General features: G+C 71.9%; 47 protein-coding genes, 2 pseudogenes and 1 riboswitch (2 of these 50 only partly in view). Of the genes and pseudogenes, 17 read left to right on the top strand and 32 right to left on the bottom strand.

Going from position 1 to position 56042, the window contains the following annotated elements; all coding sequences use genetic code 11:
• The 3 genes in view from ACGFJ7_RS29915 to ACGFJ7_RS29925 are tightly spaced (each overlapping or abutting the next) and all read left to right on the top strand, a layout consistent with a single transcriptional unit that may run on beyond the window.
• A protein-coding gene (locus tag ACGFJ7_RS29915; protein ID WP_392645039.1) for a hemin ABC transporter substrate-binding protein crosses the window boundary here: on the top strand, window positions 1-102 show its 3' end. It extends 918 nt beyond the left edge of the window; only the last 102 of its 1020 coding nucleotides appear in the window; its start codon lies beyond the left edge, outside the window; it ends in the stop codon at window positions 100-102.
• On the top strand, window positions 93-1208 hold the full coding sequence (locus ACGFJ7_RS29920) for an iron ABC transporter permease (RefSeq protein ID WP_360259014.1): 1116 nt from the start codon (window positions 93-95) through the stop codon (window positions 1206-1208). Before ACGFJ7_RS29915 ends, ACGFJ7_RS29920 begins: the two co-directional genes overlap by 10 nt.
• Complete coding sequence (locus tag ACGFJ7_RS29925; protein ID WP_360259016.1) at window positions 1205-1963, top strand: heme ABC transporter ATP-binding protein; 759 nt, start codon at window positions 1205-1207, stop codon at window positions 1961-1963. Before ACGFJ7_RS29920 ends, ACGFJ7_RS29925 begins: the two co-directional genes overlap by 4 nt.
• Before the next feature lie 39 nt (window positions 1964-2002).
• On the opposite strand, the gene ACGFJ7_RS29930 is transcribed toward ACGFJ7_RS29925, so the two are convergent.
• The 4 genes from ACGFJ7_RS29930 to ACGFJ7_RS29945 form a co-directional block, all read right to left on the bottom strand.
• Window positions 2003-2365, bottom strand: a complete 363-nt coding sequence (locus tag ACGFJ7_RS29930; RefSeq protein ID WP_392645041.1) for a hypothetical protein — start codon at window positions 2363-2365, stop codon at window positions 2003-2005.
• 414 nt (window positions 2366-2779) lie between these two features.
• Entirely contained in the window at window positions 2780-3346 is a 567-nt protein-coding gene (locus ACGFJ7_RS29935) for a GtrA family protein (RefSeq protein WP_360259022.1), read from the bottom strand.
• 32 nt (window positions 3347-3378) lie between these two features.
• Window positions 3379-4209 carry an ABC transporter permease gene (locus ACGFJ7_RS29940; RefSeq protein ID WP_392645043.1) on the bottom strand — a complete coding sequence of 277 codons (831 nt, stop codon included), beginning with the start codon at window positions 4207-4209 and terminating at the stop codon, window positions 3379-3381.
• The gene (locus ACGFJ7_RS29945) at window positions 4206-5180 is read right to left on the bottom strand and encodes an ATP-binding cassette domain-containing protein (RefSeq protein WP_360259025.1); all 975 of its coding nucleotides are present in this window, start codon (window positions 5178-5180) and stop codon (window positions 4206-4208) included. The genes ACGFJ7_RS29940 and ACGFJ7_RS29945 overlap by 4 nt, the downstream gene beginning before the upstream one ends.
• 71 nt (window positions 5181-5251) lie before the next feature.
• On the opposite strand from ACGFJ7_RS29945, the gene ACGFJ7_RS29950 reads away from it, so the two are divergent.
• Complete coding sequence (locus tag ACGFJ7_RS29950) at window positions 5252-5467, top strand: hypothetical protein (protein WP_360259028.1); 216 nt, start codon at window positions 5252-5254, stop codon at window positions 5465-5467.
• On the opposite strand, the gene ACGFJ7_RS29955 is transcribed toward ACGFJ7_RS29950, so the two are convergent.
• Window positions 5451-6227, bottom strand: a complete 777-nt coding sequence (locus ACGFJ7_RS29955; protein ID WP_392645044.1) for a universal stress protein — start codon at window positions 6225-6227, stop codon at window positions 5451-5453. The genes ACGFJ7_RS29950 and ACGFJ7_RS29955 overlap by 17 nt on opposite strands.
• Before the next feature lie 82 nt (window positions 6228-6309).
• On the opposite strand from ACGFJ7_RS29955, the gene ACGFJ7_RS29960 reads away from it, so the two are divergent.
• Window positions 6310-6663 (top strand): DUF1304 domain-containing protein, encoded by a 354-nt coding sequence (locus ACGFJ7_RS29960; protein WP_360259033.1) that lies wholly within the window; start codon window positions 6310-6312, stop codon window positions 6661-6663.
• Here the strand turns inward: ACGFJ7_RS29960 and ACGFJ7_RS29965 are convergent.
• Both ACGFJ7_RS29965 and ACGFJ7_RS29970 read right to left on the bottom strand, forming a co-directional pair.
• Window positions 6660-6869, bottom strand: coding sequence for a dodecin (locus ACGFJ7_RS29965; protein WP_097327663.1), 210 nt, complete (start codon window positions 6867-6869; stop codon window positions 6660-6662). The two genes, ACGFJ7_RS29960 and ACGFJ7_RS29965, sit on opposite strands and share 4 nt — an antisense overlap.
• A gap of 5 nt (window positions 6870-6874) precedes the next feature.
• Window positions 6875-9403 (bottom strand): alpha/beta hydrolase family protein, encoded by a 2529-nt coding sequence (locus tag ACGFJ7_RS29970; protein WP_392645046.1) that lies wholly within the window; start codon window positions 9401-9403, stop codon window positions 6875-6877.
• A gap of 65 nt (window positions 9404-9468) precedes the next feature.
• Here ACGFJ7_RS29970 and ACGFJ7_RS29975 point away from each other — a divergent pair, with 65 nt between their 5' ends.
• Complete coding sequence (locus tag ACGFJ7_RS29975) at window positions 9469-11682, top strand: molybdopterin oxidoreductase family protein (RefSeq protein WP_392645047.1); 2214 nt, start codon at window positions 9469-9471, stop codon at window positions 11680-11682.
• Here ACGFJ7_RS29975 and ACGFJ7_RS29980 read toward each other — a convergent pair.
• Genes ACGFJ7_RS29980 through ACGFJ7_RS29995 form a run of 4 tightly spaced genes read right to left on the bottom strand, consistent with a single transcriptional unit; the run spans window position 11639 to window position 15154 of the window.
• Window positions 11639-12916 carry a hemolysin family protein gene (locus ACGFJ7_RS29980; protein ID WP_392645048.1) on the bottom strand — a complete coding sequence of 426 codons (1278 nt, stop codon included), beginning with the start codon at window positions 12914-12916 and terminating at the stop codon, window positions 11639-11641. The genes ACGFJ7_RS29975 and ACGFJ7_RS29980 overlap by 44 nt on opposite strands.
• Before the next feature lie 11 nt (window positions 12917-12927).
• The gene (locus tag ACGFJ7_RS29985) at window positions 12928-13845 is read right to left on the bottom strand and encodes a cation diffusion facilitator family transporter (RefSeq protein ID WP_392645050.1); all 918 of its coding nucleotides are present in this window, start codon (window positions 13843-13845) and stop codon (window positions 12928-12930) included.
• A 5-nt stretch (window positions 13846-13850) separates the two neighbouring features.
• Entirely contained in the window at window positions 13851-14684 is an 834-nt protein-coding gene (locus ACGFJ7_RS29990; protein WP_392645052.1) for an ion transporter, read from the bottom strand.
• A 23-nt stretch (window positions 14685-14707) separates the two neighbouring features.
• Complete coding sequence (locus ACGFJ7_RS29995) at window positions 14708-15154, bottom strand: hypothetical protein (protein WP_392645053.1); 447 nt, start codon at window positions 15152-15154, stop codon at window positions 14708-14710.
• Between the two features lie 376 nt (window positions 15155-15530).
• Between ACGFJ7_RS29995 and ACGFJ7_RS30000 the strand changes: the two genes are divergently transcribed.
• Entirely contained in the window at window positions 15531-16601 is a 1071-nt protein-coding gene (locus tag ACGFJ7_RS30000) for an esterase-like activity of phytase family protein (RefSeq protein WP_392645055.1), read from the top strand.
• 658 nt (window positions 16602-17259) lie between these two features.
• Window positions 17260-19257: a serine/threonine-protein kinase gene (locus ACGFJ7_RS30005; protein ID WP_392645056.1), complete on the top strand. Its 1998-nt coding sequence runs from the start codon at window positions 17260-17262 to the stop codon at window positions 19255-19257.
• 160 nt (window positions 19258-19417) lie between these two features.
• Here the strand turns inward: ACGFJ7_RS30005 and ACGFJ7_RS30010 are convergent, their stop codons facing one another.
• From ACGFJ7_RS30010 to ACGFJ7_RS30025, 4 genes are all read right to left on the bottom strand, one after another.
• Complete coding sequence (locus ACGFJ7_RS30010) at window positions 19418-20374, bottom strand: hypothetical protein (protein WP_360259052.1); 957 nt, start codon at window positions 20372-20374, stop codon at window positions 19418-19420.
• Window positions 20371-20883 (bottom strand): SigE family RNA polymerase sigma factor, encoded by a 513-nt coding sequence (locus tag ACGFJ7_RS30015; RefSeq protein WP_360259054.1) that lies wholly within the window; start codon window positions 20881-20883, stop codon window positions 20371-20373. Before ACGFJ7_RS30015 ends, ACGFJ7_RS30010 begins: the two co-directional genes overlap by 4 nt.
• A gap of 62 nt (window positions 20884-20945) precedes the next feature.
• Window positions 20946-21380, bottom strand: a complete 435-nt coding sequence (locus ACGFJ7_RS30020; protein WP_360259056.1) for a universal stress protein — start codon at window positions 21378-21380, stop codon at window positions 20946-20948.
• On the bottom strand, window positions 21377-23041 hold the full coding sequence (locus ACGFJ7_RS30025; protein ID WP_392645058.1) for an MFS transporter: 1665 nt from the start codon (window positions 23039-23041) through the stop codon (window positions 21377-21379). The genes ACGFJ7_RS30020 and ACGFJ7_RS30025 overlap by 4 nt, the downstream gene beginning before the upstream one ends.
• 146 nt (window positions 23042-23187) lie before the next feature.
• Here ACGFJ7_RS30025 and ACGFJ7_RS30030 point away from each other — a divergent pair, with 146 nt between their 5' ends.
• Window positions 23188-23742, top strand: coding sequence for a TetR family transcriptional regulator (locus tag ACGFJ7_RS30030; protein WP_360259060.1), 555 nt, complete (start codon window positions 23188-23190; stop codon window positions 23740-23742).
• Here the strand turns inward: ACGFJ7_RS30030 and ACGFJ7_RS30035 are convergent.
• Window positions 23696-24652 carry an SDR family NAD(P)-dependent oxidoreductase gene (locus tag ACGFJ7_RS30035; protein WP_360259062.1) on the bottom strand — a complete coding sequence of 319 codons (957 nt, stop codon included), beginning with the start codon at window positions 24650-24652 and terminating at the stop codon, window positions 23696-23698. The genes ACGFJ7_RS30030 and ACGFJ7_RS30035 overlap by 47 nt on opposite strands.
• A gap of 68 nt (window positions 24653-24720) precedes the next feature.
• Window positions 24721-26316, bottom strand: coding sequence for a methyl-accepting chemotaxis protein (locus ACGFJ7_RS30040; protein WP_360259066.1), 1596 nt, complete (start codon window positions 26314-26316; stop codon window positions 24721-24723).
• A 138-nt stretch (window positions 26317-26454) separates the two neighbouring features.
• Here ACGFJ7_RS30040 and ACGFJ7_RS30045 point away from each other — a divergent pair, with 138 nt between their 5' ends.
• Window positions 26455-27264: a S41 family peptidase gene (locus ACGFJ7_RS30045; protein ID WP_392645061.1), complete on the top strand. Its 810-nt coding sequence runs from the start codon at window positions 26455-26457 to the stop codon at window positions 27262-27264.
• On the opposite strand, the gene ACGFJ7_RS30050 is transcribed toward ACGFJ7_RS30045, so the two are convergent.
• Genes ACGFJ7_RS30050 through ACGFJ7_RS30060 form a run of 3 tightly spaced genes read right to left on the bottom strand, consistent with a single transcriptional unit; the run spans window position 27206 to window position 30223 of the window.
• Window positions 27206-28069, bottom strand: a complete 864-nt coding sequence (locus tag ACGFJ7_RS30050) for an SDR family NAD(P)-dependent oxidoreductase (protein WP_360259071.1) — start codon at window positions 28067-28069, stop codon at window positions 27206-27208. The two genes, ACGFJ7_RS30045 and ACGFJ7_RS30050, sit on opposite strands and share 59 nt — an antisense overlap.
• A complete protein-coding gene (locus ACGFJ7_RS30055; protein ID WP_360259074.1) occupies window positions 28066-29250 on the bottom strand; it encodes a zinc-dependent alcohol dehydrogenase in 1185 nt (394 codons plus the stop codon). The genes ACGFJ7_RS30050 and ACGFJ7_RS30055 overlap by 4 nt, the downstream gene beginning before the upstream one ends.
• A gap of 1 nt (window position 29251) precedes the next feature.
• Entirely contained in the window at window positions 29252-30223 is a 972-nt protein-coding gene (locus tag ACGFJ7_RS30060) for an NYN domain-containing protein (RefSeq protein ID WP_360259077.1), read from the bottom strand.
• A gap of 70 nt (window positions 30224-30293) precedes the next feature.
• Between ACGFJ7_RS30060 and ACGFJ7_RS30065 the strand changes: the two genes are divergently transcribed.
• Window positions 30294-31538 carry an alpha/beta fold hydrolase gene (locus tag ACGFJ7_RS30065; RefSeq protein WP_392645063.1) on the top strand — a complete coding sequence of 415 codons (1245 nt, stop codon included), beginning with the start codon at window positions 30294-30296 and terminating at the stop codon, window positions 31536-31538.
• Here the strand turns inward: ACGFJ7_RS30065 and ACGFJ7_RS30070 are convergent, their stop codons facing one another.
• The gene (locus ACGFJ7_RS30070) at window positions 31539-32996 is read right to left on the bottom strand and encodes an L-serine ammonia-lyase (protein ID WP_392645065.1); all 1458 of its coding nucleotides are present in this window, start codon (window positions 32994-32996) and stop codon (window positions 31539-31541) included.
• A 135-nt stretch (window positions 32997-33131) separates the two neighbouring features.
• Window positions 33132-33224: riboswitch (glycine riboswitch) on the bottom strand.
• Between the two features lie 751 nt (window positions 33225-33975).
• A pseudogene (locus tag ACGFJ7_RS30075) lies at window positions 33976-35232 on the bottom strand (M14 family metallopeptidase); the annotation flags it as partial.
• A 113-nt stretch (window positions 35233-35345) separates the two neighbouring features.
• Here ACGFJ7_RS30075 and ACGFJ7_RS30080 point away from each other — a divergent pair.
• A pseudogene (locus ACGFJ7_RS30080) lies at window positions 35346-35543 on the top strand (LuxR C-terminal-related transcriptional regulator); the annotation flags it as partial.
• 57 nt (window positions 35544-35600) lie between these two features.
• Here the strand turns inward: ACGFJ7_RS30080 and ACGFJ7_RS30085 are convergent.
• A complete protein-coding gene (locus ACGFJ7_RS30085) occupies window positions 35601-36437 on the bottom strand; it encodes an oxidoreductase (protein WP_392645067.1) in 837 nt (278 codons plus the stop codon).
• Between the two features lie 102 nt (window positions 36438-36539).
• Here ACGFJ7_RS30085 and ACGFJ7_RS30090 point away from each other — a divergent pair, with 102 nt between their 5' ends.
• Window positions 36540-37385, top strand: a complete 846-nt coding sequence (locus ACGFJ7_RS30090) for a helix-turn-helix transcriptional regulator (protein ID WP_360259086.1) — start codon at window positions 36540-36542, stop codon at window positions 37383-37385.
• 4 nt (window positions 37386-37389) lie between these two features.
• Here ACGFJ7_RS30090 and ACGFJ7_RS30095 read toward each other — a convergent pair whose 3' ends face one another.
• Complete coding sequence (locus ACGFJ7_RS30095) at window positions 37390-38025, bottom strand: response regulator transcription factor (RefSeq protein WP_097328517.1); 636 nt, start codon at window positions 38023-38025, stop codon at window positions 37390-37392.
• Between the two features lie 63 nt (window positions 38026-38088).
• On the opposite strand from ACGFJ7_RS30095, the gene ACGFJ7_RS30100 reads away from it, so the two are divergent.
• Entirely contained in the window at window positions 38089-39768 is a 1680-nt protein-coding gene (locus ACGFJ7_RS30100) for a GAF domain-containing sensor histidine kinase (protein WP_360259089.1), read from the top strand.
• Between the two features lie 9 nt (window positions 39769-39777).
• On the opposite strand, the gene ACGFJ7_RS30105 is transcribed toward ACGFJ7_RS30100, so the two are convergent.
• The 5 genes from ACGFJ7_RS30105 to ACGFJ7_RS30125 are packed head-to-tail and all read right to left on the bottom strand — an operon-like array spanning window position 39778 to window position 45767.
• Window positions 39778-39948: a hypothetical protein gene (locus ACGFJ7_RS30105; RefSeq protein ID WP_360259092.1), complete on the bottom strand. Its 171-nt coding sequence runs from the start codon at window positions 39946-39948 to the stop codon at window positions 39778-39780.
• A 44-nt stretch (window positions 39949-39992) separates the two neighbouring features.
• Window positions 39993-41663 (bottom strand): thiol reductant ABC exporter subunit CydC, encoded by a 1671-nt coding sequence (gene cydC / locus ACGFJ7_RS30110; RefSeq protein WP_392645070.1) that lies wholly within the window; start codon window positions 41661-41663, stop codon window positions 39993-39995.
• Window positions 41660-43363, bottom strand: a complete 1704-nt coding sequence (cydD, locus tag ACGFJ7_RS30115; RefSeq protein ID WP_392645071.1) for a thiol reductant ABC exporter subunit CydD — start codon at window positions 43361-43363, stop codon at window positions 41660-41662. Before cydD ends, cydC begins: the two co-directional genes overlap by 4 nt.
• Entirely contained in the window at window positions 43360-44355 is a 996-nt protein-coding gene (gene cydB, locus ACGFJ7_RS30120; RefSeq protein ID WP_097328520.1) for a cytochrome d ubiquinol oxidase subunit II, read from the bottom strand. Before cydB ends, cydD begins: the two co-directional genes overlap by 4 nt.
• 11 nt (window positions 44356-44366) lie before the next feature.
• On the bottom strand, window positions 44367-45767 hold the full coding sequence (locus ACGFJ7_RS30125; protein WP_360259099.1) for a cytochrome ubiquinol oxidase subunit I: 1401 nt from the start codon (window positions 45765-45767) through the stop codon (window positions 44367-44369).
• 164 nt (window positions 45768-45931) lie between these two features.
• Between ACGFJ7_RS30125 and ACGFJ7_RS30130 the strand changes: the two genes are divergently transcribed.
• From ACGFJ7_RS30130 to ACGFJ7_RS30140, 3 genes are all read left to right on the top strand, one after another.
• Complete coding sequence (locus ACGFJ7_RS30130) at window positions 45932-46885, top strand: Acg family FMN-binding oxidoreductase (RefSeq protein ID WP_360259101.1); 954 nt, start codon at window positions 45932-45934, stop codon at window positions 46883-46885.
• Between the two features lie 18 nt (window positions 46886-46903).
• On the top strand, window positions 46904-47854 hold the full coding sequence (locus ACGFJ7_RS30135; RefSeq protein WP_360259103.1) for an Acg family FMN-binding oxidoreductase: 951 nt from the start codon (window positions 46904-46906) through the stop codon (window positions 47852-47854).
• Between the two features lie 182 nt (window positions 47855-48036).
• Window positions 48037-53463, top strand: coding sequence for a biotin carboxylase N-terminal domain-containing protein (locus tag ACGFJ7_RS30140; protein WP_392645073.1), 5427 nt, complete (start codon window positions 48037-48039; stop codon window positions 53461-53463).
• Window positions 53464-53499: 36 nt separating this feature from the next.
• Here ACGFJ7_RS30140 and ACGFJ7_RS30145 read toward each other — a convergent pair whose 3' ends face one another.
• The 3 genes from ACGFJ7_RS30145 to ACGFJ7_RS30155 all read right to left on the bottom strand — a co-directional run.
• Window positions 53500-54024 carry a hypothetical protein gene (locus tag ACGFJ7_RS30145; RefSeq protein ID WP_360259107.1) on the bottom strand — a complete coding sequence of 175 codons (525 nt, stop codon included), beginning with the start codon at window positions 54022-54024 and terminating at the stop codon, window positions 53500-53502.
• Between the two features lie 48 nt (window positions 54025-54072).
• Window positions 54073-54915 carry a hypothetical protein gene (locus ACGFJ7_RS30150; protein WP_392645075.1) on the bottom strand — a complete coding sequence of 281 codons (843 nt, stop codon included), beginning with the start codon at window positions 54913-54915 and terminating at the stop codon, window positions 54073-54075.
• 153 nt (window positions 54916-55068) lie between these two features.
• A protein-coding gene (locus ACGFJ7_RS30155; protein ID WP_360259114.1) for a thiamine pyrophosphate-binding protein crosses the window boundary here: on the bottom strand, window positions 55069-56042 show its 3' portion. 379 nt of this gene lie beyond the right edge of the window; the window shows 974 of its 1353 coding nt (coding positions 380-1353); the start codon falls outside the window, past its right edge — the gene reads right to left on this strand; its stop codon occupies window positions 55069-55071.

Genomic DNA, 56042 nt, shown 5'->3' on the forward strand with positions numbered 1-56042 from the left:
CGCATCGTCGACATGGACGACGGCGTCCTGCTGAACTTCGGCGGCCGCACCGGCAAGGCCGTCGAGGCCCTGGCGAAGGCGGTTTACGGCCCATGCAGCTGACAACTCCCCCGCCGGCGTCCGTGCCGCCGAAATCGGCACGGGCGCGGCGGCTCCGGGTGCCGGCCCACCTTCGCGGCGCGGCCCGGATCGGGCTGATCGGCGGCCTGGCGGTAGCCCTGATCGCGGTCTGCCTGCTGGCGGCCGGCCGCGGTCAGGTGCCCATCTCGCCGGCCGAGGTGGCCGGCTCGCTGCTGCACCGGCTCGGCGTCGACCTCGGTCCGGCGCCGTCCGCGGTGCAGGGCGAGAACGCTCTCTGGCTCGTCCGTTTCCCCCGCGTCACGCTGGCCGTCGTGGTCGGCGCCTCGCTGGGCACGGCCGGCGCGCTCATGCAGGGCGTCTTCGGCAATCCGCTCGCCGAGCCCGGCGTCATCGGCGTCTCCTCGGGCGCCGCGGTCGGCGCCGCCGCCGCCATCGTCAGCGGCGTCACCGTCTTCGGCATCTGGACCACGGCGGCCGCCGCTTTCCTCGGCGGCATCGTCACGACCTTCATGGTGTACGCCATGAGCCGCGCCAACGGCCGCACCGAGGTGGTGACCCTCGTCCTGACCGGCGTGGCCGTCAACGCCACGGCCGGCGCCCTGCTGGGCCTGCTGATGTTCCTGACCGACGACGACGGCGTACGGGCCATCGCCTTCTGGCAGTTGGGCAGCCTCGCCCAGGCCACGTGGGGCGCCGTCTCGGTGGCCGCACCCTGCGCCCTCGCCGGCCTGGGAGTCGCCGCCGTGATCGCCCGCCGCCTGGACCTGCTCGCGCTGGGCGAGGCCCCCGCCCGCCACCTGGGCGTCGACACCGAACGCCTGCGCCTGATCGCCATCACCGCCACGGCCCTGCTCACGGCGTCGGCGGTGGCTTTCACCGGCATCATCAGCTTCGTCGGCCTGGTCGTCCCCCACCTGATCCGCATGGTCGCCGGCCCCGGCCACCGGGTCCTGATCCCCGCCGGCGCCCTCGGCGGCGCGGTGGTGGTCGTCCTGGGCGACCTCATCGCCCGCACGGCCATCGACTACCAGGAGCTCCCGTTGGGCGTCCTCACCGCGGTGGTCGGCGGCCCCGCCTTCTTCTGGCTGCTACGCCGCACCCGCGCCAAGTCGGGAGGCTGGGGATGAGAGCGACAGGTATCGAGGTCGGCCTGGGCGGGCGCACCGTGGTCGACGGTGTCGACCTGCACGCTGATCCGGGCGAGGTGGTGGCCCTGGTCGGGCCGAACGGCGCCGGCAAGTCCACCCTGCTGGCGGCGCTGGCCGGGGATCTGGCCACGCCCGGGCGTATCGAGATCGGCGGGCGCGACCTCCGGTCGTACAAAAGAATCGATCTGGCCCGGCAGCGGGCCGTGCTGCCGCAGAAGTCGGCGCTGTCGTTCCCGTTCACCGTGGAGGAGGTCGTTCAGATGGGCCGAGCCCCGTGGGCCGGCCGCCCCGAGGCGTCCGGGGACGAGGAGGCCGTGGCCGAGGCCATGCGCCGCACCGAGGTCACCGGCTTCGCCGCCCGCCCGTTCCAGGCCCTGTCCGGCGGCGAGCAGGCCCGGGTCGCCCTGGCCCGGGTCCTGGCCCAGCGCACCCCGCTGCTCCTGCTGGACGAGCCCACCGCCGCCCTGGACTTACGTCATCAGGAGCTGGTTCTTCAGGTGGCCCGGGAACGTTCCCGGGCCGGCGCCGCGGTGATCGTCGTCCTGCACGACCTGGGCCTGGCCGCCGCCTACGCCGACCGCGTCTACGTCCTGGCCGCCGGCCGGGTACGAGCGGAAGGCCCACCGGCCGGCATCTTCACCGACGACTTGCTGACCGACGTCTACCAGCACGACGTCGAGGTGCTGCCCCACCCGCGAACCGGCACCCCGTTGGTGATCCCGCGCCGATCCTGAGATGTCGACCACCAAACAGCGCGTCCCCGCGCCGGCCTCTCACCGATGGGAAGTCAGCGCGGGAACGCCGCGATAGGAGCGCCTGCGTACCGTCCAAACGATCGCTGAGATGACCACCAGCACCGCAAGGGTGGCGACTCCGGTGACCGCGCCGAGGAAGCCCGCGAAACGGGCGATACCGAAACCGCACTCCAGCCCGGCCACGGTGCCGTCCCCGCATCCCGAGGGCAGACGCCGATCCTCGGCATCGCCGGCGATGCCGCCCACCACCAGGCACAACACGGGCAGGGCGACGCAGCCTCCGAGCAGCATCCACCTCGGCCGCCCGTGGCACCGCAACGCGCTCAGCCACCCCGCGATCACCAGGAGCGGCATGACCAGCGGCAGGAGCAATGTCTCCATCGCGGCCGATCGTAGGGCCAGGGCCAGGGCGGACTCGGGCCGCGGGTCCAGGCTCCGGCGCGGGGTCAGCCCCACGGCGGACTCGGGCCGCGGGTCTCGGCTCGGGGTCAGGCACAGACCCGAGTTCGGGCCCAGACCCAGAGCCAGGCTCGAGGTCAGGCCCAGACTCGAGCCGGAGTCCGAGCTCGGAGGCGGGGTCAGGCCCGCGCCCGGGCGCAAGGCCGCACCCGGGCGCAAGGCGAGGCCCGGCGCAAGGCGAGGCCCGGCGCAAGGTGAGGCCCGGCGTGCAACATAGGGCCCAGGCTTAGACTCGGGCGCGGGATCAAAGCCGGGCTCGGGCTCAGGGCCTGCGGCCGTGCGCCGGGTGCCGTGGCACGCCGATCTGCCGCTGCGCGGATGGCGTGCGGGTCGGTGTCAGCGGCGCGAGGGCTTCTTGGGGCGACCAGTGGCCTTAACGGGCTTGGCGGGCTTGTGCTTGGTGATGGGGCTTCGCGGGCCGGGGGCGGAACGGCGGGAGACCGGGCGCGGCCGGGCCTCCGCGTGCGGGAAGACGAACTTCTTGAAAGCCCACAACCGGAACACCATGGCGACCAGCGTGCCCAGGATGATGCCGCTGATGAAGTCGGCTATCTCCTGGGTGGGGCGGCTCACCTCGGGCACGCGCAGCAGCAGGACGTAGCGGGACACCCAGAGCGGGATCAGGGTCAGCACGATGCCGACGGCGCTGACCGCGAAGAACAGGGCGGCCTCGTGGCGCTGTTCGCGGCCGCCCCGGGTGCGGAAGGACCACTCGCGGTTCAGCACGTACGACAGGACCGTGCTGAGCAGGGTGGCGATGGCCAGGGCGGTGACCGGCTTCTCGTGCAGGACGGTCAGCTTCAAGGCGTAGTTGATGAACGTCGTCGCCAGGAAGCAGATGCCGCCGACCAGCAGGAACTTGGCGGCCTCGTGGTGCCTGCGCCACAACCGGGTTAACCACATTCCCGCGATCTTAGGCCAATGGACCAAATCGCCTACTTTCGGTTGTAGAGGCGCATGGTCACGGCGCCGAAGACGAGGACCAGGGCGGCGCTGGCCAGCAGCGTCCACATGATCTCGGGCATGTCGGGGTCGCCGGCCATGATCGAGCGGATGGCGGAGACCAGGTGGGTGATGGGGTTGACCTTCACGAACGCCTGGAGCCAGCCGGGCATGGTCGACGGCTCGACGAAGACGTTGCTGAGGAAGGTCAGCGGGAACAGGACCAGCATGCTGACGCCCATCACCGATTTCTCGGAGCGCAGCAGCAGGCCGAACATGGTCCAGATCCAGGAGAAGGCGAACGAGAAGATCACCAGCAGGCCGATGCCGCCGAGCACGCCGGGCACGCCGCCGCCGGGGCGGAAGCCGAGGATCAGGCCGACCACCATGATCGTGGTGGCGGCCAGGATGTAGCGCAGGACGTCGCCGAAGATCATGCCGACCAGGGCGGCCGGGCGCCACACGGGCAGGGTGCGGAAGCGGTCGAAGACGCCCTTCTCGATGTCGGTGTTGAGGCCGACGCCGGTGTACATCGTGATCATGACGACGCTGGTGACCATGATGCCGGGCAGGAAGAACTGAAGGTATTCGCCGGTCGAGCCGGCCAGCGCGCCGCCGAACAGGTACGTGAACATCAGCGTCATGATGATCGGGAACGCGGTGACGTCGAAGAGCTGCTCGGGTACGTGCTTGATCTTCAGGACGGCCCGCCAGCCGAAGGTCAGTGACGCCGCCAGCGCGCTGGGGCGGGTGGGCGCGGCACTGCGGGACAGCACCGCGCTGAACGTGTCGGTGGAGGGTGTGTAGGGCGCTGTCGTGGTCACGCCGGAACCTCCTGCGAGGAGTGCGAGGACGAGGTCAGGGCCAGGAAGACCTCGTCGAGACTGGGCTGGCCGAGCGAGAAGTCGTCGACGACGATGCCGGCGTCGGCGAGGCGGGCCAGCGCGCGTGAGGCCTGCGCGGCCGCGCCCTGCGAGGAGCCGTCGGCCCGGGCGGTGAGGGCGACCGGGTCGGCCTCGAGCTGCACGGCCGTGCCCAGTTCCTCGGCCAGCACCCGCTCGGCGGCCGGGCGCTGCGCGGCGTCGCGCAGCCGCACGTGGACCGTGCCGGCGCCGATGGACGACTTGAGCTCGCCCGGTGTGCCCTCGGCGATCACCCGGCCCTGGTCGATCACCGCGATGCGGCCGGCCAGCTGATCGGCCTCGTCGAGGTATTGCGTGGTCAGCAGGACCGTCGTGCCGTTGGCGACGACGATGCGCACGATGTCCCACACCTGGTTGCGGCTGCGCGGGTCGAGGCCGGTCGTGGGCTCGTCGAGGAAGAGCAGGTCGGGCGTGTTGAGGATGCTGGCCGCGATGTCGATGCGCCGCCGCATGCCGCCCGAGTATTTCTTGATCTGCCGGTCGGCCGCCTCGGTCAGCCCGAACGCGGCCAGCAGCTGGGCGGCCCGATCGCGGGCGGCGCTGCGGCCGTGCCCGAGCAGGCGGGCCAGCAGGACGAGGTTCTCCGTGCCGGTGAGGTCTTCGTCGACCGACGCGTACTGCCCGGTGAGGCTGACCCGGCCGCGGACGGCGTCGGCGTCGCGGACCACGTCGTGGCCGAACACGCGGGCGGTGCCGCCGTCGGGGCGCAGGAGCGTCGCCAGCATCCGTACCACCGTGGTCTTGCCTGCTCCGTTAGGCCCGAGGAGGCCGTAGACGGTGCCCGGGGGCACGGTCAGGTCGACGCCGTCGACCGCGCGGTTGTCGCCGAAGGTCTTGATCAGACCCGTGGTCTCGATCGCCGGTGGGTTCATGCCCGCCATGCTGCCTCACGGGTGTGACATTTTTCTCTCCCGGAGGCGTACGGTGGCTCCAAGGAGTGGCCATGGAGCTGCGAACCCGGCTGTTGATTCTGCGATGCGACTTCCTGCTGCGCCGCGCCAATCGGAAGCGCCGCCGGCGGCTGGCCGCCGAGCTCGCCATGTACCGCAACCACGGCGAGCTGAACGACCTGTACGCGCTGTTGGACACCTACCCCGACGGGCAGACGTACGAGATCCGGCAGATTTTGTACGACCAGGCGCTCAGGCGCGCGCGATGAGCACCGGGCATTCGGCCCGTTGCAGCAGAGTCGTGCCGACCGGCCCGAGCAGCGCGCCCTGCTGACGGGCGCCGGCCACCACCAGTTGCGCCTGGCGGCACTGTTGCAACAGCACCTTTTCGGGCTTGCCGCCGATCACCTCACGGGTGACCCGCACCTGCGGGTACTTCTCCCGCCAGGGGTCGAGCTGAAGGTCGATCATGTCAAGGGACGGGCCGCCGTCCCGGACGGTCACCGCGGTCACCGGCGCCCCGCGCATCGCGGCTTCCTCGAAGGCCCGCCCGATGATCGTGGAGGCGTCCGGGTCGCTGTTGACGCCGACCACCACCGGCCCGTCCGCCGGCACCTCGCCGCCGCGCACGACGACCACGCAGCATCGGGCCTGGGTGGCGACCTGGCTGTCCACCGAGCCGTGGGCCTGCCCGAAGAACCCGCGGTCGCCGTGGCTGCCGAGCACCACCAGCGCCGCTTCCTCGGCCGCGTGGACCAGTACCGGCACGGCGTAGCCGGGCAGCGCGATCCCCTTCACCGAGACTCCGGGGGCGACGGCCCGGGCCTGCATCACCGCGGTGTGCACCGTCGACTGGTCGGCGTCGGCGTCGGCCTGGCGGGTGTCGAGTGCGAAGGACTCCCGGCGGTGCCGCGCGAGCAGCACCCGTAACTCCGCCTGGCGCAGGCGGGCTTCCGTGGCGGCCCAGCGCACCGCCGCCATCGAACCGGCCGACCCGTCGACGCCGACCACTACTCTCGTTTTGATCATGGCGTTCCCTCCCTGGATTCAGAGTCGACCCAGGAGCAGGGGGTTTTCAAGGCCGTGTGCAGGTGGCGATAGCCTGACGCCCATGATCATCGTTGCCGACGTCCTGGTCGCGCTCGTCGCGCTGATCCACGTCTACATCCTCGTGCTGGAGATGTTCCTGTGGACCAGCCCGCGCGGGCGGGCGGCGTTCGGCACCACGCCCGAATTCGCCCAGCAGACCAGGACGCTCGGCGCCAACCAGGGTCTCTACAACGGCTTCCTGGCGGCCGGCCTGATCTGGGGCCTGATCGACGGCGCCGCCGCCATCAAGATCTTCTTCCTGGTCTGCGTGGCCGTGGCCGGTGTGTTCGGCGCGGCCACGGCCAGCCGGCGGATCATCTACGTGCAGACGCTTCCCGCCGTGCTGGCCATGGCCGCGGTGCTCATCGCGAATTAATCCTCGACCCGGAAGCCGATCTTCAGCCGCACCTGGTAGTGCGCGACCTCCCCGTCGACCACCTGGCCGCGGATCTCCTGCGTCTCGAACCACTCGATGTTGCGTACGGTCCGGTTGGCCTTGGAAATGGCCGTGCGGATCGCGTCGTCGACGCTTGTCGGGCTGCTGCCCACTACCTCGCTGAGCCGGTACACGTGATTGGTCATGCGGCTCAGCTTCCGCTCACCGTTCCGGTCAGCACAAGGTCGGGCGTCACGTGCAACTCGACCGATTCGTCCGGCTCGCTCAGTGTGTCGGTGATGGTCGGCACGACAAGCGATCCGGTGGCGGTGCCCGGTTCGAAATAGGCCCACGGCAGCGCCGCGGTCTGCGAGAGCGGCCGTGACGGTTCCGGCTCCTCCCAGGCCACGTCCTGGAACCACACCGGATCGACGTCGGTGCTGGAGAGTTCGGCCCCGTCCGGCGGTTCCGGCGCGGCCCCGATCAGATACGGCGATTCGACCGGCGCCGACAATCGCAACTCCCAGGTCAGGGTCTCGCCCTCGGCTTTGCGAACCGAGGTCACGGCCGCGCTGACCGTCGGTTCCGGATCGTCGTTCTCGACCGTGACGCCGCCGACGTAATCGCGGATCTGGAAAGCGCGCTCGGCCTTCGCCAGCAGGATCTGGCCCTCCCCTTCCCCGTACAACTCGTCGCCTTCGACGGTGAGGGGAACGGTCAGCGATCGGTCGACGGTCACCAGCCAGGTCTTGGTCAGCTCATAGGTGATCCCGTCGACCAGAAAGAACCGCACCTGTCCCTTTCCACGTCCGCTCACCGCGACCGGAACCTGGTAGGTCTTACTGCCCGAGTCGCCTTCGGCGACGGTCAGATTTCCGATGTCCAGTTGCGGCAGGTTCGGGGTTCCGGTGGGCGGGGTCCCCTTGCCGTACGCCCATGCGTCGAGCACGAAAGCCCGCGCCGACGCGCGGAATTCGAGTGCTTTCACCGTCAGCCGGGGAATCGGCAACCGGACCTCCTGAGCCCAGTACGACGTCGTCAGTGGCGTGCCGGGAAGGCCGTTGAGCCGTACGTCGCCGAGCCGCACCCGGCGACCGTCGGCCGCGACCGCGGTGACGCCGAAGGAGGTGCCGCTCGTGTTCGGCGGAACGATGACCCGGAGCGCCAGGGTGCCGCTGTCCACCCGTACCGGCCGGGGCAGCACCGCCCGGGAGGGCCCGGTCAGGTCCACCGCGTACCGGCCCGGCTCGGGTACGACCGGCCCGAACGTGGTGAAGTGCCCGATCCGCGAATTCTGATCGTCGGGGTCCAGGCACGAGCGGGCCGCCACGTCGGTGATCTGCTCACAGATCCGGGCGCCCTTGACCGCGGGCCCCGGGATCAGCACCGGGCTCCGGTTGCCGCCGAGCGCGTGGGTCAGCACCCGGGCCGGGCCGGCCGAGGGCGCCCGCACCCCGGTGCCGTCGAGCAGCGGCAGCACCCGGTCGTCGTCGCGCGCGAAGAGCCGCGCCGCGGCCGCGATGTAGGTGGCGCCGGCCTTCTGCTGCTGCGCCGCCGTGAGCCGGGTCGGCGCGCCCGGTGAACACACCGGGTCGGTGGCGTCGCCGCTGGAGAAGTCGTCCCACGCGGGCGCGACCGCCTGTCCCGGCGTCCATTCGGTGTTGAAGAAGTTGTGGTTCGCCCCGACCATGTAGATCGCGCTGTGCACCGCCTTCCCCCGGCTGACGCCGCGGGTCTCGTCCACGTACATCTGCCCCTGCAGGTCGAAGACATCGCCGTCGCAGCCGGGCAGGATCGTCGCCGACGGCACGTCCGGCACCGGGTTGTGCCCGAACAGCGTCGGCCCGATCAGCAGCAGCCCGCGGATGGTCCACCGCGGATCGACCGCCATCGCGGCCCGGCTCACGCCCTCACCGCCGCGCGAATGGCCGACGAGATAGACCTTCGAGAGATCGGCCCGGCGATCCTTGGCGAGCAGCGCGAGGTGGTGGCGCACCAGTTCCGCCCGGGCCTGGGCGCCGCCGTCCTCGCTCGCCCAGTCCTGCCCGTTGATGCCGTTGGCCGAGATCGACACGGTCATGTAGCCCTGCGAGGCGAGCAGTTCCTGCGCCTGCAGATAGCCGCGATAGCTGGGAATCGGCGACGTGCCTTCCGGGCACGGCCACTCCTGCGGGACGTCCTCGTTGTCACCCTGATAGCAGATCGAGTGCCGCCCGTGCAGGAAAAGGGCGAGCGGCCGTTTCCCGGTCGCGCCCACCGGCGCCACGACGACCGCCCTGGTCTCCACCGGCGCCTCGTATTCCAGTTTCACCGGCGCCAGGTCGTATTCCGAGGTGGCCGTGCGGTAGGGCCCGGGCACACCGGGGTCGACAGCGGCGGCCGGTTGCTGAGCCGGAGCCGGCGGGGCGGCCATGCGCGAAGCGCGCTGGGGAACCGCGTCGAGGCGCTTGCCCGCGGCCCGTACGGACAGCTCGTTCAGCGGACCGGCCGGGGAGGACAGGGTGAAGGTCCGGCCGTCCGGATGGGGTTTCGCCTTTCCGAGGAGCCGATTCCTCGACCAGAACTCGACGGCCGCGTCGCCCATCGGCACGCGGGAAGGAGCCTTCCAGGTGAGCTTTCCGTCCACTACGGACCAGCCACCGCCCGGGTCCGCGGCCGTCGGTGGCGCGGCGACCGCGCTCCCGGCGACCCCTACGACAAGTGTCACGGCGACCGCCGCCGCCGTCAGTAGTCTTCGCATGCAAGCGTGTCTATCTCACACTCGCAACCAGCTCGACGATCATCGAACCATGGCACGATGACACGATGGCTGAGGCGACGACGCGTACGGCGTATAGGACCTGTCCGCTCTGCGAGGCCGCCTGCGGCCTGGAGCTCACCATCTCCGCCGACCGGGTCGTGGCGGCCCGCGGCGACCGCGACCACGTGTTCAGTCACGGCTTCGTCTGCCCCAAGGGCGCGACGTTCGGCCAGCTCACCGACGATCCGGACCGGTTGCGCCGCCCGCTGGTGCGCCGCGACGGCCGGCACGTGGAGGTGAGCTGGGAGGAGGCGTTCGCCGAGATCGAGAAGGGTCTCGGCCCGGTTCTCCGGACGTACGGACGGGACGCGGTCGCCCTCTATCTCGGCAACCCGAACGTGCACACCATGGCCGGCGGCCTCTACGTGACGCCGCTGGTCAAGGCGCTCGGCTCCAAGAACACCTTCTCGGCCAGCACCGTCGACCAGATGCCGAAACACGTGTCCTGCGGCTATCTGTACGGCAATCCGCTCGCCATCCCGGTGCCCGACATCGACCGCACCGACCTGCTGCTCATCCTGGGCGCCAACCCGTGGGAGTCCAACGGCAGCCTGGCCACGGCGGCGGACTTCCCGGGCCGGCTGCGGGCGATCCGGCAGCGCGGCGGCCGCTTCATCGTGGTCGATCCGCGGCGCACCCGCACGGCCGAGAACGCCGACGAGCATCTGTTCATCCGGCCCGGCACCGACGCGTTCCTGCTCTTCGGCATCGTGCACACCCTGTTCGCGGAGGAGCTCACCGACGTGGGTTCCCACATCTCGGGCGTCGATGAGGTACGAGTTCTCGCCCGCGACTTCCCGCCCGAGGCCGTCGCGGACGCGTGCGGCGTCCCGGCCGGCCGGATCGCCGAGCTGGCCCGGGAACTGGCCGCCGCGCCCAGCGCCGCCGTCTACGGGCGGATCGGCACCTGCACCGTCGAGTTCGGCACCCTGACCAGCTGGCTCATCGACGTGGTGAATGTGCTCACCGGCAACCTCGACAAGCCCGGCGGTGTGATGTTCCCGCTGGCCGCGCACACCCGCAAGCAGAGCCGCCCCGGCGGCAAGGGCTTCCGGGTCGGCCGCTGGCACAGCCGGGTCCGCGGGCTGCCCGAGGTCAAGGGCGAGTTGCCGGTGGCCGCGCTGGCCGACGAGATCGAGACCCCGGGCGAGGGCCAGGTCCGCGCGTTCGTCACGGTCGCCGGCAACCCGGTGCTGTCGACGCCGAACAGCGGACGGCTCGACCGTGCCCTGTCCGGGCTCGACTTCATGGTCAGCGTCGATCCCTACCTGAACGAGACGACCCGGCACGCCGACGTGATCCTGCCGCCGACCGACCCGGCCCGCAAAGGCCACTACGACTTCTCGTTCCTGGCCCTGGCCGTGCGCAACTTCGCCGCGTACTCACCGGCCGTCCTGCCGGCCGATCCCGGCAGTCTCGACGAGTGCGACATCCTGGCCCGGCTCACGGCGATCATCGCGGGCCAGGATGTCGGGACGGACGCCGTGCACGAGCGGATGCTGACCGCGCTGCTGGAGAAGGCGGCCGGTCCGCTCGGGCGGGACGTGGCCGAGCTGCGGGCCGAGGTGACCGGCGACCATCCGGCCGAGCGCCTGCTCGACGTCGCGGTGCGCACCGGCGCCTACGGCGACCTGTTCGGCGTACACCCCAAGGGTCTGACCTTGACCAAGCTCCTCGAGAACCCGCACGGCGTCGACCTGGGGCCGTTGGAGCCGCGGATCCCGGAGGTGTTGCGGACGACGAGCGGGACGGTCGAGCTGTGCCCGGAGCCGCTGGTGGCCGACACCGCTCGCCTCAAGGCGGCGCTGGCGCGGCGGCCCGCCGATCTGGTGCTGATCGGGCGGCGGCACCTGCGGTCGAACAACAGCTGGATGCACAACGTGCCGGCCCTGGTGAAGGGGCGCGACCGGTGCACGTTGCAGGTCAACCCGGCCGACGCGTCCCGGCTGGCGATCAAGGACGGCGACGAGGCCGAGGTGAGCTCACGCGCCGGTCGGCTGTGCGCCACCGTCGAGGTCACCGACCGGGTGATGCCGGGCGTGGTGAGCCTGCCGCACGGCTGGGGTCACGGCGTGCCGGGCACCCGGATGCGGGTGGCGGCGGACCATCCGGGCGTCAACTCCAACCTGCTCACCGACGAGCTGACGATCGACCCGCTGTCCGGCAACAGTGTGCTCAACGGGATTCCGGTACGGGTTTCCGCCAGCGGATCTCGGTGATCGCGCGGCCGGCGACGCGGGTGACCTCGGCCGTGGCGCCGTCGACGTCGACCGTCTCGCCGGGCGCGGTCGGGATGTGGCCGAGCTTGGCCAGCACGAGCCCGGCCACCGTCGTGTAGTCGGCGTCCTCCAGGCGCTCGATGTCGACGCCGACGTCGGGCAGGTCGTGGATCGGGAAGGTCCCGGGCATGAGCAGCGCGCCGTCGTCCTCGCGCACCACCGACTGCACGTCGCGGTCGGTCTCGTCGTAGATCTCGCCGACCACCTCCTCGACCAGGTCCTCCATCGTCACGATCCCGTCGATGGCGCCGCGCTCGTCGACGACCAGGGCCAGCTGCTGGCGCTGGGCGCGCAACTGCATCATCGCGTCGGAGACCTTGAGGCTCTCGGGCAGGAAGAGCGCGTCGAACATGTGGTCCTGGACGGGGCCGGTGGCGTCGATCAGGTCGCGCAGGTGGGTCACGCCGAGCACGTCGTCCAGGCCCATCGGGCCGGTCACCGGCGCCCGCGAGTGGCCGCCGGCGACGAGCCGGGCCAGCGCCTCGGGGGCGGGCAGGTCGGCCGGTATCACCAGCACGTCGCGGCGGGGCACCAGAATTTCCCGCAGCACCCGGTCGGCGATCTCGAAGGCACCGCTGATGATCGTGCGCTGCTCCGGGGTGAACTCCTGCTGCTGGGTGACCAGGTCGCGGATCTCCTCGGTGGTGACCTCCTCACGGGTGGCGTTGGGGTCGACACCGGTCAGCCGTACCAGCAGATCGGTTGACTGGCCGAGCAGCCAGATCACCGGCCGGGACAGGGCCGAGAGCACGTCCAGCGGCCGGGCCACCATGAGCGCCCAGCCCTCGGCCCGCTGCATGGCGATCCGCTTGGGCGCGAGCTCACCGACCACCAGCGTGAAGAAGGTCAGCACGATGGTGACCAGCACGATCGACGCGGGCTCGGCGGCGCCGCCCAGGAAACTCAGCGGGCCGGTCAGCGGTTTGGCCAGCGACACCGCGGCCGACGCCGAGGCCAGGAAGCCGGCCAGCGTGATGCCGATCTGGATGGTGGCCAGGAACCGGTTGGGGTCGCGGGCCAGCTTGGCCAGGGTCGCCCCGGTGCGCGACTTGCGCTCCAGGCGCTGCAACTGGCTGTCGCGCAGCGAGATCAGCGCCATCTCGCTTCCGGAGAACGCGGCGTTGAGCAGCACCAGGAAAACGACCAGGACGATCTGCCACCCGTAGCTGCCCACGGCACTCTCCCCTAGGACGCCGGCCGGTAGATGTCCGGCTCCAGATAGATCACCTTTGCCGAGGGTACGGCAGCGCGGACCCGCGCCTCGGCGTCGTCGATGGTCGCGGCGATGTCGCGGCCCTCGTCCTCCGCCCCGACGCCGATCTTCGCGGCCAGCAACAGCTCGTCCGGGCCGAGGTGCATCGTGCGCAAGTGGATCACCTGGTCGACGCCGGGCGACGACAACAGCGCCCGCTCGATCGCGGCCACCTGCTCGGGCACCGCCGACTCGCCGATGATCAGGCTCTTGGTCTCGGTGGCCAGCAGCACGGCCACGGTGACCAGCAGCAGGCCGATGCACAGGGTGGCGATGCCGTCGAAGACGCCGTTGCCGGTGGCCACGCTCAGGCCGACGCCGGTCAGGGCGAAGAGCAGGCCGATCAGGGCGCCGCTGTCCTCGAGCAAAATCACCGGCAGCTCCGGGTTGCGGGTGCGTTTGATGAAGGCGAGCCAGTCCCGCTTGCCGCGCGTCCGGTTGGCCTCGCCGACGGCGGTGCGCAGGGCGTAGCCCTCCAACGCGGCCGCGATCACCAGGACGACCACGGCGACGATCGGCGACTCCAGCGGATGCGGGTCCCTGATCTTGTGATAACCCTCGTAGACGGCGTAGAGCCCGCCCAGGCTGAACAGGATGATCGCCACCAGGAAGGCGTAGACGTACCGTTCCCGGGCGTAACCGAACGGGTGCAGCGCCGAGGCCGGCCGCTGGGCCCGGCGCCCGCCGATCAGCAGCAGCACCTGGTTGGCCGAGTCGGCCACCGAGTGCACGCCCTCGGCCAGCATCGAGGCCGAACCGGTGATCGCCGCGGCGACGAACTTCGACACGCCGATCGCCAGGTTCGCGCCGAGCGCGGTGATCACGGCCCGGGTGCTCCCCTCAATCGCCATGATCGTCAGTCTTTCAGGAGTTCCCGTTCCGCACCTCGGGGAACGGGCAGGCTCTGCTGTGGCAGGCGTCGCTCCAGCTCGTCGATGAGCTGATGGAGGCGGGCCAGTTGCTCGTGCAGCGGCGGCTCGGCCGCCTTGACGCCCCGGTTCTCCTCGTGGGCCTCCTGCAGCGCGGTCAGCACCACGCCGACGAGCAGATTCGTCAAGAGATAACAGGCGGCGACCATGTACGACACGTAGTACAGCACCGCCCACTCGGTCACCTCCCGCCCGGCCTGCAGCGTGTCGGTGATCCCGTCCAGCGACAGCAGCAGGAACAGCGTGAGCATGGCCTGCCCGACCGTGCCGTACCGCTCGGGGTAGGCCTCGCCGAACATCATCCAGCCCAGGATCGCGTACCCGTAGAGCAGCAGCACGGTGACCAGAAGGAAACTGCCGAGCCCGGGCAGGCTGCGCCGGATCCCGACCAGGATGATCCGCAGGCTCGGGAAGAACCGGAAGGTCCGCACGATCCGGGCCAGCCGCAGCAGCCGCAGCAGGGTCACGTTCTCCCGCACGCCGGGCAGCAGCGGCGCGGCCACGATGACCAGATCGAACAGGTTCCACCGGTCCCGGAAGAACGCCTTCCCGGCGGCCCCGAACCGGATCAGCAACTCCACGACGAAGTACGCCACGCAGGCGTACTCGATCGCGTGCAGCACCGGCCCGGCCGCCGCGACCATCGGATCGTACGTCTCGAGGCCCAGCGTGATCGCGTTGAGCACGATGGCGGCGAAGCCGGCGAGATTGAACCACGGCGCCGCCACCAGACGGCTGCAGAAAAGGGCGGAACGCGACATCGCGGGAGAGCGTATCGCCTCCCTCAGCACCGCCGGACGATCGGGCGGGTGATCGTGCCGCTGGGCTGCTCACCGGCGATGACGGTGCCGTCGGCGTTGATCGCGGTGGCCACGTCGTAGTCGCGAGCGGCGCTCAGGTGCGGCAGGCGACGGGTCGAAAGCGTGGCTTCGCGGTACGGCGGCCGGGGTTCCGTCCCGGTCGTCACGCCGGCCACGACACCGGTGCCGGTGGACGGGCCGGAGGTGCCGACGATCCAGTCACCGGCGATCGCGGTCGCGCTGCCCGCACCCTCACCGGGCAGGCAACCACCCTCGACAGTGGACTTTCGGACGTACGGTCGGCCGGCCGCGTAGCGGACGATCAGCTCCTCGTCGCCGACACCGAACGCGCCCGACTCCCCCGGCGCTTGCAGCAGGCGCACCTTCATCGGGTCGGCCGCCGGCCAGAACGCCGCCCGCCGGGCGACCACCCCGACGATGTCGCCCCCGCGCGTTGATCGCGGTGGCCGTGGCGTCGCTGCCGGCCGGGACGGGCAGGGCGCGGACCTCACCGTTCGTCCACGCCCAGGCGACCTGCCGCTCGCCTCGGGTGACGCCGCCGGCGACCGTGCCGCCGGCGTTGACCCCCAGCGGGGTGGGCGCGAAGCCGGCGATCTTCAGGTCGGTGAACGTCACCGCACAGCGTGTACGCCAGCCGCCGCAACCGGGGCACCCCGGCCCTCGCGAACTCGACGTACTCGCGCTCCGCGTCCGCGCGCATCGATGTTCCCCCTTCGTCACCCTCTCAATGCGCGCCGGCGCGGCAACGGTTGCCTCATGGTCATGTCGGTCTTCTAGAAAAGGCCGATGATTCGACGTCTGTCCATCGTCGCCGCCGCCGCGGCCGCCGGTGTGCTCGCCGCCTCGCCCGCCCTCGCCCACCCCACGGGCGGCGGGCCGACCCTGTCGCTGGTGGACTCGGCCGTGTTCGCGCCGGGCCAGCCGTTCGGCGGCATCTCCGGCATCGACTACGACCCGCGCACCGGCCGCTACGTGGCGATCAGCGACGACCGGTCGGCCCTGGCCCCGGCCCGCTACTACACGCTGCGTCTGCCGGTCTCACGCAAGGGCCTCGGCACGCCGGTGGTCACGGGCGTGACCACGCTGCGCGACAGGAACGGCCAGGCGTTCGCCAACGGCACGGTCGACCCCGAGGCCGTACGGGAACTGCCCGGCACCAGCCGTCTCGCGTGGACCAGCGAAGGCGCCGCCTCGACCGGCATCCCCCCGTTCGTGCGGGAGACCTCGCGCGACGGCTCGTTCCGCCGCGAGTACCGCCTGCCGGCGGCCTACCTTCCGACGGCGACTTCGGGCGTACGCAATAACCTCGCCCTTGAGTCTTTGACCGTCTCCGCCGACGGCCGCTCCCTGATCACGGCGACGGAGAACGCGCTCGTGCAGGACGGCCCGGCCGCCACCCTGACCAACGGCAGCCGCTCACGGGTCCTCGTCCTCGACCGGGCCTCCGGCCGCGCCCGGGCGGAGTACGTCTACCCGGTGAGCCCGATCGCGCACCCGGCGACCGACCCGGCCAACCCGTACCAGGACCGCGGCCTCACCGACCTGCTGACGATCGATGGAACCGACTTCCTGGCCGTCGAACGCAGCTACGCCGGCGGCGTAGGCTTCACCATTCAGATCTTCTGGACGACAACGCGCGGCGCCACGAACGCGGCCGGCCGGACGGCCCTGACCGGCGCCGAAAAGCCCATGCCCAAGAAGCTCCTGTTCGAGTTCCCGGCCGCCGACAACGTGGAGGCCCTGACCTGGGGCCCGCGCCTGCCCGACGGCAGCCGCTCGCTCATCGCGGCCACCGACGACAACTTCGGCCCGGCCGGCACCCAGTTCCACCTGCTGCGCTACCGCTCCCGCCGCTGACCCACCACCGACGCGTCGTCTCCGGCGCCGCCGCACAGCCCAGGAAGGGGCTCACCACCGAGCTCCCACCCAACTCGCGGCGGCGCCGACAGCCCCGATCCCCCAGCCTCGACCGAGCCGTCGCCACCCGGCCAGCCAGCGAACCCCGCACCCGACGGTGTGAGCCCGCTGCCGCGACGACACCGACTCGCGCCCCGCGAACGTAAGCCCACCATCGCGTTCGCACAGCCTCGCGCCCGACGACCGCCAGCACATCACCGTGCCCGCGTCGACACGCACCCCACGAGCGCGAGCCCACCACCGCGCCCATGCCGACCCGCGCTCAACAACGCAAGCCCGCCACCGCGGCCACGCTGGCCCATGCCCTACGAGCCGACGCCCGCTACCGCGCCCACGCCGACCCACGCCCGACAAGCCGAGCCCACCACCGCCCGCGCTGGGCCGGGCCGACGGGCGGGCGCCCGCTGTTCGACCGCACTCGCCGGAGTCTGGCGCGGCTCTGCCCGGATCCTTCATCCCATGCCCACCGTCCTCGTCCACCGCGCATCGAAATCCGCCGATTCCGCCCCCTCACGGACAGTGTGTGGGACGAACGCCTGTCGATTCGGCACGGATGGCCGAGATGCGGACGGCCGTCGATCGGTGCACACTGCCCGGGATGAACGGACAGCTACTTGGCGGCCGCTACCGGTTGCTGACCCCGATCGGCAGCGGCGGCATGGCAGTGGTGTGGCGCGCCCACGACGACGTGCTGGCCCGCACGGTCGCCGTCAAGGTTCTGGCCCCCAGTCAGGTCGGCGACCCCGATTCACGGGAGCGCATCCGTCACGAGGCCCGCGCCGCCGCCGCGCTGTCCCACCCGAACGTCGCCCAGGTCCACGACTACGGCGAGATGACCAACAAGGAGCAGGTCTTCCCGTACGTCGTGATGGAGCTGGTCCCCGGCGGCACCCTCCTGCGCCGCCTCTGCGAAGGCCCGGTGGCCCCCCGCTTCGCCATGCGCACCGGCGCCGAGATAGCCGCCGCCTTGGCCGCCGCCCACGCCGAGAACCTGGTCCACTGCGACATCAAGCCCGCCAACGTCATGCTCGCCCCCACCGGCGCCAAGGTCGTCGACTTCGGCATCGCCGCCGCCACCTCGCCCGGCACTCCCGGCGCCGTCTCCGACGAAGTCCTGGGCACCCCCGCCTACCTGGCCCCCGAACGCCTGCTGGCCGACGTGGTGGAGCCCGCCTCCGACATGTACGCCCTGGGCGTGGTCCTCTACCGCCTCCTGTCCGGCCGTTCGCCGTGGACCACCAACGAGCCCACCCAACTGCTCAAACAACACATCCACCTGGACCCCAAGCCCCTGTCCATGCTTCCGGGCGTCCCCGGCTACGTGGCCGAGCTGACCAACCGCTGCCTGGCCAAGTCCCCGTCCGCCCGCCCCACCGCCCGCGAGGCCGCCACCCTCCTGGCCCGGGGCGCCGGCCTCCGCGTCGTGACCGACGAGCGCCTGCCCTCGCCCACCCCGGTCGAGCCCCCACCCGAGCCCTCAGTCCTGATCCCCACAGCCCGCCACCACCACCGCCCTCCACACCCCGCCCCGCCGTCCACTCCACCGGCCGCCGCCCCCGCGGCCCCGTCCAACACGCACGCTCACGCCGCCACCACGCACGCTCACGCCGCCGCCACGCACGCTCACGCCGCCGCCACCACGCACGTTCACGCCGCCGCCGCACCCCCACACCCAGCCACCGCACCCGCACACCCAGCCACCGCACCCGCACACCCAGCCACCGCACCCGCATACCTAGCCACCGGGCTTACACACCCAGCCGCAGGGCCCACGAAGCGGGACGCCACGGCCGCAGGGCCCGCGAAGCGAGACGCCACGGCCGCAGGGCCCGCGAAGCGAGACGCCACGGCCGCACACATGGCCACGGCGGCCGCGACACCTGCGAACGGAGGCGGCGCGGCCGCACAACCGGGGCAGGCGCCCGAACAACCTGGTCACGCGGCTCCGCCGGGGTCCGATCGGGCGCCGGCGGAAGCGGCGAGGGCGCGTCGCCGGGCGGCAGGCCGCTGGGCGGCGGTGGGCGCGCTGGCGACGTCCGCCGCGGTGGGCGCCTGGTTCATGCTGCCCGACGACAACGTCAAGCCCGCCGAGTCGGCCCCGCTGCCGCCGACCGCGCCCCCGTCCGCGCCGGCCTCCGCCACCGCGGCGCCGGCCACACCCGGCGGCGGCGCTGCCCGAACGTCGGCGCGTGCCCGCGCGGTAGTGACCGCCAAGCCCTCCGCCACCGCGCCCAGCCCGGGCTCCTCGTCCACGCCGACCGGCTCGGCCGCCCCGTCCAGCCCGGCCACCGCGACCACCACCGCACCCGCGCCCGCGCCGGGAACACCGAGCGCTGAGCCCACCGCGGCTCCTCCGGCCGCGAAGACTTTCTCCTCGGCGGCCGGCACGATCGAGGCCACCTGTACGGCGCCGGCCACCGCCAAGATCACCTTCTGGCAGGCGACCAAGCCCTACAAGGTGCTCAGCGCCGCCGGTGGCCCGTCGCGGGCTCCCGCGGTGACCTACAAGCAGGGCAAGTCGCTGGTCACCATGACCGTCACCTGCGCCGGCGGCGTGCCGTCGGTCGCCCTGTCGGAGACCGCCGGCGGCGCCTGACAGGGGCGGCTGGCCCGCGAGCCCGCGTGGCGGCGCAGCCGGGTGACCACCGAACCGGCCGGAGGCCGGTGAGGAGCTTGAGTTGCAGGTGGCCGTCGCCGCGGCGGGTGCGGTCCGGCTTCGGCGGGGCGATGACGCCGCGTACCCCGGGAAAGGTTTTTCACTCGGTCACCTTGATTCCGGTGGCGAAATGGACGGCGTCGTCGTGGGTGAGTCTGATCGATTCGGGGTCCCAGGTCAGTTCGAGGGCTTTGCCGCTGGGCAGGTGGATGCGCATGAGGGCGGCGTCGGCGTAGTACTCGGCGGTGTTGCCGTTGATCGACAGGGTTTCGGCCGGGTCGGACCGCGGGTCGGCCTCGTCGAGCAGCGTCACGCAGAGGCCGGTCGGCTGGCGCTCGCGGGTGGCCTCGGGCTCGGGGGCCAGGCAGGTCATGCCGGCGCTCTGGTGTTGCAGGGTGAGCTGCGGCGGGTAGGCGCCGAGCTGGAAGGCCTCGGGGGCGCCCTCGACGCTGCCGGTGGTGAGGCCGGCGGCGACGCGCAGCACCTCGCTCTCGGTGGGCGGGCCGAGGCTGAGGACCTGGACCCAGCGTTTGTCGGGCAGCCGCCAGCGGACGCCGACGAAGCGGTCGCCGGGGCCGGCGCCGTCGTACGTGGCGGAGGTGTGGACGGTGGCCGGGTGGCCGTTGACGGTGGTCTTGTGTTCCTGTTCGGCCTCGACCTCCCAGTCGGGCTCGAGCGGGCCGATCTCGGCGCCGAGGGTCTGACTCCCGTGGGTGTAGAGGATCCTGCGGTTCGGGCCCAGGCCGGTCACCTCGGGCTCGCCCAGGCCGGGCGGCATCCAGCCGGGCCGGAGGGGGAAGACGGGCGCGTGCCAGGACGGCCGGGACCACTCCCATTTCTGGGCGGGCGGCGCCGGGTCGGCCTCCTTGCGGTGCAGGGCCGGGACGGCGACGGCGACGGCCACGACGGCGGCGGTGATGCCGCCGGCCGCGAAGGCCTGCCGGCGGCGGCGGTCGCGGCGGATGCCGGCGTCGACGGCGGCGACCAGGTCGGGGCGGGGCACCTGCCGGGCCGCGTGCTCACGCAGGGCGGTGCGCAGGTCGTCTTCGATGCTCACGGCGTGACTCCCGACTTGTCGGTGGCGGACGGTGTCAGCTCGGCCCGTAATCGGGCCAGCCCGCGGGCGGCGTGCACGCGCACCGTGCTGGGCGCGCACCGCAGCGTCTCGCCGATCTGGTGGTCGTCGAGATCTTCGTAGTAGCGCAGCACCAGCACGGCGCGCTGGGCGCGGGTGAGCCGGGCGAGCCGCGGCCACAGGTCGTCGCGGTCGGCGACCTGCTGGGCGAAGTCGCGCGGGTCCTCCCGGTCGTCCTCGATCGGCGCCGGTTTCTCCCAGGTGCGCCGCAGCCGCAGCCAGGAGACGTGCCGGCGCACCAGGGCGGTGCGCATATATCGATCGGGGTCGTCGGTGTCTATCCGGTTCCATCGGCGGTAGGCCCGGACCAGCACTTCCTGGACCAGGTCCTCGCCGAGCTGATGATCGCCGCAGATCAGGTAAGCGAAGGTCCGCAGGGAGTTCCCCCGGGCCTTGACGTAATCCTCGAAACCGCTGTCCAACTCGCTCACCCCGTTCGGTTCGGCCCCTCTACTTGGAAGGACGCCTCGAGCGGGCGAGGTTGCTTACCTCCTCAGGGGACAATCGTGACGGGCCATCGTCCGCTGCGCTCGAGCTGCCGCGCGACCGATCCCACGATGCGGTGTGCCAAACATTCCGGCCGGCCGACCACGACGGTCCCAGCTTGCACTTCGTGGGCAACTTCGGAGATCACGGTGTACGGGTCCCCGGCGCGGACGACGAGGTCGGCGTCGAGATCGGACGTGTCGAGGGCGGCCCGCAAGCCGGCCTCCACCCGGTCCTGGGCGTCGGCGACCTGGGCCACCCCGGTGCCCGAGGTGTCCATGGTGGCGAGCAGCCCGTTGGGCCGGCTGCGGGCGTAGACGACCACCAGCCGGGCCTGCTGACGGCGTGCGAGCCCGGCGGCGTACGCGGCCGCGCGCAACGACGAGCGTGACTCGTCGACGCCGACCACGATGGCCGCCGGGCCCGGGCCCCGCGAGATCATCCGGCGCGCAGCTCGGTGATCGCCTCGGGGGTCAGCGGCCGTGGCTCGGTCTCGCCGCTGACCAGCACCACCGACATGGCCGCGGCGTGGTTGAGGGCGCTGGTGAAGCTGCCCTCGGTGAACTGGGCCAGCGCGCCGCGCGGCGAGCGCCCGACGGCGATCAGCGGGGCGTCCACCTCGGCCGCGTGCCGGGCCACGGCGCGCCCCGCGGCCGCGTGGTCACCGACGCTCTCGATGATCCGCCCGGTGGCGGCCACGCCCGATCCGGCCAGCCGGTCGAGGTGCCGGTCCACGGCGGCGCGGGCCTCGGCCTCCGCCTCCGGTTCGATCGCCAGTTCCTCGATCACCACCGTCTCGCGGACGTGCACGACTTCGAGCGGCCGTCCCTCCCGGCGGGCGACCAGGGCGGCCGCGTCCACGGTGGCCGCCGCGTCCGGGGTGTTGCCGACGGCGACGATCACCGGCCGGTCCGCGACCGGTTCCGACGGCGAGGCCGCCGACAGCAGCTTGTGCCCGCTGGCCAGCACCGCGATGGCCAGCAGGAACGCCACCGCGCCGACGAAGAACGGCACGCTGAGGCCGAAGTGATCGGCGAGCTTTCCGGCCACGTACGGGGCCAGTCCGCCCCCGATGAAGCGCACGAACCCGTACGCCGAGGAGGCGATCGGCCGCTCGACCGGCGAGACCAGCATGACGGCCTGCGTGGTCAGGGTGTTGTTGATGCCGATGAAGGCGCCGCTGACGATCACGGCCGCGATGACGGCGGAGGGCGTGTCCACCCCCGCCGCGATGACGACCATGACAGCGGCGAGCCCGGCCAGATTGACGTACAGGACCGGCGCCGTTCCGAATCTCGCCTGCAGCCGCGGCGCGAAGAAGACGCTGAAGGCCGCGACCAGCAGACCCCACGCGGTGAAGACCAGGCCGAGCTTGTGGGCGTTCAGCTCCATCGGGTACGGCGCGTAGCCGAGCATGGTGAAGAAGCCCCAGTTGTACAGCAGGGCCATGATGCCCATGGTCAGCAGTCCGCGGTGGCGCAGCGCCTTGAGCGGCGCGCTCAGCGACACCTTCTGTGCGGGCGTGGGCAGTGGCTTGACCATGACGATCGTGGCGATCAGCGCGATGGCCATCAGGATCGCGACGCCGAAGAACGGCCACCGCCAGCTGATCGAGCCGAGTTCACCGCCGAGCAGCGGGCCGACGGCGATGCCGAGCCCGAGCGCCGTCTCGTACAGGATGATCGCCCCGCCGAAGCCGCCGCTGGCCGAGGCCACGATGACCGCGAGGCTGGTCGCGATGAACAGGGCGTTGCCGAGTCCCCACCCGGCGCGGAACCCGACGATCCCGCCGATCGAGCCGGACGCCCCGGCCAGCGCGGCGAACACGACGATGATGGCGAGCCCGGCGATCAGCGTCTTCTTGGCCCCGATCCGGCTGGACACCCAGCCGACCCCGAGCATGGCCACCGCGGTGACCACGAGATAGCTGGTGAACAGCAACGACACCTGGCTGGGCGTGGCGTGCAGCTCGTCGGCGAGCGCCGGGAGGATCGGATCGACCAGCCCGATCCCCATGAACGAGATGACACAGGCGAAGGCCACGGCCCACACGGCCTTCGGCTGCCGGAACGGGCTGACGGCTTTTTCTCCAGAGGCGCTCATGCGCATGCTCCATCGACGCGACAGGTGGTTTATAACTACGTTATACATTATCGCGCGGTACGCCCGTCACCGCCCCCCGAGCGACTGTTCCGCGGGCCACATGGCCGGCGGGGGCGCCCTCTCCGCGTCCACCTACCATGAGATCCGTGGCCAAGCGGGACGAGATCCGGAACGCGGCCGGGCGGCTCTTCCGGGAGCGGGGGTTCGCCCGTACGGCCGTACGGGACATCGCCGCCCTCGCCCAGACCAGCCCGGCTCTGGTCATCCGGCACTTCGGGACCAAGGAACTGCTGTTCCTCGACACCATGCGGCTCACCATCGACGACGAGCCGCTGCTGGATGTGCCCCTCGAGGAACTCGGCGAGCGGTTCATCGAGGTCATGGTCACGTCCGGCGACGACGTACGGCAGGTCTATCTCGCCCTTGTCCGTGGGTCTGGTGAGCCGCAGATCCGGCAGCGGCTGCGGGACATCCACGAGACGACGCTGATCGCCCCGCTGCGGGCGCGCCTGAAGGGCGACGACGCCGACCAGCGCGCGCGGATGGCCGCGGCGCTGGTCGGCGGGCTGCTCTACGCCCTGTGGGTGGTCGGTGACGAGCGGGTCGGTGATGACGGCCTCGTGGCGCGGTACGGGGCGTTGCTGCAGCAGGTCCTCACTGGACCGACCAGCCGCCGTCCGACGGGAGGATCGCGCCGTTGATGTTGGCGCCGTCGTCACTGAGCAGGAACGTGATGGAGGCGGCCAGCTGCTCGGCGGTGGCGATCGGCGGGATCTGGCGCAGGAACGGGCCCGTACGGCCGGCTCCGAACTCCGATCCCGGGTCGTGCCGCATGCCGGTCGCCACACCGCCGGGCGCGACGGCGTTGACCCGGATGCCCTCCGGCCCGTACATGAAAGCGCAGCTCTTCGTGATGCCCACGACCGCGTGTTTCGAGGCGGTGTAGGCGATCCCGGCCGCGTTGCCGCGCAGCGCGGCCTCCGAGGCGACGTTGACGATCGAGCCCCCCTTGTGGGCCAGCATCGAGGGCAGCACGGCCCGGGTCAGATGGAGTACGCCGTCCACGTTGACCGCGAACACCTTGCGCCACAGCGCGTCGGAGACCTCGTGCGCCGGCGTGAAGTCGTCGACCACGCCGGCGATGTTGGCCAGGCCGTCGATACGGTCGCCGGCCGCCTCGACCACCCGCCGCACGTCGCCGGCCGAGGTGATGTCGGCTTTCACCACGTCCTCGGCCTCGGAGATGTCCACGCCGACCACCCGGCCGCCTTCGCGGGCGATGCGCGAGGCGACGGCCCGCCCGATTCCGGAGGCGGCGCCGGTGACGACGATGGTCTTGCCGTCGAAGCGGGCGGGAACGATCCGTTCGCGCCAGCCGGTCTCCTCGGGATCTGGGACGACGCCGTCGTTGACCCGCAGGACCAGCGCGTCGATCACGTCCGGCGGCAGTTTGCCCTGGCTGAGTGCGGCCATCTGCTGAAGCGGAAGCTGCCGTACGGGCGTGAGCACCGACTCGTCGAAGCCACCCCGCCCGAGCAGTTCCCGCAGCGCGGGGCCGCCTTCCGGATGCGAGAGCCAGTCACCCACCGTGCTGCCCGCCGTCAACGCCATCTCGTGATCCCTTCGCCGAAAGCCCGGAGTGAACTTAGTTCACTGCGGGCTTCGGGGACAACAACGGATCAGTAGACGAAGCGCGACACCGCCGCCTGCAACTCGTTCGACATGCGCGACAGCTCGGCCGCCGAGCGCTGCGCGTCGCCGACCGACTCGGCGGTCGTGCGGGCGTTCTCGGCCACGCTGGTGATGCCCTGGTTGATCTGCCCGGTGGCGTTGGCCGCCTCGTTGACGTTGCGGTTCATCTCGGCCGTGGTCGCGCTCTGCTCCTCGACGGCCGACGCGATGGTGGTCGTGTAGTCGCTGATGTGCCCGATGATCTCGCTGATCTCCCCGATCGCGTTCACCGCGAGACCGCTGTCGTTCTGGATCGCCTCGACCCGTTTGGCGATGTCCTCGGTGGCCCGTGCCGTCTCCTGGGCCAGGTCCTTGACCTCGCCCGCCACGACCGCGAAGCCCTTGCCCGTCTCGCCGGCCCGGGCCGCCTCGATGGTCGCGTTCAGCGCCAGCAGGTTGGTCTGCTCGGCGATCGCGGTGATCACCCGGATGACGTCGCCGATCTCCCGGCTGGACTCGCCCAGCGTGCCGATCGTCTGGTTGGCCGACGCCGCCGCGTTCACCGCCTGCCCGACGACCTCGGCCGCCGAGTTGGCGCTGTGCGCGATCTCGGCGATGGCCGAGCCCATCTCCTCCGAGCCGGCCGCCACCGTGTTGACGCTCAGCGACACCTCCTCGGAGGCGGCCGAGACCCGGCGGGCCTGGTCGGAGGCGGTGGCCGCGCCCTCACTGATCTGGTTGGCGATGACCGAGGTCTGCTCGGCCGCCGCGGCCAGGCTCGCCGAGGCCGAACCGACCGAGGCGACCACGTCGCGGGTCTGCTGCTGGGCGACCAGCAGCATCGCGGCCATCTCGCCCACCTCGTCGCGGCCCTTCACATCGACCGTGGCGGTCAGGTCGCCGTTGGCCATGGCGGTCAGCGAACTCTTGACCTTCCCGAGCCGCTTGACGATCGCGTTCGCCACGTACGCGCCGAGGCCGATCGCGGCGATCAGGCCCACCACCAGGAAGATGATCTGCATCCGGCGGGAGCTCGACGCGGAGGCCGCCGCCTCCTCGGAGCGGGTCTTGGCCTGCTCGAGCTGAGCGGCGTTCTCGGCCTCGACGGCGTCGGAGGCGTCCGACATCAGCGGCAGCGCCGTGTCCCGGTAGGCGTTCGCGAACGCCTCGTACTTGTTCGCCTTGGCCAGCGGGATCAACGTGTTCTCGCCGACGTCGACGAAGTCGTTGAACGCCTTCTCGAAGGCGTCCACGTTCTCCGTGTTCACCGCGCCGGGGCGGTACGCCGTCAGCGCGTCGTCGAGCAGCTTCTGCCGATCGCTGATCTCGCCGGCCAGCTTGGCCTGAACCTCTTCGGTGGCGATGCCGTACTCCAGGTAGCGGGCCCGGATGCCCTGCGAGTTGCGCTGGATCGCCGAGAGCTGGGTCAGCGGCGCCACGTTGTTCGTGTACAGCAGCCCGCTCTTCTCGTCGAGGCTCGAGATCGCGACCAGACCGGCGATGCCGATCGCCAGTGCGGCCAGCGCCGCCACCGCGATCGCGGCCTGGATCTTCATCCCGACCTTCACGTTGTCGAACCAGCCGCCGCCAGCACCCTCACCCATGGCGCACTCCCTTCACCTCCCATACTGTGAGTGCTCCCCGCGCCCCACCTGGCCCAAATTGAGAATTCTGCGCATGTAACTTCCCGGCGTCCCGTGCTGTCCCCCGCTCAACATCCCGCGGCGCCTCAGGGTCGTCGCATGCCTCAGCAGCACCTCGGCGCGCTCGCCGCCCATCTGTCGCACTGGCTGCGCCGCCTCATGCCGCCGGGCCCGCGCCTGGACACGCTCACCGCCGGCCTGGAGTCCGGCTTCACCGGGCGCCGCGACCCGGTGACGGCCGAGACGTGCCGGGAACTGGAGACGTTCTGCCAGCGGACCGCCCGCCACCTCGAACTGCACTTCGACCCGGACGGTGCCGCGCCACCCGACGAGCAGCCGCCCGGCTGGCCCGCGCCCGACCCGGCGGCGATCAGACGGCGCGGCGCCGGCGTCACCGCCGTCCAGCGCCAGGACGACGGCACCTGCGTCCTGCGGATCGACAGCCTTGAGCCGGTGAGCGTCGCCCTGCCGTACCTCGAAGCCGCCTTCGCCCTGGCCCGGGACGCGACCAGCGTCGTCCTGGATCTGCGGGCCAACGGCGGCGGCGACCCGGGCACGGTGGCCGCCATCGCCGGCCGGCTGCTCGGCGAGACGACGCGGCCGCTCTCGGAGGTCGTCTACCGCGACCGTCGGCGGCAGTGGTGGCCCCGGGTCACCGAGGCGCACCTCACGCAGGACGTCACCGTGCTGGTCAGCGGCCGGACGTACTCGTCGGCCGAGGCCCTCGCCTACCACCTTCAGGCCCGGGACCGGGTGACGGTGATCGGCGAGAGGACCCCGGGGACGGCCGACCACGTCACGCCGGTCCGCCTGACCCCTCAGGTGCTGGGACTGCTGCCCGAGGCCACCGTCATCGACGCGGTGACCGGGACGAACTGGGAGCAGACTGGAGTTGGCCCGCGGAGCTGAAGACGTTGCCCTCGTGGGGTTCGACCTGGCGGCGGGACAGGCCGAACGTGCGCATCATCGTGGTCACCAGCGCGTCGTAGACCGGGGGCAGCGCGACGAAACCGAACTCGATCAGACGGTTGGCCAGGCCGACCGACACCTCGCCCTGCGGCTTGTCGGCCTGGCGCAGGATCGCGTCCGCCACCCGTTCCGGCGCGGCCACCGGCGGCGGCGGGCTGCCGACGCGGCCCGCGTAGTTCGCCGCGCGCTGGTAGATCGGCGTGTCCACGCTGCCCGGGGCCACCGTGCACACCGTGATCCCCGGCGCGTCGCGGGTCTCCTGCCGCAGCGTACGGATAAGACCCCGCAAGCCCCACTTCGCCGTCACATACGCCGACATGTAAGGCACGGTCACGTGGGCCAGCAGCGAACTGCACAGCACGAGCGTGCCCTCGCCCTGCCGCCGGAAGACCCGCAGCGCGGCCCGGGCCACGTTGGCCGCGCCCAGCAGATCAGTGGTGACGACCTTGTCGAAGACCTCCGGGGGAAGATCTTCGAATTTGCCGTACGCCATGACGGCCGCGGTGTCGACCCAGACATCGATCCGGCCGTACGCCGCCACGGCCGCCGCCGCCAGCGCGTCCACCGACGCCGCGTCGGAGATGTCGGCCGGGACCACCAGGCCCCCGGTCGCCGCCGCGACGGCTTCCAGCTCGCCGAGCCCCCGGGCCGCCAGCACCACGCGATCGCCCCGGCGGGCGAACGCGAGCGCGGCGGCCCGGCCGATGCCGCTGGAGGCACCGGTCAGCACGATCACCCGGCTCACGGCTTCAGAACGACCTTGATGCAGCCGTCTTCCTTGTTCTTGAAGATCTCGTACGCGTGCGGCGCGTCCTCCAGCGGCAGGCGGTGCGTCACGAGGTCGTCCACGCCCAGCGGGTCGCCGTCGCCGGTCAGGATGGGCAGGATCTCGTCGGACCAGCGGCGTACGTGCGCCTGGCCCATCCGCATGGTGATGCCCTTGTCGAACAGGTCCATCATGGGCATCGGGTCGGCCTGCCCGCCGTACACCCCGATGATGGAGACCGTGCCGGCCCGGCGGACCGCGGCGAACGCCGTGGTCAGCGCGGCCATCCGGTCGAGCCCGAAGGTGTCGACGGCCTTGCGGGCCACCGCGTCCGGCAGTTTGCCGGCCGCCTTGATCGCCGCCGACTGGAACGGCGAGCCGTGCGCCTCCATGCCGACCGACTCGATGACGCTGTCGGCGCCCCGGCCGCTCGTCATCTCCAGAACGGCCTCCTGCACGTCCGTCTTCGACGCGTCGATGACCTCGACGCCGTGGCGCTGGGCCATGGCCAGCCGCTCCGGCACCAGATCCGACGCGATGACCCGGCCCGCGCCCAGGTGCCGGGCCACGCGGGCGCTCATCTGCCCGATCGGGCCGAGACCGGTCACGAAGACGGTGTCACCGGGCTGGATGTCGGCGTACTTCGCGGCCTGCCACGAGGTGGTGAGCACGTCGGACAGGAACAGGTAGTGCTCGTCGGGCCGGCCGTCGTCCGGCACCTTGATCGGGCCGAAGTGGGCCTGCGGCACGCGAAGGTACTGCGCCTGGCCGCCCGGCACCTGCCCGTACAGCTTGGTGTACCCGAACAGCGACGCGCCCTTGCCCTGCTCCTTGACCTGCGTAGTCTCGCACTGGGCGTAGAAGCCGCGTGAGCACATCCAGCACGAGCCGCAGGAGATGTTGAACGGGATCACCACCCGGTCGCCCGGCTTGATGTGGGTGACCTCGGCACCGACCTCCTCGACGATGCCCATCGGCTCGTGGCCGAGGATGTCGCCCTGGTCGATGTACATGCCGAGCACGTCGTACAGGTGAAGGTCGGAACCGCAGATGGCGGTGGAGGTCATCCGTACGATGGCATCGGTCGGCTGCTCGATCCGCGGATCCGGGACCGTCTCCACGGAAACCTTGCCGGTGCCCTGCCATGTCAAAGCTCTCATGTCATTTTGGTGCCCCAGCGACAAGCAGATAATCCTCCGCCTCGGGACTCCAGCGCAGAGCGACCGCGCCGGACGTGTCGGCCGCGCGCACGAACTGCAGGAAGCTGCGGTAACCGAGCTTTTTCTCGGTGAAGCCGGGCTCGGCCTTGCGCACCTGGTTCTTCAGCCCGGACAGCGCCACCGAGCCCTCCGGGCCGGCCAGCCCCTCGACGACCGTGCGAAGCAGGGCGAACGCGGCCTCCCGGTCGCCGTGCTCGGGCAGCGACACCTCCGGGTCGGAGCCGCCGCTCAGTTCGACCACGCCGTCGCCGGCCAGGTGGCGCAGCAGCTCACCGAAGGAGCGGAACCCGTAGTCGGCCTCGTTGAAGGTGGGGTCCTTGCGCAGCAGGGTCCGCTTGAGCCGGGAGGCGGTGATCGTGCCGCTGACGCTCTGCGCGACCAGGGCCGGCAGCGCCTCGAGCTCGCGGGCCGGGGTCTCCACCTCGAGCGCCGGCTGGGCCACCCCTTCGAGCCGGTCGTAGTAAAGGAACTCGTCGCACGCCGGGGGCAGCAGGGCCGAGGTCGTCTTCTCGATGCCGACGCCGATCACCCGCTTGTTCAGCTCGCGCAGCTTGGCCACCAGCGGGGTGAAGTCGCTGTCGCCGGTGCCGAGCACGAAGGTGGAGATGTAGTCCCGCTCGAAGGCCAGCTCGAGGGCGTCGACGACCATCTTGATGTCGGCCGCGTTCTTGCGGGAGGCGCCCATACGCTGCGGAATCTCGATGAGCTCGACGTGGGCGCGGGTCAGCATGCGCCGGTCCTCGCCGAAGAACGACCAGTCCGCGTACGCCCGGCGCACCACCACGCGCCCGCGCTCGGCCAGCGCGTCGGTCACCGGCCGCAGGTCGAACGGATGGCCGCCCAGGGTCTCGCGCGCGCTGATCGCGAGGTTCTCGTAGTCGAGGAACATGGCGATCCGCTCTTCTTGATCCACGCCGCTCAGCCTAGTCGGTTTATAGTTGCACCCTTCGTGCAGTAATCACCGACGTCAATGGAGTGTGATCGTGCGCCGACTACTGCTCCTGCTCACCCTGCTGACCGCCGCACTTCTTCCAGGCCTTCCCGCGTACGCCTCGACACCGTTCCGACCGATCGTCTTCGTGCACGGCAGCGCCGGCTCCGCCGCCCAGTTCGAGACCCAGGCCAAGCGGCTCGCCGCCAACGGCTACCCCATCGCGGTCATCGAAGCCCACGAGTACGACTCCCCCAACATCGCCACGATCCTGCCCGCGGTCTACACCGGACTCGACGCCCGGATCAGCCGCCTGCTCGCCGACACCGGCGCCGACCGGGTCGACCTCATCGCCCACTCGCTCGGCACGTTCGTCTCCCAGGGCTACCTGAACTCCTCACCGGCCCGCGCCGCGCGCGTCGCGCACTACGTCAACCTCGACGGACGTACGGCCGCGGCCCCACCCGGCGGCGTCGACACCCTCGCCATCTGGGGCGAGGGCGACCCCGCCCGCACGATCACCGGCGCCCGCAACGTGTCCCTGCCGGATCAGTCCCACACGCAGACCGTCTCGTCGGCGGAGTCGTTCCGGGCGGTCTACTCGTTCCTGCGCGGCGCCCAACCCCGTACCACCACCCTGACCCCGACGCCCGTCGCCCAGGTCTCCGGCCGCGCCGTGATCTTCCCCAGCAACGTCGGCTCCGGCGGCACCGTGCGGATCTACGACGTCACCCTCGGCCGCTCCCTGAAGCGAACGGTCACGGTCGCCGACGACGGCTCGTTCGGGCCGGTGCCCCTCTCACCCTTCGCCCGGTACGAGTTCACCCTGGTCCGCCCCGGCACACCCGACCACCACTTCTACTTCCAGCCGTTCCTGCGCTCCGACTCCTTCGTACGGCTGCTGGCCGGCCGTCCCGGCGAAGGCGTCGGCGCCCTCATCGAAACCTCGCCCGCGCACACCGCCCTGACCCTCAACCGGCAGAAGGAGTGGTGGGCGTCGGCCGACAAGCTCTACATCAACGGCCGGCAGATCCTCAACGAGGCCAACGCCCCACGGTCGAAGCGGGTCATCGGCGTCTTCGCCTTCGACAAGAACAGCGACCGCGTCACCGACCTGAGCGCACCCCTGCCCGACATCTTCGCCCAGACGTTCCTGACCGGCATGGACGTCTACATCCCGTCAGGTTCGGCCGTCTCGGTGGTGGTGGCCCATCGCGGCGGCGGCTGGGAGTCGACGATCCTGCCCGCCTGGCCCTCCGACCGGCACCGCGTCACCGTGAACGTCAACGACTACTGATCAGCACTCGATCACGTTGACGGCCAGCCCACCCCGCGCCGTCTCCTTGTACTTGATCTTCATGTCGGCCCCCGTCTCCTTCATGGTCTTGATGACCTTGTCGAGGGAGACGTGGTGCCGCCCATCACCCCGCAGCGCCATCCGCGCCGCGGTGACCGCCTTGACCGCGGCCATCCCGTTGCGCTCGATGCACGGAATCTGCACCAGCCCACCCACCGGATCACAGGTCAGCCCCAGGTTGTGCTCCATGCCGATCTCGGCCGCGTTCTCCACCTGCTCCGGCGTGCCACCCAGCACCTCGGTCAGCCCCGCCGCCGCCATCGCACAGGCCGACCCGACCTCCCCCTGGCAGCCCACCTCGGCCCCCGAGATGGAGGCGTTCTCCTTGAACAGCATCCCCACGGCCCCGGCCGCCAACAGGAACCGCACGACGCCGTCCTCGTCGGCGCCCGGCACAAAGTCGAGGTAGTACCGCAGAACCGCCGGAATGATCCCCGCCGCCCCGTTGGTGGGAGCGGTCACCACACGCCCACCGGCCGCGTTCTCCTCATTGACCGCCATGGCGTACGCCGTAAGCCACTCCATCGCATGCTCGGCCGGCCGCCCCGCCGCCCTCAGCTGCCGCGCGGTCGCCGCCGCCCGCCGGCGCACCTTGAGCCCACCCGGCAGAATCCCCTCAGCGCCGAGCCCGGCGTCCACACATTCGCGCATGACAGCCCAGATACCGAGCAGCCCCGCACGGACCTCAGCCTCCGGCCGCCACACCGTCTCGTTGGCCATCATCAGCCGCGAGATCGACCACCCGGTCTCCCGCACGAGCGCGAGCAACTCACCCCCGCTGGCGAACGCATAGGGCAGAGCGGTGTCATCGGCCCGCACCCCACCGCTGGCCTCGTCGATGACAAAGCCACCACCCACCGAGAAGTACGTCTTGGCGAACAGCTCCGCCCCATCGCCATCCAGGGCAGTGAACGTCATCCCGTTCGGATGCCCCGCCAACGCCCGCCGCCGATGCAAAACCACCTCAACCGCAACTTCACACCCGCCACCATCCCCGCTTCCCGCCGCGCCGCTTCCGGCCGCGCCGCTTTTGGCCGCGCTGTTGGCAGCCGCGCTGTTGGCAGCCGCGCTGTTGGCAGCCGCGCTGTTGGCGGCGCTCAGGAGCAGGAGCCGGCCCGTGGCGTGGATGTGCGCGGCCCGAGCGTCGGCGCTCGCCACGTCGACCGCCTCGGGCGTCTCGCCTTCGAGGCCGAGCAGCACCGCCTTGGGCGTGCCGTGCCCGTGCCCGGTAGCACCGAGCGAGCCGAACAACTCCGCCCGCACGAGGGCGGTCCGCCCGATCAGCCCACTGGCGGCCAGCCGCAGCGCGAACATGCGGGCCGCGCGCATCGGGCCCACCGTGTGCGAGCTGGACGGCCCGATGCCCACGGAGAAGAGGTCGAACACAGAGACAGCCATGACGGCGTGAGGCTCCTCATCGAGGTCGGCCTCCCCCGCTCTGTCATGGGTGCCTGAGAGCTTCACCGCCCGCGAACGGGACGGCTTGCACCGTGGGCGCAGAACGCCGGCCGCGTCCTGACTTTCCAGAGTCGCCTGACCGCCGCGGTACCGGGGCCTGAGAGATTCTGAGGGAGAAGTTGCTCCTTCGGCGCCCCGCCAGCGCGGGAACTCTCCCGCAGCGGTTCGAACAGCGATGTTCGGTTGTGTCCCCCAAAGCTATCCGCCCCGCTCACCAAGGGTCAAGAACGCCCAGCTGAACGCCACCCGGGCTCTCAGCAGCCACCGCCTACGACATCCGCCGCACCAGCCGAGCACTGATGGCGCAATCAGCCCAGCCAAGCGGCCCGACTCGGGTCATGCCACTTCCGCCAGCATCCACCGATCGAGCGCCCCGCCTTTGCTCAGCACCGCCGCCCGCCTCGCCACCTGTGCTCGAAGGCGCCGCGTGTTTGAAGGCCGTCGCCCGCCACCCTGTGCTCGAAAGCCGCCGTCCGCTTGAAGGCCGTCGCCCGCTGCCCTCGGCTCGAGGGCCGCCGCCCGCTGCTCGGGCCCCTGCCCCTCCGCCCCATCCCTGTCCCGCAGGCAGCAGTTCGCCGCTTCGTGAGCGTCCCCGGGATGCGCTCGGGCGCACACGCCGGAGGGCATCCTAGGAACCTGGGTCACTTCGGATCAGGCTTCTGGCGGTAACCCGGACCCGCGGCAGCGACGGATGGGCCAGCGGAAGGGATGGGCCAGCGGCAGAGCGAAGGCGTCGGGCAGAAGGGCGCAACGCGAAACGGAAGAAGGCGGCGCGGAGCAGAAGCCGGAACGGGAGACGGCGGCGTGGAGCGGAAGGCGGAACGGGAGACGGCGGCGCGGGACGGAAGACATGGCGGCCGGCTCGATCGGGGATCGGGCCGGCCGCGCGGGACAAACGGGACCTCGGTCAGGCGGTGGTGCAATAGGTGGACTGCTTGCCGATCACCTTGTAGGGGCAGTCGGCGACCTCGGCCAGGAGCAGGGCCGCCTCCCTGTTGCGGGTCGTCTCCCGGGTGATGACGCTGGCCGGCGGGTAGAAGCCGCCGGCGGAGGCGCTGGTCGGGTACATCTCGAAGGTGTAGGCGAAGATCTTGTGGGTTCCCCACAGCCAGTCCAGCAGGTCGCCGTCCGTGACGTAGAGGTCGCTCGACTGTTCGGGCGTGTAGCGGTTGGTCGCCGCCATCTGGCGGCCGAACGTCGCGAACGTGTTGTTGTCGTCGGCCGTCATGCCTGTCGTCGTGTTGGCCGTGGTGTGGCCGAAGGGCCAGAGGACCAGTTCCGAGTACGTGTGGAAGTCCATCGCCGCGCGGATCTGCTGGCGGCCGCCCACCACTCGGCTGTTCACGAAGTCGCGGATCGCCCTGGTCTCCGGGGTCGAGAAGGCCGACGGGCCCCGGTACGTCAGCGACGACGGCGTACCCGAGGAACCGCCGCAGCAGCCCCACTTGTAGCCGTAGTTGCGGTTGGGGTCGGTGCCGACCGCCGACGAGCCGCTGTTGGGCTGGCGGTTCTTGCGCCACGAGCGGTAGCTGCCGGTCGCGATGTCGTATTCGGCGCCGTCCGGGTTGACCGAGGGCACGATCCAGATCTCGCGCGAGTTCACGATGTTGCGGATGCGGGTGTCCGAGGCGTACGACGACGTGAACAGTTTCAGCAGGTAGACCGCCATCTCCACGGTCAGGTGCTCGCGGGCGTGATGGTTGGCGTCGTACAGGACCTCCGGTTCCGCCTCGTCCGTACCGACGTTGTCGGAGATCTTCACGGCCACGATGTCGCGGTTCTCGTACGACTTGCCGATGACCCGCTTGCTGGCGATCGCCGGATAGGCGGCCACCGCCTGGTTCACCTCGGCGATCATCTCGCTGTAGTTGTGGTAGGGCGCGTCCGAGGGCGGGAAGTCCAGGGTTGTCAGCACCGGCTGCACGGTGAAGCCCTGCCGCTGGAGTTCGCGCACCTCACGGCCGGTCGCCGTGATCTCGGCGACGCCGTGCTGGATGGCGTCGACGGCGGCGCCGGTGCGGGCGATCGCGTTGCGCTGGGCCGCGGTCCGTACGTCGTACACCTCGAACTGCCCGGGGATCTCGGAGCCGGACGGGGCGGCCGAGACCGGCCCGGCGACGAGGAAGGCCGAGCCGAGCAGCACGAGCGCTGTCAGGAAGCCAAAGCGTCGTCTCATGCCTGTCAGCCCACCATCAGACATCGATTGACAGCAATGTCTACGGACATGCCAATCGATCCCTCTCCACCACGTGATGGTTAGGGTGATCAGGTGACGATGCTGCTCATGACATGTTCGTCTCGTTCGGCGCCGACGCGTTCGCGGCGCGCTCCCGGTGGGAACTCGGCGCGACCGGCGAGACGGTCCGGACCCGTACGGACCCGGCCACCACCGGCCTCACCCCGCAGGAGCGCCAGATCGCCCGGCGCGCCCGCGACGGCCAGACGAACGCGGAGATCGGCGCCGAGCTGTTCCTGAGTTCCCGTACGGTCGAACGGCACCTCCGCAAGATCTTCGGCAAGCTCGGCATCGCCGGCCGCCGCGAGCTAAAAGATGTCATCCAGTTCGGCCAATGCGTCCGCCGGCAGCTCGAGCGACGCCGCCGCCATGTTCTCGCGCAGGTGGGCGACCGAGGACGTGCCCGGGATGAGCAGGATGTTCGGCGCCTGGTGAAGCAGCCAGGCCAGGGCGACCGGGTTCCGCTTCTGCCCGAGCCGCGCCGCCACCCGGTCGAGCACCCCCGATTGCAGCGGGCTGAAGCCGCCCAGGGGCCAGAACGGAACGTACGAGATGCCCTGCTCGCCGAGGGTGGCGATCAGCTTCTCGTCGCCGCGGTGCGCGACGTTGTACCAGTTCTGCACGGTGACGACGGGCGCGATGTCCTGGGCCTCGGCCACCTGGGCCTCGTCGACGACGGACAGCCCCAGGTGCCGGATCAGGCCCGCGCGGCGCAGGTCGGCCAGCGCCCCGAACTCCTCGGCGATCGAGCCCGGCACCGGCGAGTGGCCGTCGGGGCCGCCGCCCACGCGCAGGTTGACCACGTCAAGGGCCTCGACACCGAGGGTGCGCAGGTTCGACTGCACCTGTTCGCGCAACTGGGAGGGCCGGCGGGCGTGCAACCAGGCACCGTCCTCGCCGCGCACCGAGCCGACCTTGGTGACGATCCGCAGACCGTCCGGGTACGGTGAGAGGGCTTCCCGGATCAGCTCGTTGGTGATGTGCGGGCCGTAGAAGTCGGCGGTGTCGATGTGGTCGACGCCCAGCTCGACCGCCGTCCGCAGCACGGCGATCGCCTCGTCGTGGTCGCGCGGCGGGCCGAAGACACCCGGACCGGCGAGCTGCATCGCTCCGTACCCCATGCGGTTGACCTCGAATGCGTTCATGGGGACCAGCTTGGCCTCGGGCCGGCCGGGCAATGAGAGCTCTGGCCATCCTAGGACCAGCAGGACCAGGGAAGCGGCGGGCCGGGCGTCTACCGTCGAGGCATGAGCGGCGACAATCTGATCGGCGACTTCCTCCGGGCCCGGCGGGCCCAGGTGCGCCCCGAGGACGTGGATCTGCACGTGACCGGCGTGCGCCGGGTGGCCGGGCTGCGCCGCGAGGAGGTCGCGATGCTGGCCGGGGTGAGCAGCGACTACTACCTGCGGCTCGAGCAGGGCCGCGACCGCAACCCGTCGATCCAGGTCCTCGAAAGCCTGGCCCGGGTGCTGCGGCTCGACGACGACGCCACCGACTACCTGATCGGCCTCGCGGCGCCGAAACCGAAACGCCGCCGGCGCCCGCGCCGCGAGGTCGTGCCGGCCGGCATCCGGGAGCTGCTGGGCACGCTGCCCGTGCCGGCCTTCGTCGAGGGCCGCTACTTCGACGTCCTCGCCGCGAACGACCTGGCCGTCGCCCTCTCCCCCCGGATGCGGGCCGGCGAGAACAGAATCCGGGCTGTCTTCCTCGACCCGGCCGAGCGGGCTCTGTTCCCCGGCTGGGACGAGGCCACGGCCATGCTCGTGGCCGCGTTCCGCGAGTCGGTCGGCACGGACACCGACGATCCGCGCTTCGTCGAACTGGTCGGCGAACTCTCCCTCGGCAGCGACCGGTTCCGGCAGCTCTGGGCCCGGCACGACGTGCACACCCGCGAGGGATCCACGACCGAAATCGATCACCCGCAGATCGGCCGCCTGACGCTGCGCCGCGAGAAACTGATCATCGCTGGGGCCACCGATCAGGTCCTGGCCGTCTACCACGCCACGCCGGGCAGCCCGAGCGCCGAGAAACTGGCCCTGCTGGCGTCGTCAACGCTCACCCGGCGCGAGAGCACCGGAAAGGTCCCGGCGTGAGGCCTTACTTGTCTCCGAGCAGGCGTGTGGCGAGCACCGCGGCCTGGGTGCGGCGTTCGAGGCCGAGCTTGGCCAGCATGCTCGACACGTAGTTCTTCACCGTTTTCTCGGCCAGGAACATGCGGGAGGCGATCTCACGGTTGGTCAGCCCCTGCGCCACGAACTCGAGGATCTTGCGTTCCTGGTCGGTCAGGCCGGCCAGCTCGCGCGGCTGCTCGACGCCGTTGCGGATGCGCTCGAGGACCCGCTGGGTGACGGCCGGGTCGAGCAGCGACTGCCCGGCCGCGACGCGGCGCACGGCGTCGACCAGGTCGGTGCCGCGGATCTCTTTCAGCACGTAACCGGACGCGCCGGCCATGATGGCGGCGAACAGGGCCTCGTCATCCTCGTACGACGTCAGGATCAGGCCTTTGATCGACGAGTCGACCGCCCGGACGTCGCGGCACACGTCGATGCCGTTGCCGTCGGGCAGCCGCGCGTCGAGCACGGCCACGTCCGGGCGCAGCGCCGGGATGCGGCGGGCGGCCTCCTGAGCGGACCCGGACTCGCCGACCACCTCGATGTCACCGCCGGCCTGCAGGAGGTCGATGAGGCCACGGCGGACGACCTCATGGTCGTCGAGAAGGAAGACTCGGATCACACTTCATTCCTACCGTGCCGCCCCGTGACACACCAAGGGCCTTAGGACCCTAGTCTGACCGTCATGGCCGAGAGCACCCCTGACCTGCCGTCCCTCGGGCTTCGCCCACTTTCCCGCGTACGGCTGGACGAGCTCCTGAAGGAGATGCTGGACCGCGTCGGCGAGGTGATGACCAGCCGCGAGCGCCTGCGCGCCCTGCTCGACGCGGTGGTCGGCATCGGCACCGACCTCGATCTGCGCAGCACCCTGCAGCGCATCGTCGAGTCGGCCTGCGCCCTGGCCGGCGCCCGCTACGGCGCGCTCGGCGTGCTCAACGCCGACCGGTCGGGCCTGTCCGACTTCATCACCCACGGCATCGACCCGGTGACGCACGCCGCGATCGGCGACCTGCCGCACGGCCGCGGTGTCCTCGGCCTGCTGATCACCGACCCGCATCCGGTGCGGCTTCCGGACATCACCCGGCATCCGAACTCGTACGGTTTCCCGCCGCACCATCCGCCGATGCACAGCTTCCTGGGCGTGCCCGTGCGTACCCGGGACCAGATCTTCGGAAATCTCTATCTGGCCGAGAAGCAGGGCGCCGAGCAGTTCTCCGACGACGACGAGGAGATCGTCGTCGCGCTCGCCGCCGCCGCCGGCGTGGCCATCGACAACGCCCGCCTGTTCGCCCTGGCCCGCCGCCGCGAACGCTGGCTGGCGGCGGCCGCCGAGATCACCGGTGTGCTGCTCGGCACGGTCCGCCGCACCGAGGCCCTGCGCCTGATCGCGCGCCGCGCCCGCGAGGTGGCCGACACCGAGCTGGCGATGGTCCTGCTCTACGACGAGCAGGCGGCCCGCTACACCATCGAGGCCGCCGACGGCCGGAGCCCGGACTGCCGGAGCCTGGAGGGCCGCGCGGTGGCGGCCGACCTGTCGGGCCACGACACGATCGCCGATCTGGCCGTCGCCGCCGACTGGCCCGGCCCGGTCCCGTCGGGCCCGGCCCTGGCCGCCCCGCTGGCCGCCGCGGGTTCCCGCCGGGGTGTCCTGATCGTGACTCAGCCCGCCGACCGGGCCCCCGACGCCGAGGACGCGGTCCTGCTCTCGACCTTCGCCGGTCAGGCCGTGCTGGCCCTGGACCGGGCCCGGGCCCAGGAGGAACGCGAGCAGCTGGTGGTCCTGGAGGACCGCGAGCGCATCGCCCGCGATCTGCACGACGTGGTCATCCAGCGCCTGTTCGCCACCGGCATGCAGTTGCAGGGTGCGGTGGCGCACGCCGGCCGCCCCGAGGCCGTGAGGCGCATCAACGCCGCCGTGGACGACCTGGACGCCACCATCCGCGACATCCGCCGCTCGATCTTCGAGCTGCGGGCCCCCGCCGGCCCCTCCCTGCGCACGGAGATCAACACGACGGTCCAGGAGGCGGCCGAGACCCTGGGCTTCCGCCCGGTGCTGGACACGACGGGCCCGGTCGACAGCGCCGTCCCCGACGACGTGGTCCCCGAGCTTCTGGCCGTGCTGCGCGAGGCTCTGGCCAACGTGGCCCGCCACGCCCAGGCCACCAGTTGCCGGGTCTCCCTGCGCGCCACCGGCGACGAGGTGATCCTGCAGATCGAGGACGACGGCATCGGCTTCGACCCGGCCCTGGCCCGGGGCGGCCTGGCCAACATGTCCGACCGGGCCCAGGACCTGTCGGGTTCGTTCGAGGTGACCGGCGCCCCGTCCGGCACCGGCTCCCTGCTGACCTGGCGCGCCCCGCTGTAGGAGGCCCGGTCAGGCGGGCTCGCGGACGCCGCCCTCGTCACCGTCGTCGGGCATCGGTTCGACGGGCGCTTCCGGCAGGTCCTCCGGCGCGTCCGGCAGCAACTCGCCGGGGTCGTCGGGCACGGGCTCCCCCGGGTCGATGGGCGGGTAGTCGTCGGGATTGAGATCCGGCTGCGTCATGGGCCTCTGGTACCCCGGCGGCGGTTCTCCTTACACCGGTCTCCTCACACCGGCAGCGGCATCGGGGCTTCGGCGGCGGCCAGGTCGATCACGCGGTCGACCTGGGTGGCTATGTCGGTGCGGTGGGTGATCAGGAGGACCGAGCGGTCGCCGGCGGCGGTCAGCAGGTCGTGGGTGAGGGCGGCCGCGGTCTCGTCGTCGAGGTGTTCGGTGGGCTCGTCGAGGATCAGCACGCGGAAGTCGGCCAGCAGGGCCCGGGCCAGGGCCAGGCGACGGCGCTGCCCGCCGGACAGGGCCAGGCCGTGCTCGCCGACGAAGGTCTCCACACCGTCGGGCAGGGTGTCCACCCAGTCGAGCAGGCGGGCGCGGGCCAGGGCCGCCCGCAGATCGGCCTCGGTGGCGGCCGGGCGGCCGACGCGCAGGTTGGCCGAGATCGTGGTGTCGAACAGGTAGGCGTCCTCGGGCAGGTAGCCCACGACGCGCCGCACCTCGTCCGGGTCGAGGTTCCGCAGGTCGAGGCCGTCGAGCGTGATCCGCCCGGCCGTGGGGTCGAGGAAGCGGACCAGCAGCGCGGCGATCGTGCTCTTGCCGGAGCCGCTGGGGCCGACCAGCGCCACTCGGGCTCCGGCGGGCAGGTCGAAGCTGACATCCCGTACAGCGGTCCGGCCGCGCACCCAAGAGGCGCTGACGCCCTGGACGCTGATCGCGGGTGGCGTGGCGGCGGAGGGCAGGTGGACGGGGGCATCCGGGACGGTGATGGGGTCGGGGGCACTGAGGATCTCGGCCAGCCGGGTCAGCGCGGCCCGGGCGGCGGCGAAGCGCTGGGCGGCGACCGGCAGACCGGCGACCGACTCGTAGACGGCGAGGGGCGTCAGGACGACAACGGCGAGCAGTTCGCCGTGCAGGCTGCCGGAGCGGACGGCCACGGCGCCGGCGGCCAGGCCGACGATCAGGCTCAGGCCGGTGGCCAGGGCCGTCACCGCGGCCGAGGCGCCGGCGGCGGCGGAGGAGCGCTGCTCCGCCCGGCGCAGGCGGGTGTCGGCCTCGGTCAGGCGGGCCAGCTGGGCGGGTGTGGCGCCGTACGCGATCAGGTCCGGCAGGCCGTGCAGCAGGTCGACGGTGGCGGTGGCCAGGTCGCCGCGCAGGGGCGCGAGGCGGCCGTCGGCGCGGCGGGCGGCGGCGGACTGGAGCAGGGGTACGCCGACGGCCACGGCCAGCAGGCCGAGGGCGAGCGCCGCTCCGGCGACCGGGGACAGCGCGCCGACGAGCAGGACCGAACCGAGGCCGACGACGGCCGCGACCGTGTACGGCAGGACGACCCGGACGAGCATGTCGAGCACCGCGTCGACGTCGGCCGCGAGGCGGTGGGCCAGGTCGGCGCCACGGAAGCGGGCCGTGCCGGCGGGGGCGAGCGCGGCCAGCCGGTCGAACAGGCGCACGCGCAGCCGGCCCAGCACGCGCAGGGCGGCGTCGTGGCCGGCGAGGCGTTCGGCGTACCGGAAGACGCCCCGGCCGATGCCGAAGGCCCGGACCGCGACGATGGCCACCATCAGGTGCAGCACCGGCGGGTGCAGGGCGGCCCGCGAGATCAGCCAGGCCGAGGTGGCCATCAGGCCGACCGCGGCCCCGGCCGCGCCCACGCCGGCCAGCACCGCCAGCAGCAGCCCGGGCGCGGCCGGCCGCGAGGCGGTGCGGAGCAGCTTGAACCAGGTCATAGGACACCGTCCGAGGTGAGCCGCGCCGCGCCCGTGATGAGCCGGGTGTTGCCGGAGGTGTAGCCCGCGGCCGGCGCGGTGGCGGTGGCCAGGGCGCCGGCCGGGATGAGGTCGATGACGCGGTCGGCCAGGGCGATCAGCTCGGGCCGGTGGGCCGCGATCAGGACCGTGCGGCCGTGGGCCAGACGGCGGATGGCGGTCATGACCTCATCGGCGGTGGCCGTGTCGAGGTTGGCCGTGGGCTCGTCGAGCAGCACGATCGGCGCGTCCCGGAGGAAGGCCCGGGCCAGGGCGATCCGCTGGCGCTGCCCGGCCGACAGCCCCGTGCCGTCGTCGCCCAGGACCGTGTCGTAGCCCCGCGGCAGCCCGAGGATGAAGTCGTGGGCCCCGGCGCTGCGGGCCGCGGCGACGACGTCGGCGCCCGGGCCGGCGCCGAGCGCGATGTTGTCGCGTACGGTTCCGGCGAACAGGTGTGGCCGCTGCGGCACCCAGGCGATCCGCGAGCGCCACCCGGCCGGGTCCACCGACGTCAGGTCGGCGCCGCCGACCGTCACCCGGCCCGCGCCGGGGGTGGCGAAGCCGAGCAGCACGTTCAGCGCCGTGGACTTGCCGCAGCCGCTGGGGCCGGTCAGCGCCACGATCTCGCCCGGCTCGATGACCGCGTCGAGCCGCAGCGCGTCGCTGTCGCGGTACCGGACGACGACGTCCTCGAAGGCGATCGGGCCCTCCGGCGCGGGCGCCGTGGCGGGCGGGGCGACCGGGCTGTCGAGGATCTCGAAGGCGTCCGCGGCGGCGGCCAGGCCCTCGGCGCTGGCGTGGTAGTTGGCGCCGACCTGGCGCAGCGGCAGGTACGCCTCGGGGGCCAGGATGAGCACGAGCAGGGCCGTGGCCAGGTCGAGGCGGCCGTCGACCAGGCGCAGGCCGATGCCGACCGCGACCAGCGCCACCGACAGGGTCGCCAGCAGTTCCAGGACCAGCGATGACAGGAACGCGATGCGCAGCGTCCGCATCGTCAGGCGCCGCTGGTCGTCGCTGATCCGGCGGATCGTGGCGGCCTGGGCGCGGGCCCGGCCGAACAGTTTCAGCGCCGGCAGGCCGGCGATCACGTCGAGGAAGTGGTGCGACAGCCGGGTGAGCAGCGTGAACTGCCTGCGGTTGGCGCTCTCGGTCTGCAGGCCGACCAGCGCCATGAAGACCGGGATGAGCGGCAGCGTCAGCACGATCGTCACGGTGGCGACCAGGTCGGCGGGCAGGATCCGGGCCAGCACGATCGCCGGGACGAGCCCGGCCAGGACGAGCTGCGGCAGGTAGCGGGCGAAGTACGCGTCGAGGGCGTCCAGGCCCCGGACGACCAGGGTGACCGCCGCCCCGGTGTCAGCCGTCCCGGGACGCTCGGCGAGGCGGCCGAGCAGGGCCCGGCGCAGCTCGCTCTTGACCGAGGCCGACGAGCGGGCCGCCACCGCCTCCTGCGCCCAGGAGACCGCGGCCCGGCCCGCGACGACCAGGGCCAGCCCGATCAGCGTGGCCCGCAGGTCGGCCAGGCCCGCGCCGTGCAGGAAGACCGCGGTGATCCCGTCGGCCAGCAGCGTCGCCTGGGCCACGATCAGCCCGGCCAGGGCGGCGCCCAGGACGACCGTGACCACCAGGTAGGCCCGGGTGGTCCGGGCGTACCTGAGCAGCCGCGGATCCAGCGGCTTCACGCCGGGATCTTTTCGACGGAGAGGCGCTTGCGGAACACCCAGTACGTCCAGCTCTGGTACAGCAGCACGAACGGGGTGCAGCCGACAGCGACCCAGGTCATGACCTTCAGGGTGTACGGCGAGGCCGACGCGTTCGTGACGGTCAAACTGTTGGCGTCGGCGATCGAGGACGGCATCACATTCGGGAACAGCGTCACGAACAGCGCGAACACCGCCAGCACCAGGGTGGCCGCGGTGGCCAGGAACGCCCAGCCCTCGCGCCGGGCCCGGATGGCCGGGATCGCGGCCAGCAGCGACACCGCGGCGGCGGCCATCAGGATCCAGCCGGCCACGTCGTGGTGGGCGATCGCCGTCCAGAGCAGGAACCCGGCCGCGACCACGACCGCCGGCCCGATCAGCCGGGCCGCCAGCCGGCCGGCCCGTTCCCGGATCTCGCCGTCGGTCTTGAGGGCCAGGAAGACCGCGCCGTGCAGCGTGAACAGCGCCAGCGTGGTCAGGCCGCCGACCAGGGCGTACGGGTTGAGCAGGTCGAAGAAGCCGCCGACGTATTCGTGGTCGGCGTCCAGCCGTACCCCGCGCACGATGTTGCCGAAGGCGACGCCCCACAGCACGGCCGGGATCCAGCTGCCGGCGATGATGCAGAGGTCCCAGCGGCGGCGCCAGCGGTCGTCGTCGCGCTTGCCCCGGTACTCGAAGGCGACCCCGCGGATGATCAGAGCGGCCAGGATGAGCAGCAACGGCAGGTAGAAGCCGGAGAACAGGGTGGCGTACCACTCGGGGAACGCGGCGAAGGTGGCGCCGCCGGCGACGATCAGCCACACCTCGTTGCCGTCCCAGACCGGGCCGATGGTGTTGATGAGCAGGCGGCGTTCGCGGTTGTCGCGGCCCAGCACGGGCAGCAGGATGCCGACGCCGAAGTCGAAGCCCTCGAGCAGGAAGTAGCCGGCCCACAGCAGCGCGATGAGCGCGAACCAGACAGTCGTGAGTTCCATCAGGGCCCCTACTAGTAGGCGAAAGCTAGTGGACGGTCGTCCTCGGAGGAGTCCGAGTCGGAAGGTGGTGGGATCTCGGGGGCGCCGGCCCGGGCGTACTTGAGGAAGAGCCCGGCCTCGACGACCGCGAGCACGCCGTACAGCGCGGTGAGCGTGATCAGTGAGGTCGCCGCCTCGCCGGTGCTGACCGACGGGGAGACGCTCTCGGACGTCTTGAACAGGCCGAACACCGTCCACGGCTGGCGGCCCATCTCGGTGAAGATCCAGCCGAACGAGTTCGCCGCGAGCGGCCCGCCGAACGAGAGGATGACGGCCAGCCACAACCACCGGTTCGTCGGTGTCCGGCCCTTGCGCATGGCCCAGAGCGCGGCCAGAGCGACCGCCATGGTGGCGATGCCGAAGCCCATCATCAGGCGGAACGACCAGTACGTGACGGGGATCGAGGGCGCGTACTCGCCGGGTCCGTACTTCTGTTCGTACTCGGCCCGCAGGTTGTCGATCCCCTCGACCTCGCCGTCGAAGGTGCCGGTGGCCAGGAACGAGAGCAGCGAGGGGATCCGTACGCTGTAAAGCTCCTCCTCGCCGTTGAGCGAGCCGATGGTGAAGATGGAGAAGCTGGCGGGCTGCGAGTTCTGGTACAGGGCCTCGGCGGCGGCCATTTTCATGGGCTGCTGCTCGGTCATGATGCGTGCCTGCTGGTCGCCGGTGATGAGCACGCCGACGCCGGCGATCAGCACGACCCAGGCGCCGAGCTTCAGGCTGGGCCGGAAGACGTCCACCTGGTTCTTGCGCTTGAGGTGCCAGGCGCTGACCGCCATGAGCACCGCGCCGCCGGTGAGGAAGCACGCGGTGATCGTGTGCGGGAACGTCACCAGGGTGGTCGAGTTGGTGAGCAGCTGCCAGATGCTGGTCAGCTCGGCCCGGCCGGTCTGCTCGTTCATCGTGTAGCCGACCGGGTGCTGCATCCACGAGTTGGCGGCCAGGATGAAGTACGCCGAGAGCAGCGTGCCGATCGCGGCGGCCCAGATGGTCGCGAGGTGCACCTTCTTGGGCAGCCGGTCCCAGCCGAAGATCCACAGGCCGAGGAACGTCGACTCGAGGAAGAAGGCCAGCAGGCCCTCGATGGCGAGCGGGGCGCCGAAGACGTCGCCGACGAAGCGGGAGTAGTCACTCCAGTTCATCCCGAACTGGAACTCCTGCACGATGCCGGTCACGACGCCGATCGCGAAGTTGATCAGGAAGAGCTTGCCCCAGAACTTGGTGGCCTTGAGGTAGTGCTCCTTACCCGTACGGACCCAGGCGGTCTGCAGGCCGGCGACGAGCACCGACATACCGATGGTGATCGGCACGAACAAGAAGTGGTACACGGTGGTGATGCCGAACTGCCATCGGGCAATGTCGAGCGTGTCCACGGGCTGGTCCTTTCCACGGATGCGTCGATCCTTTCGATCGCCGGCGCTCCCGCGGGAGGGTCTAAAGTCCTATGGCCGCACCTACTTAAGTACTGGGAACAGACCTTGCGAGCCAGGACTTTCGGCTCTCCCGGGATCGGCGGCGGCGCGCGAGAGTGATGGGCATGACAACGCCGCTCGAGAAAGCCGCACAGGCCGCCCAGCACGCCCCGTCCGTCTTCAACACCCAGCCCTGGTCGTGGCGCCTGACCGGCGACACGCTGGAGCTGAGGGCCGACGAGGACCGCCAGCTCGGCACGGTCGACCGGGACGGCCGGCTGCTGCTGCTCAGTTGCGGCGCGGCGCTGCACCACGCCCGGATCGCCCTGGCCGCGGCCGGCTGGGCCGCCACCGTCGAGCGGTTCCCGGGCGGCGGCGCGCTGGCCCGGATCCGGATCGGGCCGGCCGTGCCGGCCGACCCGGAGGCGCAGCGCCTGGCCGACGCGATCCCGCGGCGGCGCACCGACCGGCGGGCCTTCGGCGAGCGGGAGGTGAGCGAGGCCGAGCTGACCAAGCTGCGGCGCTTCGTCGAGGCCGAGGGGGCGTACCTGCATCTCGTGCGCACCGACCAGATCGCCCAGCTCGCCATCTCGGCCGAGCTGGCCGGCGACGCCGAGCTCGACGACCCGGAGTACCGGGCCGAGCTCGACCGGTGGACCAGCCGGCCCGAGTTCACCGGTGACGGTGTGCCTGCCTCGACTGCTGTCGAGCCGGGGCTGCGCCGGGTGCCGGTGCGCGACTTCGCCCCGGGCGGCGAGGCCGGCCTGGCCCCGGGGGCCGAGCACGACCAGGGCGCCGCCTACGTGGTGCTGTTCGGCCAGGACACCCGGCCGGTCGACCTGCTGCGCGGCGGTGAGGCGCTGTCGGCCCTGCTGTTGCTGGCCACCGCCGACGGGCTGGCCACGGCGCCGATCAGCGACGCCATCGAGGTCGAGTGGCCACGCCAGCTGGTGGCCGGGCTGCTGGCCGGGGTCGGCGAGCCGTACCTGGTGGTGCGGCTGGGCTACCCGGCCGAGTCGGCGCCCCTGCCGCCGCGGCCGCGTCGCGACGTGCGCGACGTCATCACCATCATCGAGTGAAGAGCGGGGAGTGACACGGTGTCCGCCTACGACGAAACCGACCTGCGCCTGGCCGCGACGGCCGGGATCCGGGCGCCCTCGATCGGCAACAGCCAGCCCTGGCTGTTCCGGCTCGACGGTGGCGCCATCGAGGTGCGCACCGACCCCTCCCGGCGCCTGCACCACCTCGACCGTGACGGCTGGGCGGCCCGCCTGGCCTGCGGCGCGGCGACCTTCAACGCCCGCCTGGCGCTGGCCTGGGCCGGGCACCCGGCCGAGGTGCGCCTCGCCCCCGACCCGCACGATCCCGGGCTGGTCGCCCGGCTGAACCCCGGGGCGCCGAGACCGCCGACGTACGCCGAGGCCGAGCTGCACGCCGCGATCGCGCGCCGGTACAGCAACCGGGGGCCGTTCTGGCCCGACCCGGTGCCGGCCGACGTGCGGGCCCGGCTGATCGCCGCCGCCCGTGAGGAGTCGGCCTGGCTCGACCTGCTGGTCGGGATGACGGCGATCGGGGCGTTCGCCGAGGTCGCCCGCTCGGCCGACCGGGTGCTCCGGCGCGACGCCGGCTACCAGGCCGAACAGGCCTCGTGGACGCATGCCGAGGCCGCGGCCGACGGCATTCCGGTCATGGCCGGGGCGCCGCTGGCCGAGCCGCAGGACCTGCTGCCGCAGCGGTTCTTCAACGACCGGCGGCGGGTCGCGGGCCGCGACTACGAGCCGGAGCCGCTGGTCGGCATCCTGGGCGTGGCCGGGGACCGGCCGGCCGATCAGATCCTGGCCGGCGAGGGGCTTCAGCGGGTACTGCTCACCGCGACCGCGTCGGGGCTGGACACGTCGATGATCAGTCAGCCGATCGAGGTGCCGGCCGCCCGCGAGCAGTTACGCCGGTCACTGGGCCGCTACGGCTGGCCGCAGATCGTCGTCCGCTTCGGCTACGGCTCGCCGGGGCATCCGACGCCCCGGCGCGATGTGACGGAGGTGATCTAGGCCCGGCCGGTGACGTTCCACGGCATCTTTTGTGGGATCCTCACAAAGCATCTCGTCTGCCATGCACGATGCGGGCATAGGTTACCCGGCGGTAATCGGACAGGGTAGAGGTCAGGTGCAGGCGGCGCTCCGGGACCCGGACGTCGCCTTCTGCGCGTAAGTGGTGCTGGGAGGCTCAACCGGTGTTCAGTCGTGTCGCAATCGTCAACCGCGGAGAGGCCGCGATGCGGCTCATCCACGCCGTCCGGGATCTGTCCGCCGAGACCGGCGCGCACATCGAGACGGTCGCGCTCTACACCGACGCCGACCGGAACTCGACCTTCGTGCGGGAGGCCGACGTCGCGTACAACCTGGGCCCCGCCTCGGCCCGGCCCTATCTCGACCTGGCCGTTCTCGAGCGGGCGCTGCTCGCCACCAAGGCCGACGCGGCCTGGGTGGGCTGGGGCTTCGTGGCCGAGGACCCGGCGTTCGCCGAGCTGTGCGACAAGATCGGCGTGACCTTCGTGGGGCCGAGCGCCGAGGCGATGCGCAAGCTCGGCGACAAGATCGGCGCGAAGCTGATCGCCGAGGAGGTCGGCGTCCCGGTCGCTCCGTGGAGCCGCGGCGAGGTGGCCACCCTCACCGACGCGCTGCGGGCCGGTGACGAGATCGGCTACCCGCTCATGCTCAAGGCCACCGCCGGTGGTGGCGGCCGCGGCATCCGCATGGTCGCCTCGGGCGCCGACCTGGCCGACGCGTACGAGCGGACCAGCCAGGAGGCCCTGCGCGCCTTCGGCTCCGGTGTCGTCTTCCTGGAGCGCCTGGTCACCGGCGCCCGCCACGTCGAGGTGCAGGTCATCGCCGACGGGCAGGGCACCGCCTGGGCCCTGGGCGTGCGCGACTGCTCGGTCCAGCGGCGCAACCAGAAGATCATCGAGGAGTCGGCCTCGCCGGTGCTCGGGCCCGAGCAGACCGCCGAGCTCAAGAGGAGCGCCGAGCGGCTCGCCGTCAAGGTCGGCTACCGGGGCGCGTGCACGGTCGAGTTCCTCTACCACCCGGGCGAGAAGCTGTTCGCCTTCCTCGAGGTCAACACCCGCCTGCAGGTCGAGCACCCGATCACCGAGATCACCACCGGCACCGACCTGGTCCGGCTCCAGCTGCACGTGGCCGGCGGCGGCCGTCTCGAGGGCCCGCAGCCGGCCGAGTCCGGGCACGCCGTCGAGGCCCGGCTCAACGCCGAGGACCCCGACCGCGACTTCGCCCCGGCGCCCGGCCGCATCGCCCGGCTCGCCCTGCCGGCCGGCCCGGGTATCCGGGTCGACACCGGTGTCAGCGAGGGCGACACCATCCCGGCCGACTTCGACTCGATGATCGCCAAGATCATCGCGTACGGGGCGGACCGGGAGCAGGCGCTGGGCCGGCTCCGCCGGGCCATGGCCGAGACCACCGTCATCATCGAGGGCGGCGCCACCAACAAGAGCTTCGTCCTCGACCTGCTCGACCAGCCCGAGGTGATCGAGGCGACCGCCGACACCGGCTGGATCGACCGTGTCCGGGCCGAGGGCCGCCTGGTCAGCCACCGCCACTCGGCCATCGCGCTGGCCGCGGCCGCCATCGAGGCGTACGAGGACGAGGAGGAGGTCAGCCGGCAGCGGCTGCTCGCCACCGCGCACGGCGGCCGCCCCCAGGTCCAGCACGACACCAGCCGCCCGCTCGACCTCAAGCTGCGCGGCACCTCGTACAAGGTCTCCGTGGCCCGGGTCGGCCAGCGGCGTTTCCGGGTCGGCGTCTCGGCCGGCGGCGACGTGCACTCGGCCGACGTGGTGCTCGAGCGCTTCGACGAGCACAGCGGCCAGGCCCTGGTCAACGGGCGCCGCTTCCGGCTGGTCACCGCCACGCACGGCCCGATCCACCTGGTCGAGGTCGACGGCGTCACCCACCGGGTCAGCCGCGACGAGGGCGGCGTGGTCCGCTCCCCCGCCCCGGCCCTGGTCGTGGCGACCCCGCTCGCCGTGGGCGACGAGGTCGAGGCGGGCGCGCCGATCCTCGTACTCGAAAGCATGAAGATGGAGACGGTGCTCCGGGCGCCGTTCCACGCCCGGGTGCGCGAGTGCCCCGTCTCGGTCGGCAGCCAGGTCGAGACCGGAGCGCCGCTCATGCGCCTGGAGCCGCTCGGCGACGGCGCCGAAGAGCAGACCGGCGGCGGCGCGGACGTCAAGATCGACCTGCCGGCCGCGCCCGAACACAGGCCCGCGGCCGACCGGGCGCTGGAGCACCTGGCCGACCTGCGCAGCATGCTGCTCGGCTTCGACGTCGACCCGCAGAGCCGCAAGCGCGTGCTCGGCGGCTACCTGGCGGCCCGGGCCGAGCTGGGCGGCCGGCCGCTGCCGGGCGAGCTCGACCTGCTCACCGTCTTCGCCGACCTGCTCGAGCTCAGCCGCAACAAGGGCGACGCCGACGCCGAGCCGGGCAACGCGGTGCACAGCCCCCGCGAGCACTTCCACAGCTACCTGCAGAGCCTCGACGCCGAGCGGGCCGGTCTCACCGAGGCCTTCCAGGCGAAACTCGAGGCGGTGCTGGCCCATTACGGCGTGAGCGGGCTCGACCGTACGCCGGAACTGGAATCCGCCGTCTTCCGCGTCTTCCTGGCCCAGCAGCGGATGCCGGCCGAGGCCGCCGTCGTCTCCGAGCTGCTGCGCCAGTGGCTGGCCGGGTCGCCGCCGGCCGAGCCCCTGGCCGAGCGGGCCGGACTCGTGCTCGAACACGTCGTCTCGGCCACCCAGGTGCGCTTCCCGGCCGTGTCCGACCTGGCCCGCGGCGTGGTGTTCCGCTGGTTCGCCCAGCCGCTGCTGCGCCGCAACCGGGCCCGGGTCTACGCCGAGGTCCGCGACGACCTGCGCCACCTCGACGCCCACCCGCAGGCGCCGGACCGGGCCGAGCGGATCCAGTCGATGGTGGCCAGCTCCGAGCCCCTGGTCCGGCTCATCGGGCAGCGCATCGGCCGGCCCGGGCGCGACCACGCCCCGCTGCTGGAGGTCTTGACCCGCCGCTACTACAGCAACCGGGCCCTCACCGAGTTCACCGCCCACGACGTCGACGGCGTCCGGTTCGTCACCACCGAGCACACCGGCCCGCGCGGCCTGACCAAGGTGGTCGCCACCGCCGTCGACATCAGCGCCCTGCCGAGCGCCCTCGAAGCGATCAAGGATGCCCAGGTCGCCGACATCTACGTGAAGTGGGAGGACCAGCCCGACGCGGACGCCATCGCGGCGCGACTCTCGGAGACGCTCTCCCCGCGGACGCTGAAGGGACGCCGAGTCACGATCACCGTGGCCGGCAGCAGCGGCGTCATGCACCACCACTTCACGTTCCGCCCCGACGAGAGCGGCCAACTGGTCGAGGACCGGCTGATCCGCGGCCTGCACCCGCAGATCGCGCAGCGCCTGCAGCTCCAGCGGCTACGCGAGTTCCACCTCACCCGGCTGCCCTCGGCCGACGAGGAGATCTACCTGTTCAAGGCGGTCGCCCGCAGCAACCCGGCCGACGAGCGGCTGATCGCGATGGGCCAGGTCCGCGACCTGACCCCGCTGCGCGAGGCCGACGGCCGGCTGGTGGCGCTGCCGGCCGTCGAGGACGCGATCACGGCCGGCCTCGACGCGATCCGCAACATCCAGGCCCAGCGCCCGCAGAACAAGCGGTTCGACACCAACCGCATCTTCTTCTACATCTGGCCGACCACCGAACTGTCGGCCGACGAGCTGAACGCCCTCGTCCAGCGCATCCTGCCGACCACCGTCGGCGCCGGCCTGGAGGAGGTCGAGTTCCTGGCCCGGCAGCGCACGTCGAGCGGCGAGCTCACCGAGGTCTCGGTGCGCATCACCCTCGAGGCGGGCGGCGCCAAGCTGCAGGTCGGCGAGCCCACCACCGACGTCGTGCAGCCCCTCGACGACTACCGGCAGAAGGTGCTGCGGGCGGCCCGGCGCGGCAACACCTACCCGTACGAGCTGACCGGCATGCTCGGCGACTTCGTCGAGTATGACCTCGTTGACGGCAAATTGGAGAGAACAGACAGGCCTCGGGGGCGTAACACGGCGGCCATCGTCGCCGGTGTGGTGACCACGAAGACCGAGCGCTACCCCGAGGGCGTCACCCGCGTGCTGCTGCTCGGCGACCCGACCAAGTCGCTCGGCTCGCTCGCCGAGCCCGAGTCGGCCCGGGTCATCGCCGCGCTCGACCTGGCCGAGCGGATGCGGGTGCCGCTGGAGTGGTACGCCCTGTCGGCCGGCGCCAAGATCTCGATGAGCTCCGGCACCGAGAACATGGACTGGGTGGCGGCGGCGCTCAAGCGGATCGTCGAGTTCACCCAGGCCGGTGGCGAGATCAACATCGTGATCGCCGGGATCACGGTCGGCGCCCAGCCGTACTGGAACGCCGAGGCCACCATGCTCATGCACACCAAGGGTGTGCTGGTCATGACGCCCGACTCGGCCATGGTGCTCACCGGCAAGCAGTCGCTCGACTTCTCCGGCGGCGTGTCGGCCGAGGACAACTTCGGCATCGGCGGCTACGACCGGGTGATGGGCCCCAACGGCCAGGCGCAGTACTGGGCCCCCGACCTGGCGGGCGCGCGCGACGTTCTCATGGCCCACTACGACCACACGTACGTCCTGCCGGGCGAGACCGGGCCGCGCCGCGCGCGGAGCGACGACCCGGCGGACCGGGACGTGTCCTCGTTCCCGCACACGTTCGCCGGCAGCGACTTCACCACGGTCGGCGAGATCTTCTCGGCCCAGCACAACCCGGACCGCAAGAAGCCCTTCGACATCCGTACGGTGATGCGCGCGCTGGCCGACCAGGACCACATGGTCCTGGAGCGGTGGGCCGGCATGGCCGACGCCGACACGTCGGTCGTGCAGGACGTCCACATCGGCGGGTGGCCGGTCTGCCTGGTCGGCATCGAGTCCCGCTCGGTGCCGCGCCGGGGCTTCCCGCCCACCGACGGCCCGGACACGTACACCGCGGGCACGCTGTTCCCGCGCTCGTCGAAGAAGACCGCCCGCGCCATCAACGCCGCGTCCGGCAACCGGCCGCTGGTCGTGCTGGCCAACCTGTCCGGCTTCGACGGCTCACCCGAGTCGATGCGGAAACTCCAATTGGAGTACGGGGCGGAGATCGGCCGGGCGATCGTCAACTTCGAGGGCCCGATCGTCTTCTGCGTCATCTCCCGCTACCACGGCGGCGCGTTCGTGGTCTTCTCGAAGGCCCTGAACCCGAACATGACGGTCCTGGCGCTGGAGGGCTCGTTCGCCTCGGTGCTCGGCGGCGCCCCGGCGGCCGCCGTCGTCTTCTCGGGCGAGGTCAACAACCGCACGGCGACCGACCCGCGCGTGGTCGACCTCCAGGCGCGGGTCTCCGGCGCCACCGGGGCCGAGCGGGCGGCGCTGAACTCGCGGCTGGCCGAGCTCCAGGCGTCGGTCCGGGCCGAGAAGGTGAGCGAGGTGGCGGCCGAGTTCGACCGGGTCCACAGCATCCAGCGGGCGGTCCAGGTCGGCTCGGTGGACGCCATCATCAGCACGGCCGAGCTGCGGCCGCGCATCATCGAGGCCATCGAGCACGGCCTCAAGCGCTGACAGTTCGGGGGGCCTTGAGCAAGGCCCCCCGGCACCTCACGCGCGCGGCGGCCAGACGCGGTCCGCTTGTGCCCGGGCCACGCGCCGGCGCGTACGCCAAGGGAAGTAAGCCGCGAGAAGACCGGCCAGAATCAGCACCGCGCCGGCGATGATGACGCGCGGCGAGTTGAAGAAATTGGTCGACCGGTTCGTGATGCCGTCGTCGGTGACGAACTGCTCCGGGTGAGCCGGGTCGTACTTGATCTGCAGGGCCGGGTGGGTCGCCGGGTCGCAGTCGCTCGCGTCGGAGCAGGCGATCCGCGCGTCGTACTGCTTGTCGCCGATCCAGTACCGCAGCAGCGCCTGGGCCTGGCCGACCAGCGACGCCTCCTCGTAGTCGAGCAGGACGGCGTTGACCTCCGTGCCCTTGCTCTGCAGGCGATCGGCCTGGGCCGCGTCCTCGCGCTTGACGACGATGCCGCCGATCAGCAGCGCCAGGCCGGCCGCGACCAGAACCCCGGCGGTCACGTAGACGAGCACCTTGCCGCGCGCGTTCGGGTGCGAGGGGTCACCGCTGGACATCCGTCGTTCCTCCTGATTCGTGGGGTGGGCGGGATGACTGTAGCGACCTCACCTGTGCGGCTTCAGCCACCGGGCCGTCGCCCGGACGATCCCGGGCATCGCCGGGTCGCCGGCGATCTCGTCCAGCAGCCGCCGATGCCCGTCGGTGCCGATGCCGTACGTGACGCCGTGCCGCACATGCCCGTCCCCTTGCCGGGCCAGAACGAGACGCCACTGTCGCTCGGTGAAGCTCCCACCGCAGTGCGGCATGGCCCAGGCCGCGGCCCGGCGCACCGCGAGGTCATGGCCGGGACCGGTCAGGAGATCGAGGAGCAACGGCCGGTGTACGCCGGTACCGAGCATCGTCATGGTCTGCAGCGCCCGGGCCGGGTCGGGCTCGCCGGCGCTCCCCAGCCGGGCGGTCGCCTCGGCGGCGACCCGTCGTCCCTCGGCGGTGACGGTCTCTTCCGCTTCCCGGGTGTACGCGCGGGTGGCCGCCCCCAGCAAGCGGGCGGCCTCACCGGACGCGCCGGTCTGTCCCAGCAGGAGGGACAGCCGCTCCCATTGATCACCCCGGAAGTGCCCGTTCTCGATCTTCCGGACGGCCGCGAGCAGCGCACCCTGATGATGCCGGTCGCTGTCCGGCGACTCCAGCTGCTTGAGGACGTACGCGTTGGCGACCGGATCCGCCGTCACGTCCAACAGGGACAGCGGCTCGATCACGGCCGGCCGGTGAGGGTCCTCGACCAGGTCGACGCATGCCTCGATGAGGTGCGGGCCGGCCGCCGGATGCTCGAGGAGCAGCCGGCTGGCCGCCTCCTGCCGTTGCAGCCATCCGGTGCCCTCGTTGACGACCAGGTCGGCGAGCAGCTTCTCGCCGATCTCCCGCCACAGGCCGGACGGGTGCAGCATGAGGCCGGGCCGCTCGCCGGCCAGGTCGGTGAGCTCGCCCCACTGCGGTCCGGTACGCCTCGGCGAACACCCGCCCGCTGCGCAGCTCCCCGTCCGCGCCGAACCGCCGGTTGGCCCTCAGCAGCCAGGCGACGTAGTCGGCCCCGGTCAGCGTCACCGGTCTTCCCGCGCGGCCGGCCCACGCCGATGGCGCGGCACGACCTCCGGCGCCGTGCGGATCTCCACGATCGCCGGCCCGGTCCGAAGCGCCGCCCGCGCCACGCCGGCCACGTCATCGGCGCTGCCGACCCCGGCGCCGCCCGGGTTGAGCAGGAACAGCGTCAGATCCAGGCCGGTGAGTTCGCCGGCCGGGGTCAGGTCGCCGTCGAAGACGACCACCTTGCGTCCGGGGGACGCCAGGGCGGCGCCGATCGCCAGCGGCAGGGCCCGGCTCTCGGCGGCGATGAAGCGGCCCTCGCGGGGACGGGCGATGAGCGCGCACGCGAACGCCTCGCACCGGCCGCCACCCACCACCACGACGGCGTCGGCCGGGATGAGCTCATCGATCGTGGCCAGCGCCCGCCTGGGGTCGACCGTCCCGGCCGGGATCGGCGGCGCGTGGTCCCGCAGATCCTCCCGCCAGCACTCGGCGGCCGATCCGACCGGCGTGAACCACGGCGGCCGCCGGGTCGCGGCGTCACCGAGCAGGGCCAGGATCTCCGCCGCGTCGCCGTCACCGGTCGCCGACCGCGCCGTTCCGAAGGCCAGCACCAGGTCGGCCGCGCGGAGCACCCGCTCGGCGGCCGGGTGGGCCAGGTCGCCGGCCAGCCCCAGGTCCTGCGCGTGACCGTCGAACAGGCCCTTGGCACCGAGCGTGGTGGCCAGGGCGGCTCCGGTGCGCTCGGCCAGAACCCGTACCAGATAAGCACTGTCCGTCGCTTGAAGGCCCCGCCCGGCCAGGAGCACGGGCCGCTTCGCGCGGGCCAGCACCGCCGTCAACCGGCGGGCCACCGCCGCGTCGTCGCCCACCGGCAGACCGATGCGGGGCCGGGGCGCCGGCAGCTTCACCGCGCCGACCCGCACCGGCGCGGCCAGCAGGTCCGGGCCGACACCGACCACCACCGGCCGCAGCCGGTCGGCGGCCAGGC

Source organism: Actinoplanes sp. NPDC048988, from assembly GCF_043197815.1.
Classification (GTDB): Bacteria; Actinomycetota; Actinomycetes; order Mycobacteriales; family Micromonosporaceae; genus Actinoplanes.

Bases quoted from the DNA above. Each gene is read 5' to 3' on its own strand.
- ACGFJ7_RS29920 (WP_360259014.1), top strand. From the start codon at position 93: ATGCAGCTGACAACTCCCCCGCCGGCGTCCGTGCCGCCGAAATCGGCA.
- ACGFJ7_RS29925 (WP_360259016.1), top strand. From the start codon at position 1,205: ATGAGAGCGACAGGTATCGAGGTCGGCCTGGGCGGGCGCACCGTGGTC.
- ACGFJ7_RS29930 (WP_392645041.1), bottom strand. From the start codon at position 2,365: ATGGAGACATTGCTCCTGCCGCTGGTCATGCCGCTCCTGGTGATCGCG.
- ACGFJ7_RS29935 (WP_360259022.1), bottom strand. From the start codon at position 3,346: ATGTGGTTAACCCGGTTGTGGCGCAGGCACCACGAGGCCGCCAAGTTC.
- ACGFJ7_RS29945 (WP_360259025.1), bottom strand. From the start codon at position 5,180: ATGAACCCACCGGCGATCGAGACCACGGGTCTGATCAAGACCTTCGGC.
- ACGFJ7_RS29950 (WP_360259028.1), top strand. From the start codon at position 5,252: ATGGAGCTGCGAACCCGGCTGTTGATTCTGCGATGCGACTTCCTGCTG.
- ACGFJ7_RS29955 (WP_392645044.1), bottom strand. From the start codon at position 6,227: ATGATCAAAACGAGAGTAGTGGTCGGCGTCGACGGGTCGGCCGGTTCG.
- ACGFJ7_RS29960 (WP_360259033.1), top strand. From the start codon at position 6,310: ATGATCATCGTTGCCGACGTCCTGGTCGCGCTCGTCGCGCTGATCCAC.
- ACGFJ7_RS29965 (WP_097327663.1), bottom strand. From the start codon at position 6,869: ATGACCAATCACGTGTACCGGCTCAGCGAGGTAGTGGGCAGCAGCCCG.
- ACGFJ7_RS29970 (WP_392645046.1), bottom strand. From the start codon at position 9,403: ATGCGAAGACTACTGACGGCGGCGGCGGTCGCCGTGACACTTGTCGTA.
- ACGFJ7_RS29975 (WP_392645047.1), top strand. From the start codon at position 9,469: ATGGCTGAGGCGACGACGCGTACGGCGTATAGGACCTGTCCGCTCTGC.
- ACGFJ7_RS29985 (WP_392645050.1), bottom strand. From the start codon at position 13,845: ATGGCGATTGAGGGGAGCACCCGGGCCGTGATCACCGCGCTCGGCGCG.
- ACGFJ7_RS29990 (WP_392645052.1), bottom strand. From the start codon at position 14,684: ATGTCGCGTTCCGCCCTTTTCTGCAGCCGTCTGGTGGCGGCGCCGTGG.
- ACGFJ7_RS30000 (WP_392645055.1), top strand. From the start codon at position 15,531: ATGATTCGACGTCTGTCCATCGTCGCCGCCGCCGCGGCCGCCGGTGTG.
- ACGFJ7_RS30005 (WP_392645056.1), top strand. From the start codon at position 17,260: ATGAACGGACAGCTACTTGGCGGCCGCTACCGGTTGCTGACCCCGATC.
- ACGFJ7_RS30020 (WP_360259056.1), bottom strand. From the start codon at position 21,380: ATGATCTCGCGGGGCCCGGGCCCGGCGGCCATCGTGGTCGGCGTCGAC.
- ACGFJ7_RS30025 (WP_392645058.1), bottom strand. From the start codon at position 23,041: ATGAGCGCCTCTGGAGAAAAAGCCGTCAGCCCGTTCCGGCAGCCGAAG.
- ACGFJ7_RS30035 (WP_360259062.1), bottom strand. From the start codon at position 24,652: ATGGCGTTGACGGCGGGCAGCACGGTGGGTGACTGGCTCTCGCATCCG.
- ACGFJ7_RS30040 (WP_360259066.1), bottom strand. From the start codon at position 26,316: ATGGGTGAGGGTGCTGGCGGCGGCTGGTTCGACAACGTGAAGGTCGGG.
- ACGFJ7_RS30045 (WP_392645061.1), top strand. From the start codon at position 26,455: ATGCCTCAGCAGCACCTCGGCGCGCTCGCCGCCCATCTGTCGCACTGG.
- ACGFJ7_RS30055 (WP_360259074.1), bottom strand. From the start codon at position 29,250: ATGAGAGCTTTGACATGGCAGGGCACCGGCAAGGTTTCCGTGGAGACG.
- ACGFJ7_RS30070 (WP_392645065.1), bottom strand. From the start codon at position 32,996: ATGGCTGTCTCTGTGTTCGACCTCTTCTCCGTGGGCATCGGGCCGTCC.
- ACGFJ7_RS30085 (WP_392645067.1), bottom strand. From the start codon at position 36,437: ATGAACGCATTCGAGGTCAACCGCATGGGGTACGGAGCGATGCAGCTC.
- ACGFJ7_RS30090 (WP_360259086.1), top strand. From the start codon at position 36,540: ATGAGCGGCGACAATCTGATCGGCGACTTCCTCCGGGCCCGGCGGGCC.
- ACGFJ7_RS30100 (WP_360259089.1), top strand. From the start codon at position 38,089: ATGGCCGAGAGCACCCCTGACCTGCCGTCCCTCGGGCTTCGCCCACTT.
- ACGFJ7_RS30105 (WP_360259092.1), bottom strand. From the start codon at position 39,948: ATGACGCAGCCGGATCTCAATCCCGACGACTACCCGCCCATCGACCCG.
- cydC (WP_392645070.1), bottom strand. From the start codon at position 41,663: ATGACCTGGTTCAAGCTGCTCCGCACCGCCTCGCGGCCGGCCGCGCCC.
- cydB (WP_097328520.1), bottom strand. From the start codon at position 44,355: ATGGAACTCACGACTGTCTGGTTCGCGCTCATCGCGCTGCTGTGGGCC.
- ACGFJ7_RS30130 (WP_360259101.1), top strand. From the start codon at position 45,932: ATGACAACGCCGCTCGAGAAAGCCGCACAGGCCGCCCAGCACGCCCCG.
- ACGFJ7_RS30145 (WP_360259107.1), bottom strand. From the start codon at position 54,024: ATGTCCAGCGGTGACCCCTCGCACCCGAACGCGCGCGGCAAGGTGCTC.
- ACGFJ7_RS30150 (WP_392645075.1), bottom strand. From the start codon at position 54,915: ATGCTGCACCCGTCCGGCCTGTGGCGGGAGATCGGCGAGAAGCTGCTC.